The sequence below is a fragment of the Parabacteroides sp. TM07-1AC genome (assembly GCF_003480915.1).
Taxonomy (GTDB): domain Bacteria; phylum Bacteroidota; class Bacteroidia; order Bacteroidales; family Tannerellaceae; genus Parabacteroides; species Parabacteroides chongii.
The window spans coordinates 461,373-519,043 of record NZ_QUKD01000001.1; the positions used below are offsets into that span (position 1 = coordinate 461,373).

The 57,671-nt window shown below is 42.0% G+C and carries 52 protein-coding genes (1 of these 52 only partly in view); 16 read left to right on the forward strand and 36 right to left on the reverse strand.

Annotated features, from left to right (window positions below; all coding sequences use genetic code 11):
• The 5 genes from hisG to DXD68_RS01970 all read right to left on the reverse strand — a co-directional run.
• A protein-coding gene (hisG, locus tag DXD68_RS01950; RefSeq protein WP_122360058.1) for an ATP phosphoribosyltransferase crosses the window boundary here: on the reverse strand, window positions 1-594 show its 5' portion. It extends 258 nt beyond the left edge of the window; only the first 594 of its 852 coding nucleotides appear in the window; it begins with the start codon at window positions 592-594; its stop codon lies off the left edge, out of view.
• Between the two features lie 258 nt (window positions 595-852).
• Window positions 853-1,170 (reverse strand): DMT family transporter, encoded by a 318-nt coding sequence (locus DXD68_RS01955; protein WP_122352747.1) that lies wholly within the window; start codon window positions 1,168-1,170, stop codon window positions 853-855.
• 7 nt (window positions 1,171-1,177) lie between these two features.
• A complete protein-coding gene (locus DXD68_RS01960; RefSeq protein ID WP_122360059.1) occupies window positions 1,178-3,733 on the reverse strand; it encodes a M1 family metallopeptidase in 2,556 nt (851 codons plus the stop codon).
• A gap of 4 nt (window positions 3,734-3,737) precedes the next feature.
• On the reverse strand, window positions 3,738-4,193 hold the full coding sequence (locus DXD68_RS01965; RefSeq protein WP_122360060.1) for a DUF4268 domain-containing protein: 456 nt from the start codon (window positions 4,191-4,193) through the stop codon (window positions 3,738-3,740).
• An 88-nt stretch (window positions 4,194-4,281) separates the two neighbouring features.
• Window positions 4,282-7,143, reverse strand: coding sequence for a M16 family metallopeptidase (locus DXD68_RS01970; protein WP_410510708.1), 2,862 nt, complete (start codon window positions 7,141-7,143; stop codon window positions 4,282-4,284).
• A 263-nt stretch (window positions 7,144-7,406) separates the two neighbouring features.
• Between DXD68_RS01970 and DXD68_RS01975 the strand changes: the two genes are divergently transcribed.
• From DXD68_RS01975 to DXD68_RS01990, 6 genes are read left to right on the forward strand one after another with little or no spacing between them, the layout of a single operon-like run.
• The gene (locus tag DXD68_RS01975) at window positions 7,407-8,273 is read left to right on the forward strand and encodes a hypothetical protein (RefSeq protein ID WP_147382969.1); all 867 of its coding nucleotides are present in this window, start codon (window positions 7,407-7,409) and stop codon (window positions 8,271-8,273) included.
• A 26-nt stretch (window positions 8,274-8,299) separates the two neighbouring features.
• Window positions 8,300-8,479 carry a hypothetical protein gene (locus DXD68_RS24015; RefSeq protein ID WP_147382970.1) on the forward strand — a complete coding sequence of 60 codons (180 nt, stop codon included), beginning with the start codon at window positions 8,300-8,302 and terminating at the stop codon, window positions 8,477-8,479.
• A 27-nt stretch (window positions 8,480-8,506) separates the two neighbouring features.
• The gene (locus DXD68_RS01980) at window positions 8,507-9,865 is read left to right on the forward strand and encodes a hypothetical protein (protein WP_122360062.1); all 1,359 of its coding nucleotides are present in this window, start codon (window positions 8,507-8,509) and stop codon (window positions 9,863-9,865) included.
• A gap of 14 nt (window positions 9,866-9,879) precedes the next feature.
• Window positions 9,880-10,356 carry a S24/S26 family peptidase gene (locus DXD68_RS24045; RefSeq protein WP_158585842.1) on the forward strand — a complete coding sequence of 159 codons (477 nt, stop codon included), beginning with the start codon at window positions 9,880-9,882 and terminating at the stop codon, window positions 10,354-10,356.
• A gap of 8 nt (window positions 10,357-10,364) precedes the next feature.
• Complete coding sequence (locus DXD68_RS01985; protein ID WP_158585843.1) at window positions 10,365-10,658, forward strand: PqqD family protein; 294 nt, start codon at window positions 10,365-10,367, stop codon at window positions 10,656-10,658.
• On the forward strand, window positions 10,655-12,277 hold the full coding sequence (locus DXD68_RS01990; RefSeq protein WP_122360064.1) for an ABC transporter ATP-binding protein: 1,623 nt from the start codon (window positions 10,655-10,657) through the stop codon (window positions 12,275-12,277). Before DXD68_RS01985 ends, DXD68_RS01990 begins: the two co-directional genes overlap by 4 nt.
• Window positions 12,278-12,279: 2 nt before the next feature.
• Here DXD68_RS01990 and DXD68_RS01995 read toward each other — a convergent pair whose 3' ends face one another.
• From DXD68_RS01995 to DXD68_RS02045, 11 genes are all read right to left on the reverse strand, one after another.
• A complete protein-coding gene (locus tag DXD68_RS01995) occupies window positions 12,280-13,416 on the reverse strand; it encodes a nucleotidyltransferase family protein (protein WP_122360065.1) in 1,137 nt (378 codons plus the stop codon).
• Entirely contained in the window at window positions 13,391-13,813 is a 423-nt protein-coding gene (locus DXD68_RS02000; RefSeq protein WP_158585844.1) for a helix-turn-helix domain-containing protein, read from the reverse strand. Before DXD68_RS02000 ends, DXD68_RS01995 begins: the two co-directional genes overlap by 26 nt.
• Window positions 13,791-16,145, reverse strand: coding sequence for a GumC family protein (locus DXD68_RS02005; protein WP_122360067.1), 2,355 nt, complete (start codon window positions 16,143-16,145; stop codon window positions 13,791-13,793). The genes DXD68_RS02000 and DXD68_RS02005 overlap by 23 nt, the downstream gene beginning before the upstream one ends.
• A gap of 29 nt (window positions 16,146-16,174) precedes the next feature.
• Window positions 16,175-16,984, reverse strand: a complete 810-nt coding sequence (locus tag DXD68_RS02010; protein WP_122360500.1) for a polysaccharide biosynthesis/export family protein — start codon at window positions 16,982-16,984, stop codon at window positions 16,175-16,177.
• A gap of 89 nt (window positions 16,985-17,073) precedes the next feature.
• Window positions 17,074-17,469 (reverse strand): HU family DNA-binding protein, encoded by a 396-nt coding sequence (locus DXD68_RS02015; protein WP_122360068.1) that lies wholly within the window; start codon window positions 17,467-17,469, stop codon window positions 17,074-17,076.
• Complete coding sequence (locus DXD68_RS02020; protein WP_122360069.1) at window positions 17,469-18,686, reverse strand: OmpA family protein; 1,218 nt, start codon at window positions 18,684-18,686, stop codon at window positions 17,469-17,471. The genes DXD68_RS02015 and DXD68_RS02020 overlap by 1 nt, the downstream gene beginning before the upstream one ends.
• Window positions 18,687-18,690: 4 nt before the next feature.
• On the reverse strand, window positions 18,691-19,938 hold the full coding sequence (locus tag DXD68_RS02025; RefSeq protein ID WP_122360070.1) for an OmpA family protein: 1,248 nt from the start codon (window positions 19,936-19,938) through the stop codon (window positions 18,691-18,693).
• A 52-nt stretch (window positions 19,939-19,990) separates the two neighbouring features.
• Window positions 19,991-21,133, reverse strand: a complete 1,143-nt coding sequence (gene wecB / locus DXD68_RS02030; protein WP_122360071.1) for a non-hydrolyzing UDP-N-acetylglucosamine 2-epimerase — start codon at window positions 21,131-21,133, stop codon at window positions 19,991-19,993.
• Window positions 21,134-21,144: 11 nt separating this feature from the next.
• Window positions 21,145-22,293, reverse strand: a complete 1,149-nt coding sequence (locus DXD68_RS02035) for a capsular polysaccharide biosynthesis protein CapF (protein WP_122360072.1) — start codon at window positions 22,291-22,293, stop codon at window positions 21,145-21,147.
• A gap of 15 nt (window positions 22,294-22,308) precedes the next feature.
• A complete protein-coding gene (locus DXD68_RS02040) occupies window positions 22,309-23,382 on the reverse strand; it encodes a polysaccharide biosynthesis protein (RefSeq protein ID WP_122360073.1) in 1,074 nt (357 codons plus the stop codon).
• Window positions 23,383-23,421: 39 nt separating this feature from the next.
• Window positions 23,422-24,732 carry a DegT/DnrJ/EryC1/StrS family aminotransferase gene (locus DXD68_RS02045; RefSeq protein WP_122360074.1) on the reverse strand — a complete coding sequence of 437 codons (1,311 nt, stop codon included), beginning with the start codon at window positions 24,730-24,732 and terminating at the stop codon, window positions 23,422-23,424.
• 149 nt (window positions 24,733-24,881) lie between these two features.
• On the opposite strand from DXD68_RS02045, the gene DXD68_RS24385 reads away from it, so the two are divergent.
• On the forward strand, window positions 24,882-25,178 hold the full coding sequence (locus DXD68_RS24385) for an AAA family ATPase (RefSeq protein WP_255419266.1): 297 nt from the start codon (window positions 24,882-24,884) through the stop codon (window positions 25,176-25,178).
• Here the strand turns inward: DXD68_RS24385 and DXD68_RS02055 are convergent.
• Genes DXD68_RS02055 through DXD68_RS02065 form a run of 3 tightly spaced genes read right to left on the reverse strand, consistent with a single transcriptional unit; the run spans window position 25,071 to window position 26,679 of the window.
• The gene (locus DXD68_RS02055; protein WP_122360076.1) at window positions 25,071-25,709 is read right to left on the reverse strand and encodes an acetyltransferase; all 639 of its coding nucleotides are present in this window, start codon (window positions 25,707-25,709) and stop codon (window positions 25,071-25,073) included. The two genes, DXD68_RS24385 and DXD68_RS02055, sit on opposite strands and share 108 nt — an antisense overlap.
• 7 nt (window positions 25,710-25,716) lie before the next feature.
• Window positions 25,717-26,325: a sugar transferase gene (locus DXD68_RS02060; protein WP_122360077.1), complete on the reverse strand. Its 609-nt coding sequence runs from the start codon at window positions 26,323-26,325 to the stop codon at window positions 25,717-25,719.
• Between the two features lie 15 nt (window positions 26,326-26,340).
• Entirely contained in the window at window positions 26,341-26,679 is a 339-nt protein-coding gene (locus tag DXD68_RS02065; protein WP_233576964.1) for a hypothetical protein, read from the reverse strand.
• 325 nt (window positions 26,680-27,004) lie between these two features.
• Here DXD68_RS02065 and DXD68_RS02070 point away from each other — a divergent pair, with 325 nt between their 5' ends.
• The 5 genes from DXD68_RS02070 (at window position 27,005) to DXD68_RS02085 (ending at window position 30,826) form a co-directional block, all read left to right on the forward strand.
• On the forward strand, window positions 27,005-29,020 hold the full coding sequence (locus tag DXD68_RS02070) for a VapE domain-containing protein (protein ID WP_233576966.1): 2,016 nt from the start codon (window positions 27,005-27,007) through the stop codon (window positions 29,018-29,020).
• A 228-nt stretch (window positions 29,021-29,248) separates the two neighbouring features.
• Window positions 29,249-29,470 carry a DUF4248 domain-containing protein gene (locus DXD68_RS02075; protein ID WP_122360078.1) on the forward strand — a complete coding sequence of 74 codons (222 nt, stop codon included), beginning with the start codon at window positions 29,249-29,251 and terminating at the stop codon, window positions 29,468-29,470.
• Between the two features lie 220 nt (window positions 29,471-29,690).
• Window positions 29,691-30,155 (forward strand): HU family DNA-binding protein, encoded by a 465-nt coding sequence (locus DXD68_RS02080; protein ID WP_122360079.1) that lies wholly within the window; start codon window positions 29,691-29,693, stop codon window positions 30,153-30,155.
• 63 nt (window positions 30,156-30,218) lie between these two features.
• Complete coding sequence (locus DXD68_RS24050) at window positions 30,219-30,350, forward strand: smalltalk protein (RefSeq protein WP_158585845.1); 132 nt, start codon at window positions 30,219-30,221, stop codon at window positions 30,348-30,350.
• A 2-nt stretch (window positions 30,351-30,352) separates the two neighbouring features.
• Window positions 30,353-30,826, forward strand: a complete 474-nt coding sequence (locus DXD68_RS02085; protein ID WP_122360080.1) for an N-acetylmuramoyl-L-alanine amidase — start codon at window positions 30,353-30,355, stop codon at window positions 30,824-30,826.
• Window positions 30,827-30,965: 139 nt separating this feature from the next.
• Here the strand turns inward: DXD68_RS02085 and DXD68_RS02090 are convergent, their stop codons facing one another.
• The 11 genes from DXD68_RS02090 to DXD68_RS02140 are packed head-to-tail and all read right to left on the reverse strand — an operon-like array spanning window position 30,966 to window position 44,641.
• Entirely contained in the window at window positions 30,966-32,108 is a 1,143-nt protein-coding gene (locus DXD68_RS02090; RefSeq protein WP_233576968.1) for a glycosyltransferase family 4 protein, read from the reverse strand.
• A gap of 35 nt (window positions 32,109-32,143) precedes the next feature.
• Entirely contained in the window at window positions 32,144-33,442 is a 1,299-nt protein-coding gene (locus DXD68_RS02095; RefSeq protein WP_122360082.1) for a glycosyltransferase, read from the reverse strand.
• Between the two features lie 13 nt (window positions 33,443-33,455).
• A complete protein-coding gene (locus DXD68_RS02100) occupies window positions 33,456-34,406 on the reverse strand; it encodes a glycosyltransferase family 2 protein (RefSeq protein WP_122360083.1) in 951 nt (316 codons plus the stop codon).
• A 38-nt stretch (window positions 34,407-34,444) separates the two neighbouring features.
• On the reverse strand, window positions 34,445-35,521 hold the full coding sequence (locus DXD68_RS02105) for a hypothetical protein (RefSeq protein WP_122360084.1): 1,077 nt from the start codon (window positions 35,519-35,521) through the stop codon (window positions 34,445-34,447).
• A gap of 41 nt (window positions 35,522-35,562) precedes the next feature.
• A complete protein-coding gene (locus DXD68_RS02110) occupies window positions 35,563-36,705 on the reverse strand; it encodes a glycosyltransferase family 4 protein (RefSeq protein ID WP_122360085.1) in 1,143 nt (380 codons plus the stop codon).
• The gene (locus DXD68_RS02115; RefSeq protein ID WP_122360086.1) at window positions 36,702-37,751 is read right to left on the reverse strand and encodes a polysaccharide pyruvyl transferase family protein; all 1,050 of its coding nucleotides are present in this window, start codon (window positions 37,749-37,751) and stop codon (window positions 36,702-36,704) included. Before DXD68_RS02115 ends, DXD68_RS02110 begins: the two co-directional genes overlap by 4 nt.
• Complete coding sequence (locus DXD68_RS02120; RefSeq protein ID WP_122360087.1) at window positions 37,733-38,878, reverse strand: Coenzyme F420 hydrogenase/dehydrogenase, beta subunit C-terminal domain; 1,146 nt, start codon at window positions 38,876-38,878, stop codon at window positions 37,733-37,735. The genes DXD68_RS02115 and DXD68_RS02120 overlap by 19 nt, the downstream gene beginning before the upstream one ends.
• Window positions 38,875-40,398: an oligosaccharide flippase family protein gene (locus DXD68_RS02125; protein WP_122360088.1), complete on the reverse strand. Its 1,524-nt coding sequence runs from the start codon at window positions 40,396-40,398 to the stop codon at window positions 38,875-38,877. The genes DXD68_RS02120 and DXD68_RS02125 overlap by 4 nt, the downstream gene beginning before the upstream one ends.
• A gap of 8 nt (window positions 40,399-40,406) precedes the next feature.
• Window positions 40,407-41,615, reverse strand: a complete 1,209-nt coding sequence (locus DXD68_RS02130; protein ID WP_122360089.1) for a glycosyltransferase — start codon at window positions 41,613-41,615, stop codon at window positions 40,407-40,409.
• Window positions 41,616-41,668: 53 nt separating this feature from the next.
• Window positions 41,669-42,718 (reverse strand): endonuclease/exonuclease/phosphatase family protein, encoded by a 1,050-nt coding sequence (locus DXD68_RS02135; RefSeq protein ID WP_122360090.1) that lies wholly within the window; start codon window positions 42,716-42,718, stop codon window positions 41,669-41,671.
• Between the two features lie 9 nt (window positions 42,719-42,727).
• Complete coding sequence (locus tag DXD68_RS02140; protein WP_122360091.1) at window positions 42,728-44,641, reverse strand: UDP-N-acetylglucosamine 4,6-dehydratase family protein; 1,914 nt, start codon at window positions 44,639-44,641, stop codon at window positions 42,728-42,730.
• Between the two features lie 690 nt (window positions 44,642-45,331).
• On the opposite strand from DXD68_RS02140, the gene DXD68_RS02145 reads away from it, so the two are divergent.
• On the forward strand, window positions 45,332-46,501 hold the full coding sequence (locus DXD68_RS02145; RefSeq protein WP_122360092.1) for a mechanosensitive ion channel family protein: 1,170 nt from the start codon (window positions 45,332-45,334) through the stop codon (window positions 46,499-46,501).
• Between the two features lie 66 nt (window positions 46,502-46,567).
• On the forward strand, window positions 46,568-47,836 hold the full coding sequence (locus DXD68_RS02150) for a mechanosensitive ion channel family protein (protein WP_122360093.1): 1,269 nt from the start codon (window positions 46,568-46,570) through the stop codon (window positions 47,834-47,836).
• A gap of 192 nt (window positions 47,837-48,028) precedes the next feature.
• On the opposite strand, the gene DXD68_RS02155 is transcribed toward DXD68_RS02150, so the two are convergent.
• From DXD68_RS02155 to DXD68_RS02180, 6 genes are all read right to left on the reverse strand, one after another.
• Entirely contained in the window at window positions 48,029-48,922 is an 894-nt protein-coding gene (locus tag DXD68_RS02155) for a slipin family protein (RefSeq protein WP_122360094.1), read from the reverse strand.
• Between the two features lie 5 nt (window positions 48,923-48,927).
• The gene (locus tag DXD68_RS02160) at window positions 48,928-49,308 is read right to left on the reverse strand and encodes a GntR family transcriptional regulator (RefSeq protein ID WP_122360095.1); all 381 of its coding nucleotides are present in this window, start codon (window positions 49,306-49,308) and stop codon (window positions 48,928-48,930) included.
• Between the two features lie 347 nt (window positions 49,309-49,655).
• Window positions 49,656-51,269, reverse strand: a complete 1,614-nt coding sequence (locus DXD68_RS02165) for an energy transducer TonB (protein ID WP_122360096.1) — start codon at window positions 51,267-51,269, stop codon at window positions 49,656-49,658.
• 24 nt (window positions 51,270-51,293) lie between these two features.
• Window positions 51,294-52,823, reverse strand: a complete 1,530-nt coding sequence (locus tag DXD68_RS02170; RefSeq protein WP_122360097.1) for an MBOAT family O-acyltransferase — start codon at window positions 52,821-52,823, stop codon at window positions 51,294-51,296.
• On the reverse strand, window positions 52,813-54,198 hold the full coding sequence (locus DXD68_RS02175) for a GDSL-type esterase/lipase family protein (RefSeq protein ID WP_122360098.1): 1,386 nt from the start codon (window positions 54,196-54,198) through the stop codon (window positions 52,813-52,815). The genes DXD68_RS02170 and DXD68_RS02175 overlap by 11 nt, the downstream gene beginning before the upstream one ends.
• A complete protein-coding gene (locus tag DXD68_RS02180) occupies window positions 54,173-55,624 on the reverse strand; it encodes a hypothetical protein (protein ID WP_122360099.1) in 1,452 nt (483 codons plus the stop codon). Before DXD68_RS02180 ends, DXD68_RS02175 begins: the two co-directional genes overlap by 26 nt.
• Before the next feature lie 186 nt (window positions 55,625-55,810).
• On the opposite strand from DXD68_RS02180, the gene DXD68_RS02185 reads away from it, so the two are divergent.
• Window positions 55,811-56,362: an NUDIX hydrolase gene (locus tag DXD68_RS02185; RefSeq protein ID WP_122360100.1), complete on the forward strand. Its 552-nt coding sequence runs from the start codon at window positions 55,811-55,813 to the stop codon at window positions 56,360-56,362.
• 55 nt (window positions 56,363-56,417) lie between these two features.
• Window positions 56,418-57,242, forward strand: a complete 825-nt coding sequence (locus DXD68_RS02190; protein WP_122360502.1) for a hypothetical protein — start codon at window positions 56,418-56,420, stop codon at window positions 57,240-57,242.
• Window positions 57,243-57,671 lie beyond the last annotated feature (429 nt).

Genomic DNA, 57,671 nt, shown 5'->3' on the forward strand with positions numbered 1-57,671 from the left:
GAGTTCATCCAGGATAGCCAGCTTTTCTTCCGACAGGTTATTGTTGGCAATCAGAAGCGCTTCGCTCTGCATGATCACTTCCACTTCCTTCAACTGGTTGCTGACCAATGTGCTGCCCGAGCTGACAATATCGAAAATAGCGTCAGCCAAACCGATACCCGGAGCGATCTCGACTGAACCGCTGATCACATGCAAATCCGCCTTTACCCCTTTTTCCTTCAGATAAGCCTTCAGTATCTCCGGATAAGAAGTAGCGATAGTCTTTCCCTCGAACCATTCTACGCCTTGATACTCTTCATCCTTGGGAATAGCCAGGGACACGCGGCATTTACTGAATCCCAACCGTTTCACCAGGCGGGCTTCTCCCCCTTTTTCAACATATTCGTTTTCGCCTACAATACCTATATCAGACACTCCGTTTGCCACAGACTGAGGAATATCATCGTCACGCAGGAACAGCACCTCTACCGGAAAACCTTTTGCCGATAAAAGTAAAATACGTTTTCCTCTGTTCAGTTTGATACCTGCTTCTTCCAATAATAGCATTGTTTCGTCGTATAAACGACCTTTCGATTGTACTGCAATTCGTAACATGTTTATTTTTTATTTTAATAATTATATTCTTTCCGAAAACAAAATAAGGCTTACCGAATAACGGCAAGCCTTACTTAGATTATATTATGCGTATCCACACACCTCACAGCCCACCGAACTATTGCCCGTTGTAATGATGATGATGGTGATGTGATACTTTTCTTCTCATTTGTTGTTTTATTGATGCCACAAAGTTACAATAATAATTGAAAATGCAAATAAAACTATCAAAAGATTAGCGATTCGGCAAACTTTTTTCTAGGATGCCAACTTTATACCGATAATCCCGCATATCACCAGCATGGCAGAAAGGATACGCCATATACCTGCCGAATCCCCGAAAATAAAGATGCCGATCAATAATGTACCGACCGCCCCGATACCGGTCCAGACCACATAAGCCGTTCCGATCGGAATGGTCCGTTGAGCCAAATATAAAAAGTATCCGCTCAGCGCCATCGAAATGACAGCTACCGAAAGATAAAGAAAACGTGATCCCGTTGTCTGCGCCAGTTTCATACCGACAGGCCAGCCTATTTCAAACAGGCCGCCCAGCAATAAATAAATCCATCCCATAATTACATCAGTGTTTTAATCTATATAAATGATCGGCTTGTTGCCGTATTTTATTAGCCAGCATAGGCGGATAGTCCGGATGATCGGCAAAGAATGCATCGACCTCTGCCCTCGCCTCCGCGGACGTGTGGCCGGAAAGCAGCGCACGCGTCCAGGCTGTCGGGAAGAAGATATCGCCGGTACGCTGCACTTCCTGCAGGATATCCAAAGCCGGACGAATATAGTTTATCGCTTCTTCCTGCCTGGAGGAGTGATTCAGGTTTGCCAATGCAGCGGATGCCCACGGCTCGACACGACGGTTCTCCGCAATCAGCAAGGAAGCGAAGACACTGTCGCGCACCTCTTTATGAGGAGAAACGGAAGGCGAAATGAATGCATATTCCCGTTTCCGGTCCGAATTGGTGATACGCGATTGCTGCATAGCGATAATCTCATCGGCCTGCTCCGGAAGATGGAGCGCCAGCGAGTAAGAAAGACTGATATAGTCGCTCTCACTCAGTGCACAGCCCGCCGGAGCCTGTTCCTTTTTCCATATAGCATATAATGCAGCGACCGATTCCGGCGACTTCGCCAATGAACGATACGAGCGGAAAGCCTGTAAACGGTGCTGCGGAACGGAGGAAGTCGTCACGATCTGCCATAACGTCTTTTCCAATGGAGCAACATCCGTCTGATACAGCCGCTGGCAATTGCCGATATAACCCAAAGCGGCAGAGAATAGCAACGAGTTATTCTCCTCCGGCAAATACTTCAGCATAGCTTCCATATAAGAAGCAGGCGAAATAGTCCGGTTCAACAGGTTCTCATACAAAGTGACCTGGATGGAGCCTCTCAGCAGTTCCTCTTTACAAACCGGGAGATAGGCAGCACAAGCCTCCGCATCCGCTTCACTCAAACGGAAAAAGCCATATCCTTTTCCATCTATATTCGGGACAATGAAACTACCCTCTTGCGGGAGTCTTTTCAGTTTCTTTCGGAAGGAATTTGAATTTCTCCCGAGAGAAACTGAAATTTCTTCCGGATCCCCGTTTTTCGGGACAATCCGGAAAGAGAGATCCTGCGGCCAGTTCAATCCCCGGTCGAACGGGTCGTTTTGCGAGACAACCAGGCTATCGCCAACCAGAGAAGCCGTGATTTCAGGCATGCCTTTTTCATTCACCCATATATGACTCCAGGTTTCGAGATCGTCATCCGTATATTTATCCAGGATAGTGATCAATCCTTCCCAGGTTGCATTTCCGTAAGCGTATGTTTTCAGATATTCCCGGATTCCCTGCCGGAAAGCATCTTTTCCCATCTTCTTGATAAGCATCTCCAGTACGACGGGCGATTTGTCATAGATAATGTTGCCATACACCAAACCGGCATTGCGCAAATTATCCAGGTCCTGCTTGATGGGATTCGCACCGGCTGTACGGTCTTCCGAATAAGCCGGCGGGATATAATTCTGCATAAAGTTCAAGGCATGATTGACATTCGGATACAACGGCTCGACAATCTGGGAGGCAAAATAGTTGGCAAACACCTCTTTCGTCCAGACATCGTCAAACCATTTCATCGTCACATAATCGCCGAACCACATATGCGCCGTCTCATGGGCAATCAGGGCACTGCGGCTCAACTGCTCATTGAGTGTCGGATTTTCATTCAAGAACATCCGGCGGTCCGTATAGAATGTAGCTCCCGTATGCTCCATGCCGCCGAACTGGAAGCCGGGAAGAATGATGAGATCGTATTTGGCAAACGGATACGGAACAGCCGTATACTCTTCCAGCCACGCCAAGGCATCGAAAACCTCGGAGGCGATCTCCGGACATTGAGCTATTTTCTTAGGGTCTGTCTCACGATGGTAAATGGAAATCTCCCTGTCCTCCCGCGTATACGTTTCGCGAACGAACTCTCCGGCTGTAAAGGCAAACAGATAGGTACTCAACGGCTCCGTCTCCTTGAAAGAGATGATTTTCCGGTCCGGAACAGAGAGCGTGTCGGTCTTCCCTATCGCACCGTTGGTGACAGCCTGCCAGGTTGCCGGGACCTCCAGTGTCAGTGTAAACAAGGACTTCATGTCCGGCTGGTCGAAACAAGGGAAAGCTGTCCGCGCCCTGTCAGGCACCAGCAAAGTATACAGAAATTCATCCCGCCTGTTCAAAGACTGGTCCGTCGGGGTGAATGCTATATCTATTTTATTTTCACCGACTTTACTCCGGTCTGCCGGGATAATAATATGTTCGTTCTTCACTTCATAAGGCACCTGCTCGTCATTCAGCCGTACAGAAGCGACCTGCGAAGCCTCTCCTCGAAAGTCTATAATGATCGGGAGCTTCTCTTTCAGAGACAGCCGGATCACAGCCTTTCCCCCGACCGGTTCCTGCCTGGACTCCGGAATGGAGAAAAACAGATCGTATTTCACCTGCCCGAAATGTTCTTTCCTGAACTGAGCCAGTTCATGGCTCACGCCTGCTTCCTGCAGGACAACGTCTTTCTGCTGTGTTGCACAGGCTGACAACAGGCCCACAGCTGCTATTCCTACCACCTGAAAAATAATATGATTTGAATGTGCCATCCTTTTACTCTCTCAAATATTCTGCTATCGACATAAAATTGCGCTCCAGTAAATACATTTGCGACGCCATAAAAGTAAAAAATTCTCCCCAATCCTGTTTACGGTGAAAATCGATTCCTTCCTTGGCTGTATAAATTCGGGCGACTTCTTTTCCCGTCTCCCGGACAAAACAAATATCCCAGATCAAACCTTCGGGGAAATCCTTCTCTAACATTTCCTTATACCAAGTGAGACGTTCGTACATTTCCAAACGAAGTTCTTCGCTCCGGTGGTTTACCTCCAGGATCACATAAGCACCGCTGCGGCTGATATCGAACTTCAACTCGACACCTTTGACTTTAGTATCGTATAAAGTCCATATTTTTTTACGCCCCCGCAGATAAGGCTGTACTTCACAATAAGCGGCGAAACTTTCCCAAAACTCCAGTTTCAGGTTCTTTAATTCGTCTTTACTATACATCTTTTTTAGTTGACAATTGACAGTTGACAGATGACAGTTAAAAGAAGGAGCCAAAAACACCTGTCCACTGTCATCTGTCAACTATCAACTATTTATAAATATCTTTTTTCCTCAATCTGATAACTTCTCCATATTCCGCCAGCTTCTTCATATCTATACGGCTGGAATTGCCTACTATCACATAGACAACTGGCTTCAGACGGACATTATGCCTGTAAAAACGGACAATATCCTGCATATCCATCTCCGAAAGGTCGGCCAACAAGGCTTCATTCGGATCCCGGTCGAATCCGCTTCTCCGGAAATAGGCAACCTTTTCCGACAGTTCCCTGAAAGAGGGGAAATCATTATTTACCTGGTTGATGATCGACTGCTTGATTGTTTCGATCCGCTCCGGTTTTTCCGGCATTTCACAGATCAGCGATTTCATCACTTCCATGGCATCCAGCGTCTTGTCGCTCTGCGTGGAAAGCATCGTGACAAACTCTCCCGCCTTTCCCGACAACTGATGGGGCGGCAACAGATAACGCCCGTTTACCCGATAGGCAAGCGAGCGGAACTCCCTGATCTCCTGAAACATCAAAGAGGACATATCTCCGCCGAAATAAGCAGAGAACAGCCGGGAAGCATGACGCGACCAGGCATCATCCGTCACTTCTCCTTTGGCAAAACCGTAAACGATACTTTGCGAAGCTGTCGGCATATCCATAAAATACACAACCGGTTTATCATATGCTTTTGCATCCCGATAGTAGGGTTCTTTTACTGCAACAGTGATCTCCTGCAACGGAAGCGTTGCCTTTATCTGCTCTGCAACCTGACCGGCAGGCAGTGTTCCGCAATAATGCAAATCACATTCCATCCGGCGGACATCTGCAAAAACGTTCAGCAAATCCTTTCCTTTCAGCTTCTTGATCTCTGAAAGGGATAATTTTTTAAGAAACCTCGATTGTTCGCCATACTTCACCATTTCCAACATGGCAAGGGCAATGTTATCGCTCGATTCGAAGAAAGCCTTCTCTATCACTTTAGCACCATTTATTACCTGGCGTATCTGTTTATCATCGGCTTTTACATGCGCGATAAAATCACCTGCCAGCTTTACGGTCTCTTCAAAATGCTTGTCAAAACCGGTAATGCGGACAGTAAACTGTTTCTCGTTTGCATCGAAAGACAGCGTGCTGCCCAGCACCTGCAACCGCGTCCGGAACTCCTGGTACGACAGGGAGTCCGTGCCCAGGAACTGCAGATAATTTGCCAGAAGCATTAACCGGGGCTGTTCCAGCATCCCGATCTGATACACCATATTCAGCGTAAATATATCCGTAACCGGATTTGCCGTTGCATATAAAGTAGCCAATGGAGTGAGCTGGCTTATCTGTACGTCTTTCCCGAAATCGATAAAACGCGGGGCAACCGTCTGCACGGGCAATTGCTCCAGCCGTTTGGCATATTCGGATGATGCTTCCGAGTTTTTAGGAACAACCGGATTGAAATCAGGCTTTGCCAGGTTGTCTTTCGGGTATTTGCCTGTTGTTTTAGTGACACACAAATAGTTATCACTAAAATATTTACGGGCAACACGGATAACATCCTCCCGTGTCAGAGCTTCTATCCGGGCTACTTCCTGCAGATACTCTTCCCAGCTTTTACCCTGCGAATACAGCGACATCAGTATACGGGCACGCGAGTCTATATTTTCCAGGTCGGAAGCGTACTGCCGGTGTTGTTCCTGTTTCAGGCTATTAAATATTTCGTCACTGAAATCTCCCTCTTTTACCCGGTTTATCTCTTTCCATACTAATTTTTCCGCTCTGCCGTATGTCTGAAACATCAGCTTCGGGATAATGGCTACTGCCAGTATTCCGGCTTCGTTCATGCTCTCGTTCATGGCCATCGAAGCCATGATCTTCCTGTCGACCATCAGTTTGTCGAGAAAGCCGGTTCCGTTTGCATTGTTCAGCATATTCACTGCGACAGCCAGTGCGACCTGGTCTTCATGATTGGCAGGGATACCACGGAACCCCAATCCCATCGCCTTTACCAAAGGGACAGGAAATTTTATTTTCATTATCTCCTTCCCCTTGAACGGTGGCAGAGCAACAGCTTCTTTTTTAGGAGCTTCACCCGGACGGATGCGCGAAAAAGTCTTTTCCAGGATGGGCAGTACAGCGTCCGAGTCAAAATCACCACTCAAAATCAAAGCCATATTGGATGCCACATAATACTCCTCAAAAAACTTCCGCATCTCTGTCAGACGCGGATTCTTCAGATTCTCCGTGCTTCCAATGATCGGATAGGCATAGGGATGCGGTGCGAAATAGCGGGCAAGCAAACGTTCCATAACAGGACCGCCGATAAAGTCGCCGTACATGTTCTTTTCTTCATAAACAGTCTCCAACTCGCTTTGGAACAGGCGGAAGACAGGATTCAACAGGCGTTCGCTGTTTATTTCCGCCCATTGCTCCATATATTGCGGGGAGAAAGTATTGAAATAGATGGTGGCGTCGTATGAGGTCGCGGCATTCAGTCCTGAACCGCCATATTTGGAAATCAGACGATTGAACTCATTCGGGATCACATAATCGGACGAGCGGATACTCAGTTCGTTTATCTCTTTCTGAATACCGGCACGGGCTGCTTCATCTTTTGTCCGGGCAAGTTCGTCATATTTCATGACAATAGAATCCAGGAGTACTTTCTCTGCTTCATAATTCACCGTACCGATCTTGTCGGTACCTTTGAACATCATATGTTCGAAATAATGAGCAATCCCTGTATCCGGACAATCTTTCGCCCCGGCCTTCACAACGACAGCTCCAAACACCTTCGGCTGACTATGATCCTCATTCAGCCAGACGGTCAATCCATTATTTAGTGTATGTTCTTTTACTTCAAGCGCTTTTGTATTCTGAGCGGTTAACAGATTTGTACCAGTTGTAACTAACATCATCGTCAAAAATGCTTTCATGGTATATTTTCACCATCATTTATGACTTACAAAGATAGCTCATTCCCACAAGTAAATAGGATTTGATAAGATATTTTTGGACTATTCTTTCAAATCTGAAGTATAAAACAATATTCCCCGCTACTTTTCTAGAAAATGGGACTGCGTTTTCCTTTTATTAAGACACCTGCTACTTTATAAAACTGTATCAAACTCATATTTATTCTTTCCTTTGCGGAACAATAATGAAAGCGAACACTAGTATGCAATATCTGAATATCGCAGGTTTTAATATATTATTGGATTTTGACTTCAACCCCTTTCTCGAAATGAAGAATTTTATCCCCTTCATCGGAAAAAGCCAGGAGAAGCAAGCTACAGACCTGTGTACCATCTCTGTCTATCCTGGCAGAGAAATAAAAGATATACCCGTATTCGTGTATTCAACCACCACAGAAACAGGTTCCTATGGTATATATCAAAACGATGATTTGAATATAGTCATATACCAGTCTGCCGAGTCAGGCAACAAATACCGTTTGCTGGCCGACAAAACATGGAAAGAACTCACAATCGACTTTGTTCCGACCACAAGTGCCGAAAGTCCGACTGTCTTAAATCTGTTTCTCATGTTGGCCTTTATTTACAGCTCTTCATTTCATGATACAGTTCTGATTCACGCGTCTTCCATCAAAAAAGAAGAAGAGGGATTTGCTTTCTTAGGCCCTTCCGGAATCGGCAAAAGCACCCATTCCGACCTGTGGCTGAAATACATCCCTGACGCTACTTTATTGAACGACGACCAGCCGGCAGTCCGTATAATAGGAAACAAACCTTATATATATGGCACTCCCTGGAGTGGAAAAAGAGACTATTATCGAAACGAAAGATCTCAGCTGCAAGCCCTCTACAAAATGGAGCAAGCGAAAGAAAACCGCTTGAAGCGATTGTCTGCCATTGACACATTCCGACTTTTACTGGCCTCCGCATCTATGATACGCCACGACAAGCCGACTTTCAATGCGATCAGTCAGACTTTGGCCCGACTTGCAGGAACCGTTCCTGGCTACCATTTGCAATCAAGGCCAGAACGAGAAGCTGCCGAAATGTCTTACAACAGAGATAGATAATTGTTTAATTTTAATACGAATAGAAAGTGAAAAAGAAAAATTTAAAAATGTACGAGAAACCAAAAGTGGAAGTCGTAGAAATCCACTTGAATGAGTGTATCGCTGGTAGTGGTGCTGTTCAAATTTCTGCAGGGAAATTCGAACGTCACAACTTTGGAACAGGAACAGATGGGAATTCTCCTTGGGAGCATAATTGGATCGATTAATAATTTAAACAAAAACATTACGAATTAATGAAAACATTTATCAAAACATTAGTAATTAGCAGTCTGTCGTTGTCCATGTTTACTGCATGTAGTAACGATATGGATGATAATGGAAAAGGAACTGATACTCCCGATATAAAATGGACAAGTGTCACGATGCAACTTGCGAATACTGCTCAAGGTTTTGACAATAAACAAGACTTGCCTCTAACAAAAACGGGAAATGGAGAAATATGGCCAGAATCAACACCATTAAGAAGTAGCGACGAACAACTTCAAGCTATTTATCCATTAGAGAACGTAGGACATAAGATTTATTTAGTAAAGGTCGATAATGATAATAACTGTATAGCAACAGCAACTCAAGTAAATGAAAATGATTTGACATTGACTTGGAAGCTATCACTTTCCACTGATTCAGATAATTCAATTTCGATAAAAGGAGAAGGTGAAGATTCAGATTGCAATAATCCTATTAATTTAAAACAGGGGGATAAAGTATATTTTGCTTCCACAAAAGATATTACAAAAGCTACTGCTAAGAAATCAGATGTTTTGACCATCCCGGGAGGTGATGTATATGCCCCTATTGGTGATATCTTATTTATTAGTGAAGCAGCCTTATTCGTTAATATCGACAATGAACAGATTATATTTGAATCTGAAAATGCTATAAGTACAGGCCAAAAAGACCGATATGAATTACCTATATCATCAGAAGATACTCAGGAAACAATGAGTATGATTCATTTGGAACGTGCTACAACATTATTAAATGTACAACTTGCTATCAAAACAGAATCAGGGAATTCAGCAAATAACGCTGATTACATCAAAGACTACCTTAATCAGGTAGCAAAGAAAGAGTTAATTACAGATATAAATAAACAATTCCGTGCTCGTTTCTTCTTTACTGGTTATCCTAATGCATATGACATGACAAGAACAGCACCGATATCGGCAAGCACTGATGAATATACAGCCATTAGCTATAGATGGTGTTCTCCTGTAAACGAAATGGATTTTCCATTAGTCAGTACAAGTAGAAAGTTCTCCGGTTTCAGAGATATGTCCCTTCCTTATATCACTCCACATGATTTCAGAAATAGTAACAATCAAACTATGATTTATATGACTTTTGAAATTTTGGATACAAACGGGGAAACTCCTTTATATAGAGGTACTATTGCGGGAGAATTCGCCGCAGCCGACATCATGGCAAGAAACACAAATGTTGTTGTATTATATGCCCTAAATGTATCTGAATTAGGAGGTTTATTAAGTAGACCTATTTCAAAATCACTTGTCACCCGTTCTGCTGTTGAAGATGAACTGTTCGGTACAATGATAGATGCTGATGTTGAATTCGAATATTTAACCAAATAACGCACAAACATATCATGGAGCTCCCCTCCTCTACCCGTATCATCCAGCTGCCGAATGAATTAATCATTCAAGAAGTGGCAACATGTTTACGTAAAGGACAAACAGCTACCATACGTATAAAGGGGAACAGTATGTTCCCCTTTTTGCGCCATGAGAAAGACGCCGTCCGGCTGCAATCCATTCATCCGGACCAACTCAGATGCGGGCAAATCGTATTATTCAAATACGGTCCCGTTTATCTCTTACACCGGATTATCCGTATCGAAGCCTCACAGCTTTATATCCGCGGTGACAATCGAGTCGGATTTCCACTTGAAATTGTAGACAAAGATGCTGTCGTAGGATACGTCACCTCCATCCAGCGAGGAACCCGATGGATGCCTCCCGAACACTTCGGATGGCAACTAATCTCCTCCCTCTGGATACACTCATATCCGCTACGGCTCCGACTCTCAGGCTTAAAAAAATACATTCGAAAAATCCTAAAATAATCAAACTCATGAAAACCTTTAAACTTAAACAAGGCTATAAAATACAAGAAATAGCAGAAGAAAAAGTCCTTTTCCCTGTCGATATGGCCAATGTGGATTTCACCAATATGCTCGTGCTCAACACCACCTCCACCTTCCTGATTCAAATGCTGCTCGAAAAAGCATACAGCAAGGAAGAGCTGGCAACAGCCCTGGCCGACCAATTCGACGTAGATCACTCTACCGCCGAATCCGATATCGAAGAACTGATAAACACCCTGCAAAACTTACATATCCTGGATACCGACATCCAAGAAGCATGAAGCAGATACTCTACTATTTCTTCCATCTTTCCAAAGGCTTTCGGAAAGAGATAATCAGACTCATTTCCGTGGGAGCAATCGAAGTTGCGCTCTCGCTTATCATCGTATGGTTTTCCAAACGGGTAATCGACACCGCAACTCACTCACGCGAAGGGGCCTTACTCCCGCCCCTGCTCCTGCTCGGAGGCTGTTTCCTGCTCTCCATTATCTGCCGGACGTTCCTTTCCAGATGGTCTGTGCTTCTGCAAACCCGTCTACAAAACACCCTGCTCCACCGTTACTTCTCCACCCTGCTCCATGCCGAGTGGAAACCGGCGCAAGCCTTTCACAGCGGTGATATCATGTCGAGAATGCACACCGATATCAACGACGTAGTCAATACCTTCGTCACCGCCATCCCCCAAGTCATCCTGATGCTATTAAGCCTGTGCGGAGCATTCTACTTCCTATACACGATGGAGCCCATCCTAGCCGGTGTCATAGTCGGAATGATCCCCTTCATCCTGTTGCTCAGCAAGGCCTACTTCAAAAAAATGCGAAAACTATCGACAGAAATCAAACAGTCGTCCAGCCATATCAAACAATTCTTCCAGGAATCCATCCAGCGTAGCGAAATAGTAAAGGCACTCCGCTTCGAAAACCTGCTCCTGCGCCAACTGGACAACCGCCAGTCGGACTATATCGGCAAGGTCAGACAGCAGAACACCTTCTCTATCTTCTCCAACCTAGTATTGTCCATCGGTTTCCTGTCCGGCTACCTCGTAGCCTTCACCTGGGGCGTTTACAGCCTCCAAAGCGGTAAAATCTCATTCGGCACCATGACAGCCTTCCTGCAACTGGTCAGCATGATTCAAAGCCCGGCTCTCGGTCTGGTGCACACCATCCCCGGCTTTATCACTGCCTACACATCAGCCGAACGCCTGAAAGAAATCAATTCCCTTCCGGAAGAGACACAGGAAGCTTCTCTCCGCCCAATAGACTGCACGAAGCTGCAACTTCAACAGGTCACCTTTTCCTACACGCCGGAAAAGCCTGTCCTGACAGATATAAATATGGAATTTCGCTCCGGCGAAATCACCGCCCTGGTCGGTCACAACGGATGCGGCAAGACAACCCTGCTCCGCCTGCTTCTGGCACTGGTATCTCCCTCCCAAGGCCATATCACCCTGACAGACAACCAGGGCCACATCCATCCAATCGGAAAACAGACCCGTATCAATTTCTCATACGTGCCACAAGGAAACTACCTTTTCTCCGGCACGGTACGCGATAACTTAAAAGCAGCAGCCCCCTTAGCTACAGACGCCGAACTTTTGCAGGTATTGAAATCGGTCTCCGCCGATTTCATCCTGCAAACAAAAGAACAATTAGATTTAAAATTAAGAGAAGGTGGAGAGGGCTTGTCCGGTGGAGAGACACAGCGCCTGGCCATCGCCCGCGCCCTGCTTTGCCCGGGAAAAATCCTCTTATTAGACGAAATCACTTCTTCCCTGGATGAACAAGCCGAACGAGAAATCCTGGCTTTACTCAAAAACAATGTAAAAGATAGGATTATTATATTGGTATCGCATAAGCGACAGGTGGTGGAGTTGTGTGATGAGGTTTATTCGTTGGAGTGAAGTTAGTGTAAAAAACGCTCTTTAAAGGCTGTATTCAGTGATGTAAAAAATAATTTCAGTTTCTTTCTTGCCTGTTTCGGATAGAAAGGGTATAAAATAAATATCTCCTTTAATATATTTCCATACCAATAAATCCGCTCTCTTAGTATTTGAAGAGAGAAAGAATTTCCTTTTTTCCAAATAGTAAACTTACGCTTCTTCCTTTTCTTCTGACCAAAATTACCCAATTTTCGGATACTAAACCATAATAGCCTTTTGAAAAATAATCTATCGTAAAAATTCAATGACCAGAAAGCAGGAAGATTAGCCGAATCGATACCGATGTATTCAAAACCGACAGCCGTAAACACCCGCACAAATCGCGCCATCCCTTCTTTCCTTAGCTCTTCCATGATACTTGCATAATCCAATTCCGGATATTGCTTAACGAAAAGTACCCAGTCACACAAATGACGTAAACCAATTCCCCCGTTAAAAAGATGTTTAGCCGCATGTTTCAGTAGCATAATAGCATTCTCCCTTGCTTCCGGAACACGATACAAAACACCCTCCTTCTTCACAAGTTCACACTTTCTATTCTGCAAAGAAGAAGGATTCAAATTATGCGGATAATGCAATTCGACCAATATATCCCGAATATAAATCATATCATGTTGATGACTGCGATTATGATCAAATTTAATCTCTCCCCATTGTTTCAAACACTCTAAAGCCTTATCATACGAATCCGGTATATAAAGATCCAAATCACCAGTCATTCTCAACAAAGGCTGCGGATAAAGAAGCGCAATGCCAATCCCCTTCATCACAATCGGGTAAACTTCGGCCTGTTCCAAACTGGTATTTACTTCGGTCCAGACACTCCGGATTTTCTGGTTATATCCCTGAATAGCCTGTGCCTCCGCCATCCAGGAGAAAAAAAGTTGCCGGGGAGGACGAAAAGCCTTCGGCAAACGTTCTACCGCCGCATAACAGATGCCTGTTACTGCCTGGTCGTGCACCGCTTCCCATATCACCATCCACTCTGAGGCATCCAACCCCTCAAAAAAGGAAACATCCGGCTCTTTATCCCATATCCCGGACTTTATCAACTCCAGAAAGGCTGCTTCCGCCTTATTTTCCATAGAACGCTTCATCATCAAACTCCTCAAATTTTAAATGAGTAAATTCTTTCCCTGCAAAATCAGCCCGCACGCTCTCCGGAACACGCCCGTATTCATTTTTAAAAATACGATAAAAGGTACTTCTCGAAAGAATCCCGCACTGGTTCGCAATATAATCGATCTTATAGTTGGGATTCTTCACTAATAAATAACAGGCATATTTCAGTCGCAGATGGGTCAAATACCGATAGAAGGTCTTTTCACGGCTAAAAGAACGAATTGCCATCGATAGATATTTATCATTGCTTCCGCATGCGGAAGCAACCGCCCGCAAAGAAATAGCGGGCGATCTGAAACGCAGTTCCTGTATCATGTATTTTTTAAACACATGATAGATCAACTGCAATGTTTCAATCTTTACTTCCGTAGCCATAAGTATATCCTTTTCCGTAATAACCATATCCATACCCATAGTTATAACGGATATCTACGCCATTCAATAAAATAGCCATATTTTTCAGCTTATTGCTTTTATACAGCTTTTCTACCTCCGGTAATAATCGTTTGTCCATATATCCGGCACGCAATACATAAAGTGTCAGGTCGGCTACACGGTTAACGATAATTGCATCCGCAATCATATTAGAAGGCACATTATCCAGTATCACGTAGTCGTAGCGCTCTTTCAACCATTCCAACAAATCATCCAGCCGCTTACTGCGCAGTAACTCCGACGGATTCGGCGGAATAGGCCCATTATACAAAACGTCCAGGTTCGGATAATACTTTCCTTTTTCCAGAAGATTATCCAGGTTCGTTTCCTTTCCCGACAGATAATTGGTAACCCCAGCCTCATGTTTATGACCAATGCGTTCACTCAGAGAACCTTTTCGGATATCCAAATCGACCAACACGACTTTCTTGCCTCCGGTAGCCATACTTACTGCCATATTGATTGACAGAAATGTCTTGCCGGCACCCGGATTAAACGAAGAAAAGACAATCACCTGCAGACGGTTTGTATTCACCTCCATAAAATCCATATTTGCTCTCACAATACGGAAAGCTTCAGATATGGCATCACGTCCATTTTCCGACACATAAATCTCATGTTCTTTCCGTCTATGCTTTTTCGGAAGCAAAGGGATCTCTCCCAATATCGGAGCGGTCAGCTTTTCTTCCAGTTCCCTGCGACTGTTTATCTTCGTATTCAGACTAAAAATCAACCAAAGGATTAGTCCCGGTAAGGCAAAGCCCCCCACCAAAGCAGCAAGCAAAATCATAGATGTTTTCGGAGCTACCGGCATATCGCTACACATAGCCGGATCGATCACACGTGCATTACTTGAAGTAATCGACTGCGACAAGGCATTTTCTTCACGTTTATTCAACAGATACAAATACAAAGCTTCCTTGATTTTTTGCTGACGCTCAACCGATAATACATACTTCTGCTGAGAAGGGACAGCCGAAATACGTCGGTTGGCCTGCCTTTCTTGCTGCTCGATACGCTGTAACTGTGCATTCAGACCGGCAATCAGGTTGTCGACCGTGCGCACAATGGTCTGCCGCATAGCCGACAATGAACCATTCAACTCCTGGATAATCGGATTCTTCTCGCTACTGTTTTCCTGCAATTTGTTTCGCTTCAGCAACATTTCGTTGTATTTGCCGATACTCTGCTCGATATTCACATCCGGAATACCGGTATTGGAAGGAATCAAATCCCGTTCATGCTGCGGGTCATGCAAATACTCTTTGATGGAACGTGCCAGCGATAACTGATTCTCCAATCCCAGCCCCTCTTGTTGGTAAAGGTTGGAGTTTTGCAGATAGATACCTGTTTCCGACACAATATCCGTCAACAGGTTTTCTTTCTTAAACGTTTCGATTTCCGATTCCACGCCTCCCAGCTCCTGCTCAATGATAATCAGACGCTCATTGATAAAATTGGATGTATTGATCGCTACCTGATTTTTGTCGTTAATCGCATCTTCATTATACACAACGATCAATGTATTGATAATATCTTCCGCTCTCGCTTTAGATACATCTTCAATAGCCAGATTGATAATAGAAGCTTTCTTGTCGGCCAAATAAGCACGCAGACCGGCGTTGCAGGCTTTCGCTACCTGAAGCAAATTATACTTCGTGACAGTGACCGGCACCGAATAATACATCTTGGAATAATATAAAGTAGGCGTAACGACCACCTTTCCCACAGGCGTTTCTACCGTATCCTTCAGAGCCACCTTCTGCTTCCATTCCTCATCGTCACCTTTCCATCCGGCAAGCATAACCGTTTTATCGTCCAAAGGTGTCACCACCATTTGTAAACTGCTGGTTTCTTCGGCATCCGGAAAGCGAAGGACAACAGGAGATTCCTTGTACAATTCAATCTCCCGAAGACCGGCTTCCACCCTGTAAGAAATGTTCAGATTCAAGCGACGGACCACCTCTATCATCAGGTTACGGGATTGAAACACCAACACTTCATTATCCACACTGCTTTTGGTATTCAATACATTCAAATCCTCAAAGGCCGCAGCCTCACTGGCCAGACTTGTTCCCTTCGAATCATTCTTGATTAAAACGGAAGCGACACAGGTATATATCTTGGCAGTGCTTTTCACATAATAGACTGCCCCCCCGAGGAAAACCATAACCGACAGGACAAACCAATACCAGTAACGCTTGAACATGTACCACAAGTCTATCAGGTTCAAAGCATTTGTCCCATCTTCTATTAGTTCTTCATTCTTCATTATCGCAATAAATTAAATTATACTCGTTCTCATTTTGTCAATGTCACAACCAAAGAAGCTATGGAAACCAGAATAGAAGCGGCAGACAACCATACTCCTACCGATTTGTTCTGGTTGATTCCACTCTGTTCGGCTTTCACCTTGTTCGGCTCTACATACACGATATCGTTCTGTTGCAAATAATAACAGGGAGAGTTGAAGATATCGGACGAACGAAGGTCGTGAAACAGAATAGTCCGCTTTCCATCCTTCTCACGGATAACGGCTACCCGGTCACGACGACCATAGATAGTCAGATCGCCAGCCATACTCAATGCTTCCAGCAATGTGACCCGGTCGCTGGAAATATCAAACGATCCCGGACGGCTTACCTCACCCATGACTGAAATTTTATAGTTCAGAAACTGTACGGTTACAATCGGATCCTTAATTAAGTCTTCGCTTATCAGACGCTCCTTAATCATCTCAGTCAATTGCAGGCGGGTTAACCCTGCAACATGCAGTTTACCTAGAATCGGGAAATCTATATTCCCGTTGACATCCACCAGATAACCCAGTACACGCTGTGCACCGGGACTTTCACTTCCAAGCTGATACGACACCAGCGGCATATTAAACGGCAGCGCCAACTCCGGATTCTTACTATTCACCATAATCGACAATAAATCGTCGTTATGGATAAACACTTCGTATTTCTGCTCGATTTCCTGTTGCTTTAAAGGAACAACATCCTGCAGATAGACAATCTTCTTTGAAGACCTGCAGCCCGTGAAAAGTACTGCCACACACACCAGTGCTGCAGCCAACAGACCCAACGAATGGTAATTCTTCGTTCTCATAACAAATAAATAAAAGTTTAATATTAATTCCTGATATATTCCGTAAGTCAAAGTAAACCAACGCCGGCAGCCGATGACTACCTCTGTCCTCATTCTCTGCCTGCTCCTTCTGAGTCTCCTCTCTCCTTATGAGGGAAACGGAAGTGATGCTGATCTGTATGAGCTACAGCCTCTTCCTCGACTGTATCGGGATTGTCTTCGGCGAAAACGTTGTTGTTCAGAGCGGCCAGCAGATATACGCCGGGCTTGAATTTTACACTTATACGCGGAGCGATCATGCAGGGAAGCTCTGCCCGTATATTACGTCCCGGACGGGCGGATTGATACCAAGGTTCCAGTGAACCAAAGCCATGGATACTGAAACCGCGACCGGCTTTCAACTCTTTTGTCGCCACATCTGCTAACGTATTGACGACCAACCTGCTCGTTGCCAATGACAACGAGCAGTGTTTTGCTAAATAAGATACCAGTTGTTTTTTTGTCATTATTGTTCTATTGCAAAATTAACCGTTTGGTTATCTTCCATGTGATCAGATACGGAACCCATGTCTTTCACACGTACCACCAGACGCGACGGCTGTATGGAATAGCGGTTGATCAGGATGTTTCTGACACGTTCTGCACGTTTGCGAGCGACTCTGTCGCTTGCCTGATGGCTGTTACCGATAACTGCAATCTTGTAATTTGTATGCTCTTCCATGAAATGAGCCACCTCGAAGATATTAACCTGCTGCAATTCTTCATTGTAGGTATCTTTTTCAGGGAAGAAGACAACAGCCGGAATCAGCAGTTCGCTACCTGTAGCGACGTGAGTAACAGTACGGTGAACCGTTTTTGAATGTTCGGTGTACTCGCGACGTATCTTGCTTACGCTGTTGTTTAACGCAGCATACTGTTCCGTCGGAACAAGGCGTACGACCTGGAAGCCCTGCTTTCCGAAGCGCCATTTTAAACCGACCAATCCGGAAAAGAAGGTATCGAACTGGTTGCCTTTCCCGATCTCGCCGTCGAAGGTAGCGCTGGTAATGGAAGAACTGATCTCCGCATTGACGGCCAGGCGGTCTGTGATATTATATCCTGCGATAGCACCCAGACGCAAGGCAATCTTGTTCTCCTTACCCATACCGTGCCAACGCATATTATAAAGGTAACCCAAACCGGAATAAGCCTCGAAGTCCCAACGACGGTCGAAACGCTTCTGTTCATGGAACAAATTATATAAGTCGACCATCAAATCCAGATTCACTTCCAGATATTTCATCTTCTGCTTGTAGCCATCCTTCGTATCGACTCCCTGCGATTCCAGGTATTCGCGTACCGGATCATTACCGTCGCTCCAGTTGGCATACTGCTTGTAGATACCCGGAATACCCGTATTCCAACCCGTCAGACGCATACCACCAAAGCTCAAACGAAGACTCAGATTCGGATTCAAATCCTTTCCGATACCGAGCAAGAATCCCGGAGACAGACGCTTGCCGACAGACAGATGGTTATCATCTTCGGCACACATCACACGACCGGCAAACGACCCCTGTATATAGAAATTGCTCCAGAAAGAAGATACATATCTGGTCTTATAGTCCACTTCAAGCGTATCCATCATAATAGTAGACTCCACGCGAGACTCCACGCGCTTTTCTTGTGCATATCCCCCTGCCGACACAGCTGCCAGGAGAAGTATCAATATTGTCTTTTTCATCCTTTTACTTGTTTTCTGTTTCGTCTTCGATTATTTCCATCACTACGGCACGGTTCCAGCGGTAGTCTTCTTCGTAAGCCCGTTCGATATCTCCTTTCGCAGAAGTCTGCAAGCGGTCAGGGTCGATATTGAACTCTTTCACCAGACAATCCTTCACGGCTTTTACACGGCGTTCGCTCAACTTCATGTTGTAGGCCGGATAGGCAGTTTCCCTATCGGCATAACCGCATAGCTTCAGTTTAGCCTTCGGATGTTCTCTCAAATAATCGACAACCAGGTGGATGTTGGTCATCTGATCTTCTTCGATCGTAGACTGGTCGATCAGGAAACGAACAGGAAATTCGGTCACCAATGATTCCGGTTCGGCAGCCGGTACTTCCACCACAACAGGGGCCGGCGTGTAATAAACGCTTTCCAGCACAACCGGGTTCACCTTTGTATAACGGTTGAATTTCTGTCCTCCGAACTTATAAGTGATACCAATGCTCAGACCACCGTAGCCTTCTACGGTACGGTTCGTTTTGGAGGAAAGGCCGCCAATCTGTCCGTCAAAGGATTCATCGACGATAGTTCCCTGCAACTCGGCTATCAATGAAAGTTTATCGCTCAACTTCACATCCAACTGTGCACCGGCATTCAATGAGAATGAGTTATCCGGCGTGATTCCCTGCTTCTCGAATGTATGCGAGAAACCGGGTCCCAGGAAAAGATAGAAATTGACCGGTTTCTCGTCTCTTGTGAACCAACGCACCACATTGCTCATCAGGTTCACCTGGAAGTCCATGTAAGCGAACTGGCGGTGGAACCAGGTTACTCCATCTTTCTCAGAGAAATAAGGCTTAGCCTCTTCGGGTATCACCGTATGATCGGGCACCTTATCGAACATGTTGTAGAAAGCAAACGGATAAGAATGTCCGCACAGCTTTCCGGCCCCCACCTGAAAACGGAATGCCCACAATGGAGAAAGCCATTTACCTACTGATATCTGCCCCATGGGCTGCATGCGCTTAATAAAGCCTTCATACTCCCGATTCGCCTCTGCAGCCAGACCATTCATACCAATCGCTCCACTGATAAACCAGTTGGAAGAGCGGCCTCTACCGGCCACAACAATGTCTGTCGAATCGCCCAACTCACTGATAATGTTGTCTAGTTGGGCCACCCGAATGGTGTCAGTTTTAACCTCCTGTGCCCTCGTTGCGTATGGTAGTGCTAGCAAGAGGGTTACAATACAAACTGCTTGTTTAATCATATTACTAATTTTATGTTAGATAGATTTATTTTTTAGTTTCATGACTTTGGTTTTAATATTTTCTCCAAACCATCTTATTAACGACTCCGGTATAGCTTTGTATCAATTTAACGACCTTGACTGATACATTCTCATCCACATAATTGGGAACAGGGATTCCCAAAGCGCCATCCTCATTCATTTCGACCGCTACATCCACAGCCTGTAAGACTTGTTCTGTAGTGATACCAGCCAGGATAAAGTTACCTTTGTCCAATGCCTCCGGACGCTCCGTACTGGTACGGATACATACGGCCGGAATCGGATTACCGACAGACAGGAAGAAACTGCTTTCTTCAGGCAGTGTCCCCGAATCAGATACTACGGCAAAAGCATTCATCTGAAGATGATTGTAATCATGGAATCCTAAAGGTTCATGCTGAATGACACGCGGATCGAACTGAAAACCACGCTGTTCGATGAATTTCTTAGAGCGGGGATGACAAGAATACAGGATCGGCATATCGTATTTCTCTGCCATGGCATTTACCGCATTCATCAGGTTGAAGAAGTTGGTTTCCGTATCGATATTTTCTTCTCTGTGAGCAGAAAGCAAAATATATTTACCTTTCTCCAGATTCAGACGTTCCAGAATATTGCTGGCCTTAATCTGTTCCAGATTATTATGCAGTACTTCTGCCATGGGTGAACCGACTACATAGGTACGTTCTCTCGGTGTACCGGCAGCATTTAGATACCGACGTGCATGTTCGGAGTAACACATATTGACATCGGCTGTCACATCCACAATGCGACGGTTTGTTTCCTCCGGAAGACATTCATCGAAACAACGGTTACCGGCCTCCATGTGGAAGATAGGAATATGCAAACGCTTCGCCCCGATAACCGACAGGCAAGAATTTGTATCTCCCAGCACCAAAACGGCATCGGGCTTCACCTCCACCATCAATTTATACGATTTGGCAATGATATTTCCTATTGTTTCCCCCAGGTCCACACCCACTGCATCCAGATAATAGTTAGGAGCACGAAGTCCCAAGTCATCAAAAAAGACCTGATTCAATGTATAATCATAATTTTGTCCGGTATGGACCAGGATTTGATCGAAGTATTGATCGCATCGCTTAATAACGGCAGCCAGACGGATAATTTCCGGACGGGTACCGATTATAGTCATTAATTTTAGTTTGCTCATAGTGTTATCTTTTATACTTTCTCAAAATAAGTATCCGGACGATTCGGATCGAATGGTTCGTTAGCCCACATAAAGGTCACCAACTCCTCCGTATCGGATAAATTGATGATGTTATGAGTGTAACCGGGAATCATTTCGACCACTTCTATCTTTTCACCACTTACTTCGAAGTTGATGATTTCATCTGTTCCAATCTTACGAAGCTGAATCAGACCATGGCCGCTTACGACCACAAACTTTTCATTTTTGGTATGATGCCAATGTTGCCCCTTAGTTACCCCTGGTTTAGAAATGTTCACAGAGAACTGACCACGATCCGGCGTACGGATAATCTCAGTAAAACTACCGCGGTCATCTGTTTTCATCTGTACCGGATAACTGAATTTCTCTTTCGGCAAATAAGACAAATAAGTTGAATAGAGTTTCTTCGTAAAAGAATCGCCTAGATTAGGTACACTCAAGTTCGCAGGCATCTCTTTAAAAGAATAGAGCAAATCGACAATGCCTCCTAGCGTAATCGTATGAACGACCGGTACTGCACAATAATCTCCTTCATGATGTTCATTACCAGATAAAGCAGTAATCAATTCGTCTACCACATCATCCACATAGACCAGATTCATCACCACATTCGGATCATTTACCTGGATAGGCAAGTCATTAGCAATATTATTACAAAAAGTAGCCACAGCACTATTGTAATTCGGTCTGCACCATTTTCCGAACACATTCGGGAAACGATAAACCAATACTTTCGCTCCGGTTTCTTTCGCATACTCGAACAACAGGTTCTCTCCTGCCCTTTTCGATTCGCCATACGGATTATCCAATGCCGCCTGCGTAGATGATGAGATCATCACCGGGCAAGTATTGTTATACTTTTTCAATGTGTCCAGCAAAGTAGAAGCAAAGCCGAAGTTACCCTTCATAAATTCCGCCTGGTCTTTCGGACGGTTCACACCCGCCAGGTTAAAGACGAAATCAGCTTTCTTACAATAGACATCCAACTCAGCCGGATCGCTGTCTATATCATATTCGAAGACCTTTAGATCAGTTCCCGAAACAGAATAATTCCGGGCTTTCCCTGATTGGATATTATGGAGTTGGGAAACAAGGTTCCGACCGATGAACCCTTTGGCGCCAGTAACTAATATGTTCATTACATTAAAATTGATTTATTCGCTTCTGATTTCTCTTGGTTTTGCCCGTTCGATCAGTCCAAGATCTTCCTGAATGAAACGTAAGCGGAGTAATAGTTTTTTCATGCCTTCCACATCCAGACGTGTGGTATTATGGCTGTGATAGTCTTCAATCTTAGAAAGACATTCGCTTCCTTCGGTAAAGAACTTGTCATAGTTCAAATCGCGTGTATCACAAGGAATGCGGTAATATTCACCCATATCGATTGCCTTCGCCATCTCTTCACGGGTTACCAGCGTTTCATACAGTTTCTCTCCGTGACGCGTACCGATTACCTTCACTTCCGTATCCAGATACTTCGGATCGATCTGTCCGTATGTTTCTTTCAAGGCCTGTGCCAGGACAGACAAGGTTGCTGCCGGTGCTTTCTGAACAAATAGGTCACCATTATGACCATGTGTAAAGGCATAGACTACCAAATCGACGGCATCATCCAACGTCATCATAAAGCGGGTCATTTCAGGGTCGGTAATGGTAATCGGCCTGCCCTGCTCCATCTGTTCCACCCAAAGAGGAATTACAGAACCACGGCTTGCCATCACATTGCCATAGCGGGTACAACAGATAGTAGTCTGCGCCCCTTCGCCCAGTTCACGTCCCTTAGCAATCGCCACCTTTTCCATCAGAGCCTTGGAGATACCCATCGCATTGATCGGATAAGCGGCTTTATCCGTAGAAAGGACGACTACATTCTTTACGCCATGTTCAATAGCAGAAAGCAGCACATTCTCTGTTCCTTCCACATTTGTACGCGTAGCTTCCATCGGAAAGAATTCACAACTGGGGACTTGCTTTAATGCAGCTGCACTAAACACATAATCCACACCGCGCATAGCGACATCCACAGATGTTTTATTACGCACATTCCCTATGTAAAATTTTACTTTAGGATTTTGTAAAGCATGACGCATATCGTCCTGCTTCTTCTCATCTCGGCTAAAGATTCGGATTTCCTTGATATCCGAATTGATAAAACGCCGGAGGACGGCGTTACCGAAGGAACCGGTACCACCAGTGATTAGAAGGGTTTTGTCTTTAAATACTGACATATATATATTCTATTAAAACTCGAATGAATTCATTACAGATTACAAAATAGAGTTTTTGATTTCCTGGACGATATAAGCCACATCTTCATCCGTCACGCAAGGACCACTCGGCAGACATAGCCCCTGCTTAAACAAAGATTCGCTTACGCCGTTCGCATAACAAGGATTATTCCTGTATACAGGTTGTAAATGCATCGGTTTCCATAGCGGACGAGATTCAATACCGGCAGCATCCAATGCCATGCGCATAGCTTCCACATTCCGGTTCGGCTCCGAATTAGTATGTAAAGAAGAAGCCTCGTGTGTCACACCGGCAGCACCGCCCACAGCCCCCTGTACAGCAGCCTCGTATGCATGTTCTTCTCCTTTCACATATAAACCTGAATCGAGCAAGATTGTATTCAACCAATAGTTACTATCGAAACGAGAAGAAGGATTCTCATGCAATGTAATCCCTTCTACTCCGGCAAGCAGTTTCTTATAAAGCTGACAGGTATGTTTATGATGAGCAATATGTTCATCCAGCACTGTCATCTGACCGCGACCGATACCGGCACAAATATTCGACATGCGATAGTTGTAACCGATCTCTTCATGCTGGTAATAAGGATAAGATTCGCGTGCCTGGGTTGCATAGAACATGATCTTCTTTTTCGCTTCTTCATCCGGACAGATTAATGCGCCGCCACCAGAGGTCGTAATCATTTTATTACCATTAAAAGAAAGTACCCCATACTGTCCAAATGTTCCGCAAACCTGACCATCATAGCGACTACCCAATCCTTCAGCAGCATCCTCGATAACCGGAATATCATATTTATTTGCCACAGCCATAATCTCTTCAATTTTAGCCGGCATTCCATAGAGATAGACGGGGACAATTGCCTTCGGTTTCTTACCTGTAGTCGCTATTCGGTCGACAATCGCCTTTTCCAACAACTCCGGATCCATATTCCAAGTCTCGGCTTCCGAATCGACAAAGACCGGAGTTGCTCCCAAATAAGTAACAGGGTGTGAAGAGGCGCAGAAAGTAAAACTTTGTACAATCACTTCATCGCCCGGACCGACACCACAGGCTAAAAGAGCCAAATGTACAGCGGCCGTACCAGCAGAGAGTGCAACGACTTTTTTCAGTTGACAGTTGACAGTTGACAGTTGACAATTTTTTGTCTTCCCCTCATTGTCAATTGTCAATTGTCCATTGTCAATTAAGAAGTGCTCCAGTGCTTCTTCAAATCCATTCACATTCGGGCCAAGTGGAACAACCCAGTTGGTATCAAAGGCTTCTTTTATAAAGCCTTGCTCTTTGCCGCTCATGTGAGCGAGGCAAAGGTAAATTCGTTTGTTCATTGTTATGATAGATAATTAGAGTTTTACTTATAATTAAAACTTTTCGCATATTTGCCATAAGTTTCACTTATACTTAAAACTTTCAGCAAATGGATTTACCTCAAACACTCATCAATCGAAAAGGCTATTCAGAAAGAATCAAGCCTTTCATGAGAAAAAGCATAGCCAAAGTATTAACCGGTCAAAGACGTGTCGGTAAAAGTTTCCTGCTTTTCCAGCTCATGAAACAAGTTCTTGAAGAAGAGCCGAATGCCAATATCATATATATTAATTTTGAAGAATACCTTCTTTGGCATATATGTCAAACAGGAATAATCCCGAAAATTCAACTCACTGCCTTAATTCTTATATTTAAGCACCTTTGCTGGAACACCCGCAACAACGGCCTTGGGTTCTACATCATGAATAACAACAGCACCTGCCCCAATCAAGCAATCTTCTCCTAATTCATGAAGCCCTGTCATGATAGTTGAACTAATACCACAATAGGTATACTTATGAGCAACAATCGAAGCCCCAAAATTGCAACCTGTAGACAAGAAACAGCCTTCTTCCAATACCACATGATGTGCTAAATGTACTCCCATGCTTATCATTGTATAATCTTTGATAATAGTATACGGCATAACAGTTGAACCTAGTAGAATATAAACACCCTCTCCTATCACTACATCAGGTGATAGGAGTACACTGGAGTGAATAAAATTAGGAATTTTATACCCTAACTCTTTCGCTTTTTTAAGTAGTTTCACTCTCAACTTATTATTACCCAAAGGACAATAAACAGCTTCCACTCCAAACTTTTCACGCAACGAACTCAAGTAATCAACTTTACCTAATACAGGAACTCCCTTTATATAAGTATTTTGATAATCTGGATTATCATCTAAGAATCCAACAATCTCTACCCCTATTTCTTGAAGATATGCCAAATAAACTTCACCATAGGTACCTGCACCAATTATTACACTTTTCATTCTCTAATTAATTAGTTCCATCAAATGGATACATTGTAGCAACTGTCTCATTATTTATATCATTTCTACATATAACTTTCTTGATTGTCAAGAAAATTATTTTTACATCTAACCACAAAGAGAGATGATCAACATACCAAACATCTAACTTAAATTTCTCTGTCCAAGTAATACTATTTCGTCCATTTATTTGTGCCCATCCCGTAATACCTGGACGCACATCATGGCGACGCGCTTGCTCTTTACTATAAAGAGGTAAATAATAAGTTCTCAAAGGCCTTGGTCCAATCAAAGCCATATCCCCTTTCAAAACATTAACCAACTGAGGTAATTCGTCAATGGAAGTAGAGCGGACAAAGCGACCTACCTTAGTCAAACGCTCTGCATCCGGTAACAGATTTCCTGTAGCATCCCGTTCATCCGTCATCGTTTTGAATTTAATTACTTTGAAAATTTTCTCATCCTTCCCCGGCCGTTCCTGAAAGAAAAACGCCCCTGCCCCCTTGTTAGCAAAGTGCAGCCAAAGGGTAATGATCAACAATATCGGCCAAATCACTGCCAATACACAAAAGACGATAATAAAATCGATCAGTCGTTTAAAGAAATGTTTGTACATATTATTTTAAATATTTCATTTTTGTCCCAACACCTGAGAACTCACCTCCGAACACATCAAAATGCGAATACGCGAATCGGCTAACCGACGGCGTTCCTCTTCCACATCTTCTAGAGGAAAATATTCCGGGCAGAGATGTATGAAAGTTGCATAAATACGATCAAGCGTTTCAAGTGTCAGTGTGCCGTCCGGATGGTGGCGATCCAGTTTTGAAAGGGTACGGCGGTCGATGTACAAACAGGCAGACAACTGCCTGAAAGATAACAATCCCCACCTTTTTTGTATCTGCCAGACTTCATCGGAAGCAACTATAATCCATTTATTAGAACCTACGCCGAAAAGTTGCCGGGACATCTCGCTTCCAATGAGGGCATCTCCCCCATGAAGCGACCCGAAAACAAAATAAACCTTAATCTATGCTATTATATCTTACATTTGGTACATCCATCTATGTACCACGCTAAAAAATAAGAACTATATCTTTAGCACTAGTATGAAAGAGCATGTCTCTCATATTCAGTTTTCTCTGTTTTTATTAATTATTAAACAAACTGTTGTTTATATGACTCAAAATACGATTCCATTCCAGCCAAGCCGCTTCGCCTCCCTGCGGGCTACAACACCGGCTCCCGTTTCATGGAAAGCGATTGTCAATGAATAGACTGGCGCACTTCATAAAGTGCAAACTGAACTGTACCGACAGACAATCGCCCGCTTGCACCAAGCGGAACAGGACGGCGACAATCAGCTTCTCCCCAAGTTGAAGGCAGAAAAAGACCGAATCAAACAAGACCAGCCGGCCTTCGTCGCCTCGGTCGCGCTCACAGGCGGACGTACCTCCAAACACACCATCGGCTATTCCGGATTCATCATGGTCGACATCGATGGCATTCCTCCCGGGCAGTTCGCCGAGACACTTGCCCGTGTCAAGGACGATGCGCATACCTTCCTGGCCCACACCACGATCTCCGGCTCCGGTATCCGGGTGTTCGCACGGATGGATGGTAGCATTACAAAACAGAATTTCCCGCTGGCCTGGAAGCATGTCAACGAACATTATGCCCGGCTGACCGGTATCGAATATGACTGCAAATGCAAAAACGCGACCCGTATGTCCGTCATCTGTTATGATCCCGATACTTTCTATCAGCCCGACGCGCTCTGTTTCCCGCTGCCGGACGATAAAAGCGGCAAGCCGACAGGCAAAAAGGAAAAACGCGGCCGCAAGCCTTCCATTCAGCGGGCAGCACCGACCGTGCGCCGCCTTGTCGAACAGGAAGGCATTGCCTACGAGGCACATAGTCACAACAACTACATCTGCCGCTGTCTCTACTGGATGAACCGGTTCGGCATACCGGAACAGGAGGCTACGGCATGGGCACTCGATACGTTTGCCGACTATGATGCGACTGCCATCCGCTCCACAGCAAAAAGCTGCTACGCTCTGACGGCCGAACATGCTACACAAAAGCTCCGGCAGTTTGAACAGGCGGCTTCCGGCGAAGTCCGCACCCGAAGTTATGCCTCGGTCGAAGAGATGGAACATTTCATCGACGGCTACATGGAAATCCGCCGCAACCGGCTCACCCAACAGGCGGAAGTACGACTGCAAGGCAGTGAAGAGTGGCAACGCATGACCGACACCATCGAAAACTCCCTGTGGCGTGCCATGCAGAAGGAAGGGGTCAACGCAGACCTCTCCCGCTTGCGCACGCTGTTGACCAGCGACTTCGTACCCGAATACCATCCGCTTGCGGACTATCTCAATGCCCTCCCGCCCTGGGACGGCACGAGCGACCCGATCGGTCAATTGGCTGCGATGGTACATACAACGGACAACACGCCTGAAAAATTCGCCTCCTACTTCCGCCGCTGGCTCGTGGGCATGCTGGCGGGTGCACTGGACGAACGGACAGTCAACCATGTCATCTTCGTGTTGATCGGCCGCCAGGGAAGTTATAAAACTTCTTTCATGCAAAACTTGCTGCCACCCAGCCTCCGACGTTACTTCACGACGAAGACCAACAGCCAGCGGCTCGGTAAGGACGACCTGCTGACCCTCTCGGAGTTCCTCCTGGTTAATTTCGAAGAGATCGACACCATGCGCCCGGCGGAGCTGAACCAGCTCAAGGCGATGACCACCGCTCTCTACATCGACGAACGACTTCCCTATGGCCGCAACAAAGTACGCCTGCCGCACGTCGCCTCTTTCTGCGCCACCGGCAACAATCCGCTCTTCCTTACCGACGATACCGGCAATCGCCGTTGGCTCGTTTTTGAAGTGACGGACATCGACAACCCGTGGGAACACCCGATCGACCACGATGCCGTCTACGCACAAGCAAAATCCTTGCTCGACAACGGTTTCCGCTATTGGTTTCAAGGCGAAGAGATCGACGAACTCAACCGACGCAACCGGCGTTTCGAGACGCCCAACCCTGCCCGTGAGCTGATCCTCGCCTTTTACCGCAAACCCTACGGATTGGAAAGGGGACGTTACATCACCGCCAGCCAGATTGTGGCCCGCTTCGGTAATAGTATTCGCTTGACACCCGGACAAGTAGGACGTATCTTGAAAGATTTGGGATTTGCGCGTCTGCATACTCGCAACGGCAACTTCTGGCTGGTCGTCGAGCGAACCACAGACGAAATCGCTACCATCCTGCCGGAAGCGCAAGAAGAAGACCCTGACTAGGATTAACCTCTGTTCGTTGTGACGGGTGTGAAGAATATTACCCCCTTTTTGTAAACTATGCGAGAAAATAAATAAAATACGCCCTCCCTTTAAAGGCACCCCGTATTTTATTTGTATTCCCAAAAAGTTTACAAAACGGCACTCACAGTCTTCACACCTGTCACACCACCCAATCATAAATCTATCCATCATCAACTGTCAATTGTCAACTATCAACTGTCAACTATCATGAAGTCTTATCCCCTCAAAAAATCAACCCTCGCCTGCCTCTACTTTCCGAAGCTGGCCCCTCACCAGGCATGTAATCGCCTGCGTCGTTGGATTATCCGTTGTAAACAACTGCATGAGGAATTGCTCCAATGCGGCTATTCTCCTTGCCAACGTGTTTTTACGCCCCGACAGGTCCGGCTCATTGTCCGGTACCTGGGGGAACCGGGAGAGCGTTTTTAACCGAATGTACCTTCAGAGGATAAAGCAACATTCCCTATCGTAAGAATCTTACGTTGCCCATCGTTAAGTGCTTACAATGCCTATTGTTAGGGTCTTACGATAGGCAGTGTAAAAAATTATCGCTGGGCCTCACCGTCCGCATCATCCGGCATCACTCGCGTTTGCCCACTGTCGTACATTTGCATTGTAAACATTGTTCAACCATTAAAATTTAAAGCGTATGCCACAAGCATTTCTGATCCGCAAGTATCGCGTTCCGGGTGAAGAACCACGGAAAGAAGTTTTTAAACCTGCGCCCTTTTATTATGGGACACTCTCGACTGCCGATGCCGCCGAGCAGATTGCCGAAGAATCGTCCCTCACTAAAGGGGATGTATTGAATGTCCTGGATCGTTACCAGCGCTATGTCATCGTCAACCTCCAAAAGGGGTACAAGGTGGAACTGCTCGGATTCGGCACCGTCTACAACCGTTTCGTCACAGGAAAAGGCGTTGAAAAGGCCGAAGAGGCGAAAGCCACCCAAATCCGGAGCATCATTCCCGGTTTTACTCCTTCGTTCACGCGCATCAACGGCAGCCGCCGCTACTCGCTCCTGGGCGAAAAAACATCCCTGGTGAAAGTAAACATCAATGGTGCGCAAGTACCGGAAGAAGATGATGAAGACGACAGACCGGTAATCGAATAGAACCGGTCCCACCGTCATCTGATTGAATCCATACATTTACAAACCTATTAAATTTACAAACCTATGCAACAAACCATCGAAACCAATCCGGCACCGGAAAACCCCAAGCGCAAAATCTGGGGCATTGTGTTAAAGGTGATCGCCACCGTAGTAGCCACCCTTTTAGGAGCCTTGGGACTCCAGTCGTGCATGTAGCCATGGTTCCCATCTGCGAAACCGTCCTGCAGGGCGAGATCGAACTCATGCGCCATGCTACGGAAAGTGTCCGTTTTATCGTGGTCCACTGTTCCGCCACCCGTTGCAACCGGCCTTATACCGCCGAACAGCTGGAACACGACCACCGGAGCAAAGGTTTTCGCACGACCGGTTACCATTTTTACATCCGCACTGACGGAACTACCACCCACCCTCGCCTGCTTGGCGAGGTGGGTGCCCATGTAAAGGGTTTGAACCATTGCTCGATCGGTATTTGTTACGAGGGCGGACTTGATCCCGATGGGAATCCTGCCGATACCCGTACGCCCCGCCAGCGCGAACGGCTGGAAGAGTTGCTGACGATTCTCCGACGGCTCTATCCCGGAGCGCTTATTACCGGACATAACCGCCTCAATCCGCGACCACCCAAGGCGTGTCCTTGTTTTGATGCTGAGTGGGAGTATCGGGGGATTTGAGGGTTTCTTTTGGGCACGCAGACGATAGGGAAACTGATAAAATAGATTCTGTTGTTTGCGTGCTAAATTTTGCAAAATAGTTTCTGTCTTCTTGTAGCAAAACGTTCCATGGATTTTCTTGCAAATTATTTACTTACCATTAATCTAAAAAGCTCTTATAATATTCCACATAAGCTTTTAAAACCATTTTGTGATCGAAATGCTCTAAGATGTATTGTCTACATTGCAATTTTATTGAATTAAAGAGTTCCATGTCATTCAATAATTTAATCATACAACCATAAAGAGAAACTTTGTCTTGAGGTTCACATAACAGACCATTGATGCCTTGTGAAACAACATTCTTACAACCAACAATATTAGAGGCTATAACCGGAACACCAAGAGAATTTGCTTCAACCAAGACCTGGCCAAAACCTTCACGATATGAAGAAAGTACAAGTATCTTAGAGGCCTTTATAAAAGGCCTTACATCCGACTGTTTACCACACTCTATAATATAATTGGATTCTTTAATCAATTGCTCTGTACTAGCAGATAATGCATCTAGCTTTTCTTCACGACCACCAACCAACAATAATTTAATAGGCAAACTTTCTTCATGCAGCCGAACAACTACATCCACCAACTCTTCCACACCTTTATCACGAACCATGCGGCCAATAAAGAGACAAGCCAGATCATCTTCCTTTATACCATATTGAAACTTTACAGCAGACTCATCAACTATTTCAGAATTGAATCGCTCTGTATCTACACCATTGGCACTACCATACATTATGACCTTTGACTTCTCCAAAGAGCAAATACTATCTTCGGCAAGTTGTTCTCTAACTCCCTGGCTTACGCAAATCACCTTGTTTGCACAGAAGCACGAAATCCTCTCCATTACCATCAATAACTTGCGTTTATTGCCTTCGCAGCCTTGGTATCGCAAACCATGGCACATATAAATACGCACTGGACGAAATGTCAACCATGCTGCAATCATCGCCAATAACGAAGCTTTAGGCGTATTTGCATGAACTACAAAAGGACGTTCAATAATAAGTAACCATATCCATTTAAATAATGACAATAAATCATTATAGATTGATATATCCCGCTTCATGGTCAAAGTTTTATATCTAATACCTTCTTGCTCTGCAAATGGTATCAATTCCTTGTCAAGTGAAGATACAACACATACATCATATATTTCTCTCAGAGCCTTACATTGCCCTCTAAAAAAGCCCAGTGTCGTAGGGACAGTTGTTGTTATAAAGAATTTTCTCTTAATCATAGTTTTTAGCATATAATGCAACAATAAATAATCTTCTACCGAGTAATTATTTCTTCAAAAACCCTTTTTAATTGTCCCTGTATCACTCCTCTATTATGATATATCTTACCACAAGTGTAGGCTTTTTCTGCATACTTTTGTATAAGTGAAGGTGTTTCACATATTTCATTGAGAAGAGGTAATATTTCATTATAACTAGATAAACAAAATGCTGCATCTTTTTCTTTCAGATATTGATATCCTGTATGTTTTTCCCAACAAATAGCAAGTATTGCACAAGATGAAGCCATTAAGTCTATAATTTTAGTTGAAAAAGAAACACGCGTTAACAACCTATTTTTCTTATCCATTGATTCTACATGTAAAGCGATATCTGCTTTATGGTATATCTCTATAAGTTCAGCGGGAGTCACCTTACCTCTTACATAAATAAAACAATCTTCAGAAAGAGCTTTTTTTTGCTCTTTTGTCAATAGTTCTGTTGTATAAACATCAAGCACAATCCGGATCTCATTTTTATTAATTTCTTTAAGTGCTTTTCCTATCTCTGCAAGAGATTTCCACCGATTACAATAGAGTCTTCCTGCATATACCATCCGAATAGGTTTTCCTACTTTCTTCGGACTAAAGGAATCTTTAAATATCCAACACTTATAAAGTGTTTCCGTTTCAATACCATACTCATTTTTATACTCTTCCGCCTGATCACTCGAAAACATCAGATAATGCGAATAAATTGAAACATGTTTTTTAAACAAGCAATGAACAAAAGACTTTCTCATCCAATATAGAGGAGAATAACTAATTCCATTCAAAGAAGCTTCATCATCCGCAGTGAATGCAACAAAAGGTGCATTTGTCATTTCAGATACTAATTTTTCCAATCTCATCAACTTGGGAGTTATATATCTTGGACAAAATACCACATCAGGATTAAAGTCTTTCACAAAAGTATTCAAGTCCTCCTTATTATATCTGCCTGTACACCAAATAAAATCACGAAGTATCATTACTAGCGTATGAAAAAAGATTGATACTTTCTTCATAAACCCATAAATTCCCTTACGCTGAGCATTTTGTTTTAAATAGTGAATTTGTTCTACATCTGTTTTTTTCTTAATGCTACCACCAGCTTTTTTTCCACCCAATAGAGATTTCCCCATCTGACCATCCGTAATTTGAAAATAGCGATTACAGATTGAATTAACAGGTTCTCCTGGACTACAATAAATCTGAGCAAATTCGGCATCAAAACCTGTAAACCAATTGGTCAATACACCATTGCCATACACATAATCATTCCATTCTTCGTCTGTTATCAGTAGTATCTTCATCTTCAATTTTTATTTATAGATTATGGGCTCTTCCTAAAAACATAAATAAGAATCTAAAAAAATATGGATAAATACGGAACATAGAGAGTATAAAACGATGTAATAATGGGACTTTTGAACAATTTATAGCTGCATTAACATGAAGCTGAAAGTATTTTAATAAAACAGGAAGTTCTGTTTTTTTCACATTACCATACGCATAATTCAGCATTAACGGTAAACAAAAACGCCATTTAGAAAGGTCCGTCAATAATTTTTCTCTTTCATTTTCAAAAAAAGCAATACGTTCTTCATAAGCGCTAATGAAATCTAATTTGAGAACCTTTTTTTGGTTAGCCATGATACTCTCTGAATTTTTATAATAATAATAATAAGGTGTATTCACATATAAAATACGACTACTCCTATAATATAATTTCCAAGTCGTAGCATCATCTTCATTAACCTTACCTATAGGCATTCTAATTCCTTTCCACAATTCACTACGATATAATTTCCCCCACACAATAATCTTCTGAACACTACTGCAAAATATAGAGTGATTATCAAAACGACGAACAGAAGTTTCTTTTTTAATAGAAGGAAAAACATCTTCTCTCCCCCTTAAAAAAGAAAATTGTACAATATCTGCATTTTCTTTCTCTGCTAATAGTAAAGTATCTTGAAGTGTATCAGAATGAATAAAATCATCACTATCCAAAAAAGTTACATAATCACCAGACAAGTACTCTAGCCCTACATTGCGTGCAGATGACAATCCTCCGTTCTCTTTGTGAATCACTCTAATACGTCCATCAGCTTTAGCATAGTTATCACAAATAATAGGACACTTATCAGGTGAACCATCATCAACAAGAATTAATTCCCAATTTGAATAAGTTTGAGCTAATACACTATTTATACAACGATATATATATTTTTCTACTTTATAGACTGGAACTATAATTGTAATTTTGGACTGCATATATTAAGTTTTATATGATTTTTCCCATTTTTATTTTATCAATAAAAAAATGGGAAAAAGAACCGCGATGAAAGATATAACTGTAAAAAGAAACAAAAGGGTATTAACATTAATACTGATAGATACCATACTGGCATATTACAAACTCTATAATTATAATCATTCATTATATTTTGAGTAGTTAATGCTAGTATAAATGGTACAAACATCATATACCTCTGCACCATAAATATTCTATAATTAAACACAGCACACACACATATCAAAATAGAAACACTTAAAAAATAAAGGAAATCAGTTCTTTTATAAAGGATTGTGTTAATATACAATGCAAGAAGAGGGCCAAGCATCATTAACACAATGACAAATTTGAAGTATCCTTCGCTACCAACTGAATCCAAATAACTATCAGAATAGCTTTGTTGAAGTAATCCTAATCTTATTAAAAAACGTCCCAATAATTGTATCAACGATGTTGAACCCATTAAAGCCGCTATACATATAATTGTAATCCATACATTTCTATTCATCCGAGAAACTTGACTCAAGTTACTCTTGAATCGCCACGAAAACAATACGGCCAAAAACAATACTAAAAATATAATTTTAATACCATCGTGGGCTAACGGAGCAGACAATAATAATATTCCTCCAATAAAATATATCTTTTTTAATCCAAAAGCTAGAGCCATTATAACCAATATAACCGCAAAGAAAAACCGAGAAACCGCAAAGAAAAGTGGACTCATAGATGTAAAAAGTATTATAAATACAAATGTCTTATTTATTGTTATATTTGTATTTTTTCTCAATTTATTATTCCAAACATTGACAACAATTATCAATATTAAATAATAAACAAATGTCAATATAGCGATATAGGTTTTTGCATTAAGTCCAATTGATTGATGCAATATTGCATATACTGATTGATAAAGAAATGGTCTTCCTATAAGAGATTGACTTTCTATATATTCTGAGATATTGGTATCTTCTATATAAGACAAATCATATAATTGAGCTTCCAAATCAACATATGCAGCATTAGGATTCACATTCAATACTACAAAAAAAGCTAGAAGAGGAAAAATATAAATTAAATTACAAACCTTCATATGAACTATTTAAAGATTATATAGAAACACATAATCATTCATTAATAATAATATGCACTACCCGGCCCAAACAATATAGATTTTTCACTATCATTATTCATCAACGCCTGAGATAGTTTTACGAAGTTATTTGCAGCTACACGGTAATTCCAAATTTCACAAATAGAAAAATAAGCCTGTTCTCCCATTTTTGATATTATTGATTTATCCTCAACAATCATATCTAAACATTTCATCAAGTCGTGATGAGAACCTTTATAGACTAATCCGTTTTTTCCTTGTTGGATAAGAAAAGGTGTAGAACCTGCATGTTCGTTCGCAACAACCAAACAACCACTATTCATCGCTTCATTTAGAACTGCTCCCCAACCTTCTTCACGACCACTACTAAAAATATAAATATTTGCATATTCCATATATCGGCGAACTTCTTGCTCTGAACAAAAATTTTTAAAAAGAATATTTTCTTGAATTCCTAATTTACGCGAAAGAGCTTCTACCTCTTTACGCTTCTTCCCCTCACCAATCATGGTAAGATGACAGCAAAGTCCTTTTTTAAGAAGATAATCTAATGTATATACCGCATCTTCTGGATGCTTCCACCAAATCATTCGACCGACCCAAAGTAATTCAATCTTATCTGATGATTTAAGACTCATCACTGGTCCTTCATAGAATTTCATTGCTGGGAAATATCCCCATCTGAAACACTTAGACTTAGGAAATCCCAACAAAGCTAAATCTTCTGCTAAATAAGCACTTGCGCATAAAACATACAAAGACTTTTCTCGATAAAGAGTATAGTTTTTATAAATTGTATAAGCTGTTGTTGGAATAAATCGATGCCAAGTTCCATTTTTAAAAAAACGTTCTGAAAATCGAAAAGTCAATTTGTTGACTTTCATCCTAATCTTACAAAACTGGTTACTATTCGCCCCCATAATAGCCACATCACTTTTTTTTGCGAGCTCCTTCGCCATCATTAATTCAGCCTCACTTTCATAAGCTTTTATCACAAACGAATATTTCACATTCATATCCTCATAACCCATTTCAATACGCTCATAATCAATTTTTTGAGAGGCTACAAATTTAAAATTATCTAAACCTATTATATTGATGAATTCATTACAAAGAGAAAGTTGGTGATGATTCAGAAAATTAGAGTAGAATGTTATAGTCATATTTCTAATGCCTTAAAGAGAAATTCTTTTGAAAAATTTCGCAAAGTTATTAATGTATTATCTAATGCAATATAATCAATCATATAGTCAGAGTTATTAAATATTCCTTCTATATTCAGCATCTTAAACAACGATGCAAGACGAGTCGTTCCTCCCGACTGATTAGCATGAATAATAAATTGTTTATGAAATATCAAAGAAAAAACACATCCATGAAAAGAATCTGTAATTACACGATCTGCATACTTGATATACGACAACCAATCTTCAATAGACATCTGTATATTATTCCCTCTTAGACTTTGTTCTATAATTGTATATCCTTTATTAATAAACGGAAGTATAGCTTTACGAAGACTTTCCCTATCACCTAACCAATAGACAAAAATATACTTCCCTATAACTAATCTAGTTGAAGCCAACTTGTCATATTCTGTAACAGGCAATAAGAATGTAGGGTCTAACACATGAGTAGCATCCACATGCATATTCTCCTTACAAAGCTTTACCGCAGATTCCTCACGAACAGATACCGCTATAAAATCAGATACCCATTCTTGTATCTTAATAGTTGTTTCAAAAGTATACCGCCAGTCATCATACCCTAGCGAAGCTGCATAGGCTATCTTTTTCGTCTTTGAATTCTTAGGTATAAAATCCAAAAAATATAATCCACCACGTGGTGAAGCAAAGTCTGCACGCCATACTTGATCACTCCCTACTACAATAACATCAAAAATATTCTTGTCACAAACCTTCTTAAATTCCCAATCACTATAAATAGCTTTAGTCCGATGAATATGAGTATTGATAAATGAAGTTAATTTTCTCACTCGTATTCTGGCCTTCCAATATGGGGTAAAAGGAATCGCATTCAACATTGCAAGTGCCAACCTCTTTATAACCCCTCTGTTATTACGGCGGTCAAGTATCACTACCTCAAAATCAAAATGCTGCAAATAAGTTTGCAAAGCAAAAGTTTGAAGAATACCTCCGTAATTGTTTATCAAAGGATGAGTAAGAATTCCTATTTTCTTTTTAGACATTTAAATAAACTATAAGTTAGAAAAACATTCCGTTGTACAAATGATTGTTTTAATAGTCTGTTCACTATTTCGTTAACAGTCAAATCATTGCAACTATAGAATACTTTACGTTTTATTGTTTTTTTAGTTGGATAAACTAACGAAGGATTATCCATGATAACATTTAGATAGTCAATAGAAGGAAAATAACCCACTTCTTTTAATAAGGATATTCCTTTTTGTGTATTTGCTAATACCACATTTATACCTTTATCATCATCTATGACACAATCATCATATCGTTTTGCATTCCACAAATCTCCAAGAGTAATATCACTACCACTTGTGTTATTCTTAAATTTGCACGAGTAACAAGATTTTCTTAAAAATAACCCCGCTACAAATCCAGATAAAAATGAGTTTTTAACAGCAGGTTCAATGAAAATTTTTTCCCCAGTCAATGAATCTGTTATAGAAAAACAATAAGTTTTCCATCCTCTACATTTATCACGAAATGAAATATTATATGATGGCTTTAGATGAAAATTTTCAGAAAGGTAACGCTTCCATACAGAAGGACTTGGAACCCCATGACATATAATATCTACAGTCATAAGATTTTCATAATCGTAATTAAGAAATCTTCTGAGTCCCGCTATTTGACATGGAGTACCACTAAACAGTACCTTACGACCTTGTTTTAAGAAAAATTGTGCTTGGATGAAACTTCTATCTATATGACTTTGTAAATATTTTGAACCTCGAAACAAAATAAGTTCTTCTTTCATTTCGATAAAATCGTGTATCACTCCAAATTCAGTATCAAATTTTGCTCCAAAAACAACTCCTTTTTGTTTCAATATTTTCTCTCCCAATAAAGAAAATATACCACCAGAAGAACTCTCTAAACGAACTTCTTCGTTTGAATTTATTGCAGCAAACACTTTAATAGGAATACTAGAAATGTTAGAGTGAATTACAGGACAAACCTTTTTACATAAACCACAATTTATACATAAATTTTCATCTATATATGGAAAAAGAAATCCCTCACAATCCACTTCTAATGTAATACATTTACGTGGACATCGTTGCACACAAGCCTCACATCCACAGCAGTCTTCACTCTTTAACACTAACTTTTTCATACCCTTTTTATTAACATATTGATGGGACGAGTGAACAAATTTCGTTCATATTTATTCATACTTATAAATCCAAAAAGAGGTACATACAATAAGGTAAATATTATTGCTGAATAAATAAAAGTAGATATGTTATCCAAGTTTATACTTAAACTATTTATGCAAAATATACAAATAGGAACAAAAACAACAGGCATGACTGACATCTTTATTATTTCATACCAAAATTTTCGAATATCTATTTTTTGCTTCTTTTTATAATAAATATTCATAAGTAAACCTTGACCAAGTAACAATGCACCAGCTGTCGCATAGGCACATCCTATAGCCCCCCATCTTCTAGCTCCATAAATTGAGAATAAAGAACTAAAAATAGCAATAACTACATAGCTAATTGCTCTGAAACGCATTTGATTTCGGGCTTGAAGTATAGTAATTCCTAGATTTTGAATCATAGGGGGTAATAAAGTAAAAAAAAACAGTAACGATATATAATATGCTTCTTCATAAGCTTCACCGGCCCAAATTCTTATAAAAGATTGTCCAAATATGATAAAAGCACTAAGAATAAAAGACATGATAATATACTGAATCCTTCCAGTACGGATAAATAAATCTGAAATTTCTTTATTTGAATTACTAGTAGAAACCATAGCTGTTACTTTTGGTAAAAATACACCACTGATAGATGTAGAGAACATCATAAACATATGGGTTAGTTGAATTGCAACAGAATAAATAGCAACTACCACTGTACCCTTGAAAATACCAAGTACAAACTGTCCCGTACTCCAATATATTCTATCCATTATCACACTTAAGAAAATCCAAAAACTATATATTGATATTTCTTTTAGCAAAATAGGGTTAAATACTCCAAATTTTATTTTTATATTCAGTTTTGAATAACAATAAAATAAATTGATTAGTAACGTAAAAATATTGAATAAAGTAGTTACTACTACCATCGCAACAGCTTTATACCCTATCGATAACAATAATACCATCACTAGTGGATTTAAAATTGTTCTAACAATGCTTACAATCCGTTGAAATGCAAATTTTTCATATGCAGTCATAATACTTCCCCAAATACTCATCGGAAAAGTAAATGCTAGATTAAAAGTCATTAACCATAACATTATTTGCATCTTACAAGCCTCATCTTCAGTCATGTTTAATGAAAACAAATCCTCTACATTAATAGCCAATATACTACCGACTATGACTGCAATAAGTCCAAGGCCTACATATAAAGCTAAGAACATTCCAAACATTTCCTGTTGCTCACGAACATTTCCTTCAGCTCTAAATTTGGCAGTATAACGTACAATAGCATTGCCAAAACCAAGATCAAGCACTGTAAGGTAAGCTATTATGGAAGCTGCTAATGAATAAAGACCATATTCTGCTTGCCCCAACATTCGAAGCATATAAGGTGCATATATTAATCCTATCACCATATTTAAAGCAATAGAAACATAACTTAGTGCAGCCCCTACTTTTAACTGATTAATAGCCATTTTTCCACTTATTGTAAAATTCCTTTATATAATTCTATGTATTTCTTATAATTAACTTCTTTTTTGTATTCAGACAAAATCCATTTAACCAAACCTTCAGAATAATTATGCTGCTTATCATTTTTAATCTTTCTAATACCAGTTAATAATGCAATAACATCTCCTGTTTTTACACATTCACCATATTGCTTATTCACTGTTTCTGTTACTCCTGTATTAGCAAACGAAATAACAGGAGTGCCACAAGCTTGCGCTTCCATGTTGATAGTCGGTAGAGAATCTTCTCGTGTACAATTTACAAAAACATCAGCCATTGAATATAATTTAGCTAATTCTTCTTTACTCGAAGTATAACCTATAACCTTGACATTATTTGGCAATTCTATCGACCTCTTATCATAACCAAACAGCAATAGAACCATATCACTATCAAAACCTGCAACAAAAGTTTTTAAAACATCTTTATTTATTGTACTCAACCATTTAGTTACAGGTCCAAGTAATACGAACTTATCTTCAAGACCATATTGTTTTCTGATATTAGAAGGTGTCGGTTTGAAAACCATAGTATCTATACCATTATGAATACTCATGCAATGTATGTTTTTAAAAACTGACTTCTTTCCTTCTTTTGTAATCCAATCAGAAACGCCTACTACAGTCAAATTTTTAATTGCATTGAGATACTTATATCTATCCATCAAGATTTCATGGGATTTATCATACAAATAAGCTGGTGTATCCTGTTTTTTCTTAGGACAATTTCCACATTGCTCTTGCCATTTAAAGCAATTCATATCAGTATAATGAAAACAACCACCTGTAAAGAACCAACAATCATGCATAGTAATCACTGTCGCAATATTATGTTTAGCAATATAACGTAATAACATATTTAAATTGATGTAATTACTATGCAAGTTATGAAGATGGATTACATCTGGTTGTATTTTATCAATATACTTCAATAGTTTCAATGTAGGCAGAAATGAGAAATAAGCCTGTTTACCATTTATTCTACATAACAAAGCATGTAGCTTATTACTTACAATATTGCCAATCTTATAGCCATTTTTTATTTCATGCTGTGGTATCCTTGAAATTGCATAAGCAACATGACACTCAATCCCATTCTCTTCACAACATTGTTGTAAATCCTGAACAATGGTACCAGTGCTTCCATTAGCATAAGTTGCATTAATTTGAAGTACTTTCATTATATAACTGTTGATTTCTTTTCAAAAACTTCTCATTGTATCCGTTGGTGAGATTAATTCACAAATCCTTTCCAAACTACCATATTATGGTCACTATAAGACGTCTCCGGAGAATAGCACTCTCTCCCTTTCAACGACTCCGAATAAAAAATATAATCTATCCTCCAAAGCTTATACAACTGTCGGAATGTATATTGATACCCACTTCCACATTCCCGAAAGCCATCAGTCAACCCTTTTCGAACCTGATGGTATGCATAAGAAGCCGGTGTATCATTGAAATCTCCGCAAACAAGTACAGGATAAGGAGAATTTTCAATCTCTGTACGGATTGTATTTGCTTGGTCTGCCCGTTTCCGGTTATTGCGATTCATCTGTAGAAACAATTCTTTGATGGCTTTCATACGGGTCTTAAACTCTTTATTAGGCGCAATGATTCTACCTATATAAGCATTGACGCTTGTCGTCTCAAAATGATTGTTGATTACGCGGATGTATTGATTGTTTATCCGTACATCAGCTATCAATGACATGTTCTGAGAATTTTCATAATAAAGAGCCTTTACCGAATGGATGGGGTAACGGCTGTAAATCGTTGTTGGTAAATGGTCGGTACGCCGGCTGATATATTTATACAAAACATAATCAAAGGCGTATCGGATACTGTCACGGTGGTAATAACCATCGCCGGGTGCTTCCTGAAAGCAGACAATATCGGGCTGAAGCTCCTTTATATAAGCGGCAGCTTCATTCATTGTGTACTTCTTGCCCCAATAAAAATGACTGGTATTGTAAGTAACGACAGTCAATGGGGTTCCTTCCGAGTCTGCTACTTCTTGCTGATTCCAGAAAGGCAGTTGATAAACTGCCAGCAAATAATTGGTGTGGAGCAAAATGGCAAAGAGAGAAATAGAACATCTCCATTTTTTCTTTGTGAACAATTGTATGACTCCCATCAACAGATTGGCGGCCAATATCGGCCAAACAGCTAAAGTCAGAAGAGAAAGCCAAATACAAATTCCTTCAACATAGCGTCCTCCGATAAAACAGAGGATGGATAATACAACAAAGAATATCTGGAAAAAGTTATTTAAACTTTTCACTCTGTGTCTTTATTGTTGTTTGTCCAAGGCTTCATATTCCGAATTCTTACTCTTAAACTCCGGAACAATCTCTTTCATCATCTTCACCGTTCCGACTTTATCAACGCAGAGAGCCAGGTGAACCAACGGTTCCATTAAATTATTGATTTCATTGAAATCGTATTCGCGAACCTGGGCACGATAAATCTTTTCATTCGATGTCGGCAGCGTATTCTCCTTTATAGCCAAAAGTTCTTCGTAGAGTTTCTCGCCCGGACGAAGACCTGTGTACTGAATCTCTATATCTTTATCAGGGACAAGACCTGCCAGTTCAATCATACGGCGTGCCAAATCAGCTATCTTTACAGGTGTTCCCATGTCGAATACGAATATCTCATTTCCCTTTCCCATAAAAGCGGCTTCCAGCACCAGGCGACAGGCTTCCGGGATAGTCATGAAGTAACGGATAATATCGGGGTGAGTTACTGTCAGCGGACCTCCTTTTGCCAATTGCTCCCGGAAACGGGGAATAACCGAGCCATTACTTCCCAGGACATTTCCAAAACGAGTCGTAATAAAACGAGTCTTTCCGGGATGCAGTCCTCTACTGATCGCAGTACTTAGACTTTGAACATAGATTTCGGCCAGGCGCTTGGATGCACCCATTACATTCGTTGGATTTACGGCTTTGTCAGTAGAGATCATGATGAATTTGTCTACCTCATATTTTACTGCCATATCGGCTACGTTGTGAGTACCATAGACGTTCGTATGAATGGCTTCACAGGGGTTTTCCTCCATCAAAGGCACATGTTTGTAGGCGGCGGCATGGAAGACGATCTGAGGATGAAAGCGGCTGAATACGCTCTCGACACGGTCGATCATACGGATATCTCCCATGACAGGCACGAACCGGACTTCGGGGAATTTTTCTTCCAGTTCCAGGCGTATGTTGTGCATCGGTGTTTCCGCACTGTCGAATAAGATCAATTGCTTTAAACCGAAATGGCATAGCTGACGGCATAGTTCACTACCAATCGAACCGGCTGCTCCGGTTACCAAAACAACTTTTCCTTGAAGGGAGTTTGCGATTTCCTCCATATTTATATGGATTTCATCACGACCCAATAGATCTTCGATACGTACGGCAGGGAGATTATGCAATGTTTTGCTTCCTTCTCTGAGTTCGTCGATAGTCGGAAGCATCAGCATACGGACTTTCTTCTTTTCACAGTAACGGATCAGGCGTTCGCTTTCGGCTTTGATGGCTTGGAAGTCTGTGAAAAGAATGGCTTTGATATTTTTCCTGTTAACCAAGCTGTTAAATTCAATCTGATCTCTGACGGAATAGACTTTATATCCGCCTATACGTAATGAAGATTTCTTGCCGAAACGAAGATATCCTTCAACCTGGTACATCAGCTTATCATTCAAGGAGGCTCCGAACAGGGCTGTTGTACGGTTTTCACTTCCGTAAATCAGAAGCTTGTCGCGATTGGATATATTCAGAACCAAATGATACAGTGTAATCAGTGTCACCCGGAAAAGGGTCAGCAGGAAGAATGTTAAGAACAGATCGATCAGAGTTCCTAATAAGATATTACGGAAAGTCAGTTCGGTTGCCAGATAAGCAATAACCGGTATCAACAGCAATATCTTCAGGAAAGTGACCAGAAGGATGCGCCCAACCTCGGTGAAGGCAGAATGGCGAATAACACCTTTGTAACTCTTAAAACAAACAAAGCTAACGGCACTGCATAATGTAGAAGAAAACAGTGCTATGGCAAATATGTGTATCGAATAGTTAAAAGCTAAAACATAAGAGAGAAGCCCCAAAGAAATCAAAGTAGAGCAGCCGGAAAGGAACAAATCAATCAAGAAAATTATCCATTGATTAAAATACCTTAATTTGGAGAAATAACGAAACAGTGAAATAAACGTCATAGGATCAATTTTAATGAATGAAAAACGATTAACAATCAATAGTTTTAAAGTTATAGAATTTCGTTATTGCACACAACAAAGTACGTCAGTCACAGAGTGACTTAATGTAATGTACATATTAATAAATTTCAAAATAGCCATTAAAAATCATAGCAATTTGAAGATTTATATTGTTAAATAATAAATCGACAATGTCCCTATAAAAATGACTAGATTAATCGTTCCTTTTTTTGCGTCATTTTATTTGTTACAAGATGAAAAAATGAATTTCTTATACTACATGAATTATAAGGGATATAGAAAATACGCTATTGTTTGTTCTAACTTTTATTATAACTTTGCAGTGACTAAAAAAAAGGAACGTTTTTTCTAGTCATTCCACTTTATTAACAGTCTAATACTCAACCGTATATACAAATACACAGCTATCTAAAACGACAATCACACATTATACACATATTAACTAAAATATACAATCGATTATGTCTAAAAATCTTACAGAATCCAATGGTCTCCATGGCGATTATTTAACACTTCGACTAGATCAAATAATGTTTTTTCACAAAATAAGATCTCATTTTATGAATTAATTTTTGTTGTTAAGGTGTATGTGATTAATGTGAAAGTAGATCCTACAGGCACATTTCAAATTATAAATGTTATCTTTATAGAGAAATAGATATAAATAATATGATGAACTTAGGTAGTTGGATGAACAAGATCCTCATTGGATGGGGAGTAGATCCAAAAATTGCAAACACTTTCGATGAGATTATCATTGCTGCATTGCTGATTGTTTTAGCGGTCGGTATCGATTATCTATGTCAGTTTATTTTTGTGGGCAGTGTACGGAAGCTGTCGGAAAAAAGTCATTATTTCTGGGATACACTGCTGATCAAACGAAAAGTAGTGCACAATTTGGTGCATGCCATTCCCGGTATTTTGGTGTACGCATTGCTTCCTATGGCTTTTATCCGGGGAAAAGAGTTATTGCTGCTCTCTCAAAAAGTGTGCGCTGTCTATATCGTATTCGTATTACTATTGGCGATCAACGGATTTATCCTTGTGATAATGGATATATACAATCACAAGGAAGTGAATAAAAACCGGTCGATAAAAGGTTTCATACAGGTATTCCAGGTGCTGGCTTTCTTTATCGGCGGTATTGTTATTATAGCTATTCTGGTCGGTAAATCACCCGCCACCTTGTTTGCCGGACTGGGTGCTTCAGCAGCGATCCTGATGCTGGTGTTCAAAGACACGATACTCGGATTTGTAGCAGGCATACAACTTTCTGCCAACGATATGTTGCGACCGGGCGACTGGATCACAGTTCCGGGATCGAATGCCAACGGTGTCGTGCAGGAAATTACGTTGAACACTGTAAAAATACAGAATTTCGATAATACGATTTCCACTATTCCACCCTATACATTAGTCAATAATTCTTTCCAGAACTGGCGGGGAATGGTCGAATCCGGCGGACGACGGGTCATGAAATCAATCTTTCTCGACCTGAATACTATTAAATTCTGTACACCGGATATGCTGGATACGTTCCGCAAGGAGATTCCTCTCCTCTCCGATTACCAGCCGGATAAAGGGGTTACGCCCACCAATTCACAGATGTTCCGTATCTATGTGGAACGTTATCTGAACAGTTTGCCTGTTGTCAACACAGACCTTGACCTGATCATCAGCCAGCTTCAATCGACCGAATACGGCGTGCCTATTCAAATCTATTTCTTTTCCCGTAATAAAGTATGGAAAGAGTATGAACGCATCCAGTCGGATATATTCGATCATTTCTTTGCGATGGTGCCAAAGTTCGAACTGAAAGTATATCAATATTCGGACTGATAACGGTCACTTGGGAGACTCTGATTTTTTACCTATATTTGTGTTCGCAACTTTAAAGACAAATGTATGAGTGAATTACAACAATGGATTAACAGTTATCTGATCAAATGGGGGTTAGTACACGATTCGGCAAATATATGGGATAACCTGATTGTACTGCTTCTCGTTATAGCAGTAACCGTCGGTATCGATTATACCTGCCGTTACATCTTCCTCGGATTATTTAAACGCTTTGCCAAAAGAACCAAAAACCAATGGGACGACCTGATCGTGGAACGCAAGATCATCAACAAGCTGATGCACTTGATCCCCGCCATTTTGGTTTATATCATGCTGCCTTTGGCACTTCCCAGGAGTGAGATGCCTACATTACTCGGTATTCTCCAAATGATCTGCAGTATCTATATTGTTGCCGTCATATTGCGTTTTATTAATGCGGCATTAAATCTGCTCCTCGAAATATACAACAGGAAAGAAGCCTTCAAGAATAAGCCGTTAAAAGGGTTTGTGCAGATCATTCAGGTGCTTGTATTCTTTGTCGGGTTTATCATTATCATCAGTATCCTGATCGGGAAATCACCCGCTACATTGTTTGCCGGATTAGGTGCTTCGGCGGCTATACTGATGTTGGTATTCAAAGATACGATACTCGGATTTGTTGCCGGTATCCAACTATCTGCCAATGATATGCTCCGCCCGGGCGACTGGATCACGATGACTAAATACGGCGCGGACGGAACCGTGATCGAAGTGACACTGAACTCGATCAAAGTTCGTAATTTCGACAATACAATCACCATGATACCGCCTTACGCCCTTGTCAGCGACTCTTTCCAAAACTGGCGAGGTATGCAGGAATCAGGCGGCCGGCGTGTCAAACGCTCTATCAACATCGACATGAACAGCGTCCGTTTCTGTACACCGGAAATGTTGGAGAAGTTTCGTAAAATAGCCCTGCTTACCGAATATGTCGACACAAAACAACAGGAACTGGAAACATACAACAAAGAGCATAATATCGATGGTTCCATCCTCGTAAACGGACGCCGCCAAACCAATCTCGGCGTGTTCCGTGCTTACCTGGTAAACTATCTGAAAAGCAATCCCGACGTAAACAAAGACCTGACATGCATGGTACGCCAACTGCAACCGACAGAAAAAGGGATACCGATGGAATTATATTTCTTCGCAGCCACAACTGTCTGGATTCCGTACGAAGGTATTCAAGCGGATGTGTTCGACCATATTCTAGCTATTTTGCCTGAGTTCGGACTACAGGTATTCCAGGAAGTTTCAGGTTCTGATCTACGCCATCTAAGGATTGAAAAAGATTAGGCTTCTGTTATTCACAGGATGATGAAATTTTATTCGTTCATCCGAATAGTTCTTTGAGACAGAGGCAGGTGTAAATAAATTTAGAGGTACGTGTAAATGGATTTAGACGTACCTCTAATTTGTAAGACATAGTAATAGACTTGTCTACTGAATTTCAAATAAAAGAAAATATTCTACAAATCAATTTTAAAACTATTCCTTAAACGAAGCCTCATTACTCTTTGCCAACGAAACCAATCCTCCCATAGCTCCAAGATTCATAGTATCCAGTGCCGAACTTGGTACAATAATCATTGAACCTTTCTCTTTTAAACCCTCGAAGAGCATGTTCATGCCTCTGAGATGCAACGCGACAGGGTTGTCTGTATATTTTTTACTGGCCTGTTCAAACTTATCGGCAATCTCTGTTTCAGCCGTTCCCAGGATAACACGGGCTCTTCTTTCACGTTCGGCCTGTGCCTCTTTACTCATTGCATCAGCCAAATCCTGCGGTATGGCAATATCATTAATACCTACTGTTTGACAGGTTATACCCCAGGGATTCGTATTCCTGTCTAAGACATGCTGCAAATCTTCGGCAATCTTATCGCGCTCCTGCAATAGAGTAGACAGTTCATGTTTGCCGATCGTATCTCTTAAACCGGTCTGGGCAATGTTTTCGATGGCTTTTTGATATTCCTGCACTTCCAGGGCTGCCTTTTCCACATCCCAAACCGTCCAGTATACAACTGCATCCACATTTACCGGTACAGTGTCTTTTGTCAAAGTTTGTTCAGCTTTAAAAGTACTTACACGCACACGCTGGTCGATATAAGCCGATACGCTATCAAGAATAGGAATAATCATAAACGGGCCCGGACCTTTCAAGCCCTTGAATTTACCCATACGCAACACCACTGCCCGCTCCCATTGGTCGGCAATGCGGATCGAAAGAGCCAATAATCCCGATAAGAGGATCAGAAACAACAACACCAACATACTTACAATATGTAAAATATGCAGAACAACTGATATGAAAATCAGTACTAACAAAACTGAAATAGAAATGGGATTAAACCATCCTTTGCTGATTACATTTGCTGTCATAAGTATTATTTTTTAGAGGTTTCAATATTCTTTAATTCGTGTATGATGTCGTTGAGAGTAAAGCCATAACTAAATGCGACAGAGGAAAGCTGCATACAAATATCCTTTAATTTGTCTTTCCGCTCCTTTTCGTCTATTACATTTTCTGTTTTGTTGATAAAGGTACCGGTGCCCTGTTGGGTTTCAAGGATATTTCTAATTTCCAATTCCTTATATGCTTTAGAGACCGTGTTCAGATTCACTTTCAGTTCTACTGCAAGGGCTCTGACCGTTGGGAGCTGTTCACCAAGTTTTAATTGTCCGGATGCAATGCCAAATATGATCTGGTCGATGATTTGCCGGTATACCGGGACGCCACTGGAATAATCTAATAAGAACTTTATCATATAGGTAAATATTATATTATACAAACATTGTACTATTTCTATATGACAAAGGAACGAAAAATATTTATTCCACCAAATTAATTTCTGACTTTTTTGAAAAAGATTTTATCTGCTTGGCTAAACCACCGATCTTATGCCATTATGTTAAAAGTGCGTTTATGACACAAAATAATGAGAATATTGTGAGGCTATAAAGAAATAAATAGTATCTTTACAAGTGAAAAACGTAAATTTTTTCATAGTTAAGGTTTTGGTTTAGAGATGGCCCTCTTGTGAAAGCTGGCCATTTCGTTTTTTATATACCCTTGTATTCAAACTGTTTTAGCCTGTTATACAGGATTCTTCAATCAGTCTATCTCTATAAAATTCACCTGTACAATTTCATTATAAGCGAAAGGAGGTTTAGCATACTCTTCTCCAGCCTCTGCTTCTTTCAATGTATTGGTTTCGTAATCTATTTTCCAGATACGATTGTATTGGGTTGATATATAGAGAGGCTCAAAGTCTTTATCATCCTCCTGAAAGAACAACATGACATGCTGTCCGGCAACCGGTTCACATTCTTTCGGTAAAGTCAGCCACGCTCTGATCTGCACCTTATGCTCATTATCATCGAAATACACCAGGTGATCCATCAACTCGATGAAAACCTCCCAGCTGATATCATACGGGAAAGTCAAGGCAAATACCTGTTTGCCCATCGGATGGATACGAATAATCGCATCATACCGGCGACTATTATATATATCGGTAAATACACGTAACATCTGTTCCACGTCCGCTTCTTCCACTCCGGCAACGATCACTATTTTATCATTGCTGACAGAAATATTAGGACGTAAAGCCGGATCCGGCTTCCGGTTCTTTTTCCGGAACTTACTTCTCAAATAGAGAATAACGGCAACAGCTATTGCCCCAAAAAACAGATAAGCCTTGAGCGGCAGCTTCTTTCCGGACTTTTTCGTATGTTCCACTATTTTTATTCCATCATCATTCAGATCGAAAGTAACAGGGATCACTTTTTCATCAGCAATATTCTCTCCGTTGCGGGTTGCCGGAATCCATTTTCCACTTGTCAAACCTACCAGACGGATCGCTTCATCGTTCAGTAACGGCTCCGAACCGAGAAAGACATGCGGATCAGTCACCGAGCCGTCAGGTTCAACCGTACAAGAGATAAGAACGGTTCCACTCACCTCTTCCTCCCGGGCTTTCTCCGGATATTCCATATTTTGCCGGATAAACCAAAATTGTGCCGATGATCCGCCGATATATTCAGGAAAAGTACGGTCAGAACCTTCGGAACGATCGATCGGACTATAAACACCCTCATTTGTCTTCAACAAATAAGTAAGCATATATTGATCGTCATTCGCACGGCTGAAACTCATGGAACGGTATCCCAACTTAGGTACATTATTTATCTGTTTTCCGTCATTATCCGGCGGCAACAGTACGACATCCATCAATCCAACTTTAATTCTAGAAAAACGCAGATCGTTCAATACATGCAGATAAAGAGACTGACAAGCCATCTCCTCTCCCGATTCGCCTTTCTGCCGCACACTTTCAAACCGATACTTCCAGGCAATAGGGACCGCATTCTCGTAATCATCCACAAAGGAATAGATCAAACTAATCCGGGCACCACCCAACAAAGGGACAGGCTCGGTTACAAGCCCTTTCAACTTGGGATTATCAGGCGTAAAAGCAGTAAACTCACCTTCGTTTGTTCCAAAGCGAGTCAATTTATTGACCGGAAAGACTGCTTCCAAACGAAACCGGGAAATATCCGTATCGTCCGGTTTGGGTTCTTCAATGATCAGACTATCCAAATAAGGTCTGACCTCCTGACGCAAATGAAGTTGCTCTTCCGGCAAACTATTCTGTTGCGCCTTTACTCCTGATATTCCACTGGCAAAAACAGCCAGGAGCAGGAACAGTATCGGGGTTGCTTTCATAATTATAGAAATATTTAGTTTACATCAGAACTGGAAATAGATAAAAGGCTGTACGCCGGCGCTCTTGAACTGTACCACGACAAAGACCATGATTGCCAGGATCACTGCCTGTACCACTAGCGGAGAACGGGTAACTACACCCTGCAAAGCATTCTCTGCCGATTTAGGCATAAAATGCAATACATAACCGATTATCATCAATATAAAAACGCCTTTGTAACCGGTAACAAATTGCGCAAACACCTCCGGATGGAAATTTGTACAGATTTGCGAAAGCATCTCTTTCACCGTCTGCAGTGAATCGGCACGGAAGAATATCCATCCGAAACAAACCAGGTGAAAAGTAATAAATATCCCCAACACCCTGCGCCAGGGTTTCATCTCCGATCCTAACTGTTTGAAACTGCTGAATCGTCCCATAATAAACTTATGGATAGCCAGTGCCACCCCGTGTATAGCTCCCCAAATGATAAAACTCATGGAAGCCCCATGCCACAAACCTCCTAAAAGCATCGTGATCAGCAGGTTTATATATGTACGCACCTTTCCTTTCCGGTTTCCGCCGAGAGAAATATACAAATAATCTTTCAACCAGGAAGAAAGAGAGATATGCCAGCGACGCCAAAATTCCGTAATCGTAGCCGACTGATAGGGCGAATCGAAGTTCATATTGAAACGGAATCCCAGCAACAGGGCAATACCGATCGCCATATCCGAATAGCCGGAGAAGTCACAATAAATCTGTAAAGCATATCCGTACACACCCAGCAAATTCTCCACTCCGGTGTAAAGTAGCGGTGCATCAAAGACCCGATCCACAAAGTTCATGCTGATATAATCGGATATTACCGTCTTCTTGAACAGACCACACAAAACCAGAAACAAACCTTCCCCGAACTCGGAACGGGTAACTGTCGGATTCTTATAGATCTGAGGAATAAAATCGCGGGCACGCACAATCGGTCCTGCCACCAGCTGCGGGAAGAACGACACATAAAATACATAATCGATCCAACGGGTCAGCGGCGTGATCTTTTCCCGGTAAACGTCGATAACATAACTGATTGTCTGGAATGTAAAGAACGAAATACCGACAGGCAGAAAAATGTCCAACGGCTGATATGTCACGCTCTGCATGGAGGTATTCCCGAACTGATAGCCGAACTCCCGCGTAACAGAAGCTATGATCTCCAGCAGGAAGTTGAAATACTTAAAATACCCCAGCAAACCGAGATTTATACATAAACTTAGAACGACCAGCAACTTACGCTTCCATTGAGTCACCGTGTGAAATATTCCCTGGGCAATACAAAAATCGGAAGTAGCCGTAAACAGCAACAGGAAAAACCAGAATCCGCTACTCTTATAATAGAAATAAAGGGAAAAAAGCGTCACATAAATTATACGCGCCAGCAAATGCTTCCTGAGTGACATGTATATGATCAGGAAGCCAATGAAAAGAAAGAAAAACAGGCCACTACTAAAAAGTATCGGCGCATTGTGCTGATAAGTAAGCACATCACCCAGTTTGGACAAATCAATATTATCGAACATTCTTATCTGCAATATATCGGTTATAGGTTTGCATCAGTGCGCGATACAATAACGTACCCTGCGCCTGATAGCCTTCTTTTGTAAAATGAACACGGTCTCTCCCCATCAATCCGGCTTTATGCCATTTGGCACTCGAAGTCTTACCTCCTGTTGCTGCAAACAAATCCCAGCAAGCCACACCTTCCCGACGGGCCACATCGACAATTGCCTTTGCGGCGCGTTCCGTATTTTCGTTGCGCACATACGTACGCTTCTTATTTACATATACCCGTTTGTAACATTCGGGCGGCGTAGTAAGTAAGATAGCCGTATGAGGCATCTGTTTTTTCACCAAAGAAATAAAATCTTCAATCTGTCCGGCAAACTCACTCCGGTTAAAACGCCTGCCGAACGTCTCGTTCGTTCCCAAAGAAATAATCAGTAACGACGGATTCAATAAAGCTAGCTGGCGAACATACTCTTCATCCGTATAATTCACGTACATAGCACCGTTCACTCCCACCGAATGATACAGAATCCCCGGCTTACCGTTGGTCAGGTTAAAACCATAGTACAGATTTTTGAAAGAAGAAGCAGGCAGCAACTTGTCGGTCCCTTGTTTGCGGCGGGTACTCTGCAACTGCAACGTATCGATCAGACCTGAAATACGGAACGTATCCGCAATCACTCCCGGAGCACAAGCCGTCTGACCTAAAACCGTCTCCACCGAATCCTTCCTCTTTCCGGCTGGCAGCATCGGCATGGACTTTTCGCCCCGATAAATAACCGCCTGATTAAATGAATAACCCGCCCCATTGTTAGGAGCCATGCTGATATCGAAATTAATGGAAGGTGACACGGATTGAATACCAATACCTCCCGGTCCGATCGGACATTTCCTGTTATGTTGGATACAACGTCCGGCTACCCATTCTTTAATAACAGACGAAATAAAATAATCATCCGGCTCATTCGTCTTGCTCAGTTTGAACGGAGCGATCCAGCCCCGTCCGGCATTACCGAACTGCTGTTGTAGAAGCCGCATGACACGTCCGCTATAATGACCCGCTTGAATATGGGAATCGCCCAATTGCACGACTGTTACGACCGTATCTTTTCCGGCACGCAAGGAATCGAGTGCTGCAAAAAAATGATGCAGAGGGGCATAATCACTCACACAACTGTCCTTTTCCGATAACAGGACGGAATCGACAGCCGCCCCCATCTTATAAGAAACGGCAGGCAAAGCAACCGTATCCGGAACCGTCAGCGTATCAGGCAAAAGAACGCCATCCTTCAACGTCGTACGGGAAGGCGACAGAGTCTTTGCCCCGACGGTGATCGCGATCAGCGCCAACAAAACCGACAGGTTAATGAACCACTTTGTCTGCTTCATCATAAAATTCTTTTTCTAATAATAATGCATTGAATAACGCCGTGGCTATCTCACGTCCTCCCCTGAAACTCAGGTGGGTATAATCTTTACTTGCCCAATTGTTTTCCACGAAACGGACCATACTGTTCTCGCCTCCCATCGCACCGAACGTATTCCAGAACGGAATACCGGTTTTACGGGCAATCTGCCGCTGGGTATGAAGCATAGCCAGCACGGCAGGCATCGTTTCAAACTCCCCGTCCTCCTGATGGCTGCGGTCGGAAACGCCCAGCAACAATACATCCGACTGCGGGAAACAAGCCTGTACGTGGCGGACGGCTTCCACCATACGTTTATTATACCAGCCATACTGCAGGACACTGTCGCTTACAACATTCAGTCCATATTGAAGAATGATCAGATCGTACGGTCGTATTTCGTTCAAATGCTGGCAACGTGCGCTATCCAAACGGTTTAGAATCATGCCGGAGTTTCCGCGTAACGAATAATTATCGACTACGACTCCCGAGTTATCCTCCAGCGCAACACCCAAAGCCCGGAAACCTTCCGTCTCCGTAAAAGAAAAAGCAGCTTCGGTAAAGTTCCCTTTACGTACATATTGAGTGATCTTTGTGGTGGGCGGCAACAGTTCACGGATCGTATCCGGCTCTCCGTTATAGTGTAATTCCATACGTGTTCCCATATTCTGCTCATACAGGAATTTCAATGATGAAGCTGTTTCCAGTTCCGGATAACGGTTGGTTGTTTTGAGAGAGACGGTTACCTTCCCATCTTTTTTAGGTTCGAACATCATACCGGAAAGGGTATAACCATGTTCATGATCGGTCAGCATCGACCAGGTATGCCAGCCTTCCGAACGTTGCTCGATTGTTGGACGGAACTGGGCGGCAACGGATGCGATAGGCACAAAACCGACCCCGCGTCCACCGAACTCCTTTTGCAGGGCAGAACGCAAATCAGCCACAACGATATCCCCTTCGATAAACGAATCACCCAGGAAAGCAACGCGCACCGGACGGTTCAACTGATCCCTGTTCTTCAACGCTGCAAAGAAACGTTTCAGCCCGATATGCCCTACCGAATAATCTTCGATATGCGTACCGAGCGAATCGGCTCCCTGAACGGAATACATCACGTTATACAAAGAATCGCGTAACGCCAATGCCGCCGAGTCGATCCCCGTCGAACGGATGACCGAATCGCGCAAGGCTACCGAATCTATTTCCAATGTATCCGGTTGTTCGAGCTGTTTACGTAGCGAGTCCATAGACAACGACTGCGTTTTCACCCGTAAATCCGAAAGTAAGTCAACCTTTTTTATCTTCTGGCCGAATATTCTGTCCGGCAGATAATATAGTCCCAGGCAGATGCCCAACGTAATCAGCAAAAGAGCCAACAGTCTGCCGAAATTATCTTCTTTATTCATTTACTCATTCTTACGAAGGTGCAAAGATAAAGATAAAGTTGGTATGTTCGTTTATTGTTTCAGAATTAGAAAGAAGAGATTATAATAATTAAGTAGAGAGCTACGTTTAGATTGTATCAATATTTATTCCCCAAAGGAGGAAAGAATTTCGATACGAATGGATGTTACATTTAGAAATATATTACAATGGAAAAGTTAAAAGAAAGAACATGGAAAGTGCTTGAAAGCACCTATCTTCACCGCAAACCGTGGCTGACGGTGCGAAGCGAACGGGTTGAACTGCCTAACGGCAATCAAATTCCTGAATACTTTGTGTTTGAATATCCCGACTGGATCAATGTAATTGCCATCACAAAAGATAAAAAATTCGTTTTTGTCAGTCAATACCGTCACGGACTGGGAGAAACATCCTATGAACTTTGTGCCGGCGTATGCGAAAAAGAAGACGGCTCTCCCCTCGTTTCCGCTCAACGTGAACTCCTTGAAGAAACCGGCTTCGGAGGTGGCAACTGGAGTGAATACATGACCATCTCAGCCAATCCGGGTACGCATACCAACCTGACGCACTGCTTCCTGGCCACCGATGTCGAACCCGTCGCGCCTCAGCACCTGGAAGATACGGAAGACCTGGCAGTCCATATTCTCACACTCGAAAATGTATTGGAACTATTAAAAACCGACCAGATCAAACAGGCTATACATGCTGCCCCTCTTTGGAAATATATAGCTGAAAATTAGGATAATTCATTCTTTTTCCTTATGTTTGTTAGGGAAGAATATGAGGAGGATGAGTATGAGTAACATTTCAGATTATATCGAACAATTTGTCCTTGATAAACTGAATGTGTTTAATGAAGGAAGAAATGAGGATAAAGGCGTATATTACATTCTTTTACCGAACGAAAAGACTGCCTATTATACGCTTTGGTTCTATAACCCGACGGCGGAATATCACCCGAATGTATTCCTTTCCACTTTGGATGTCAACGTGATTAACTCGATAGGAAAAGCGATGACAACTGTAGCAAACTCTTTTGCCAAACTAACGATCAAAATACGTCTCGCCTCCATTTCCCACAATGCCGACGACATGATCTCTTTCGGCAAATACCGTGGATATCATCTGTTTGAAGTCGCCTTGATCGACCCCAAATATGTTACCTGGATAGCCAACAAATATGAAGCACGCATCCAAAGCGAACGGCGTTTCAAAGAGCTGGCGGCTACCTATTCATGGGTCTATCAGGATCTCAACACCTCCCGGACACATAAAATGCCGGTAAGCCGTTTTGTCGGAGAAATAGACGAAAAATTAACCGACTTACATCTTACGATCCGCCGGGTCAAGATAGAAGACAATCCGTACAAAACCAGTATAATCCGGGGAACCACCCACTTTTATGTCGATCAAAAGATCATTGCAGCAGATGATTCGGAAAACCTGTTTTTCTTTACGATCCGCGCCACCGACCGCAGTCTCGAAAGCGGGAAACTAAGCAATTCCGACCATGCTTACACAGTCGGAGAAAAACTACATATACGCTCTGCCAAGGTAATCAAACATTATGTGTCACGAAACATACGGTATACGAAATTAGGATATGTAAAGTTTAAATAATACAATAAGCTTTTATCTGATAAAATTCCATTCGAATCCATTTTTAATTTCTTCCGAGAGGAATTTGAATTTCATTCGGAAGAAAATTTAGTTTCTCCCGAGAGTATTTAATTCCTTTATTTTAGCTACTCTTGAATATCTATATAAAAAATACACGAAGGCTACCGTTCTTTTCAGCAATAGATAATAAAAAACTAAATAGCAGACATAAACTATGGGCTTCTGCACACAAATATCAGTTAACATTCATCAACTCAGCATAAACAGTGTTTATGTAACAATAACAGGGGTTTCTGCTACAGAAACCCTCGGAAACATGACAAAAAGTGCATATATTATATTAAAGTAAATAATACTATATTAAAACAGATAATACTACATTAAAAAACACAACAGCAAAATGCGCACGCGAGAGAGATTTGCAAAAGC

Excerpts from the sequence above, each read along its gene's own strand:
- DXD68_RS02155 (WP_122360094.1), bottom strand. The coding sequence starts at position 48,922 with ATGACAGCAAATGTAATCAGCAAAGGATGGTTTAATCCCATTTCTATT.
- DXD68_RS02105 (WP_122360084.1), bottom strand. The coding sequence starts at position 35,521 with ATGAAGGTTTGTAATTTAATTTATATTTTTCCTCTTCTAGCTTTTTTT.
- DXD68_RS02190 (WP_122360502.1), top strand. The coding sequence starts at position 56,418 with ATGAGTAACATTTCAGATTATATCGAACAATTTGTCCTTGATAAACTG.
- DXD68_RS02035 (WP_122360072.1), bottom strand. The coding sequence starts at position 22,293 with ATGAACATATTAGTTACTGGCGCCAAAGGGTTCATCGGTCGGAACCTT.
- DXD68_RS01955 (WP_122352747.1), bottom strand. The coding sequence starts at position 1,170 with ATGGGATGGATTTATTTATTGCTGGGCGGCCTGTTTGAAATAGGCTGG.
- DXD68_RS02060 (WP_122360077.1), bottom strand. The coding sequence starts at position 26,325 with ATGTACAAACATTTCTTTAAACGACTGATCGATTTTATTATCGTCTTT.
- wecB (WP_122360071.1), bottom strand. The coding sequence starts at position 21,133 with ATGAGCAAACTAAAATTAATGACTATAATCGGTACCCGTCCGGAAATT.
- DXD68_RS02075 (WP_122360078.1), top strand. The coding sequence starts at position 29,249 with ATGAAGTCTTATCCCCTCAAAAAATCAACCCTCGCCTGCCTCTACTTT.
- DXD68_RS01990 (WP_122360064.1), top strand. The coding sequence starts at position 10,655 with ATGAAGCAGATACTCTACTATTTCTTCCATCTTTCCAAAGGCTTTCGG.
- DXD68_RS02090 (WP_233576968.1), bottom strand. The coding sequence starts at position 32,108 with ATGATTAAGAGAAAATTCTTTATAACAACAACTGTCCCTACGACACTG.
- DXD68_RS01965 (WP_122360060.1), bottom strand. The coding sequence starts at position 4,193 with ATGTATAGTAAAGACGAATTAAAGAACCTGAAACTGGAGTTTTGGGAA.
- DXD68_RS02015 (WP_122360068.1), bottom strand. The coding sequence starts at position 17,469 with ATGACAAAAAAACAACTGGTATCTTATTTAGCAAAACACTGCTCGTTG.
- DXD68_RS02165 (WP_122360096.1), bottom strand. The coding sequence starts at position 51,269 with ATGAAAGCAACCCCGATACTGTTCCTGCTCCTGGCTGTTTTTGCCAGT.
- DXD68_RS01995 (WP_122360065.1), bottom strand. The coding sequence starts at position 13,416 with ATGATGAAGCGTTCTATGGAAAATAAGGCGGAAGCAGCCTTTCTGGAG.
- DXD68_RS02185 (WP_122360100.1), top strand. The coding sequence starts at position 55,811 with ATGGAAAAGTTAAAAGAAAGAACATGGAAAGTGCTTGAAAGCACCTAT.
- DXD68_RS02120 (WP_122360087.1), bottom strand. The coding sequence starts at position 38,878 with ATGAAAAAGTTAGTGTTAAAGAGTGAAGACTGCTGTGGATGTGAGGCT.
- DXD68_RS01970 (WP_410510708.1), bottom strand. The coding sequence starts at position 7,143 with ATGTTAGTTACAACTGGTACAAATCTGTTAACCGCTCAGAATACAAAA.
- DXD68_RS02145 (WP_122360092.1), top strand. The coding sequence starts at position 45,332 with ATGATGAACTTAGGTAGTTGGATGAACAAGATCCTCATTGGATGGGGA.
- DXD68_RS24050 (WP_158585845.1), top strand. The coding sequence starts at position 30,219 with ATGCAACAAACCATCGAAACCAATCCGGCACCGGAAAACCCCAAGCGC.
- DXD68_RS02175 (WP_122360098.1), bottom strand. The coding sequence starts at position 54,198 with ATGAAGCAGACAAAGTGGTTCATTAACCTGTCGGTTTTGTTGGCGCTG.
- DXD68_RS02025 (WP_122360070.1), bottom strand. The coding sequence starts at position 19,938 with ATGATTAAACAAGCAGTTTGTATTGTAACCCTCTTGCTAGCACTACCA.
- DXD68_RS01960 (WP_122360059.1), bottom strand. The coding sequence starts at position 3,733 with ATGGCACATTCAAATCATATTATTTTTCAGGTGGTAGGAATAGCAGCT.
- DXD68_RS02125 (WP_122360088.1), bottom strand. The coding sequence starts at position 40,398 with ATGGCTATTAATCAGTTAAAAGTAGGGGCTGCACTAAGTTATGTTTCT.
- DXD68_RS02055 (WP_122360076.1), bottom strand. The coding sequence starts at position 25,709 with ATGAAAAGTGTAATAATTGGTGCAGGTACCTATGGTGAAGTTTATTTG.
- DXD68_RS02020 (WP_122360069.1), bottom strand. The coding sequence starts at position 18,686 with ATGAAAAAGACAATATTGATACTTCTCCTGGCAGCTGTGTCGGCAGGG.
- DXD68_RS01975 (WP_147382969.1), top strand. The coding sequence starts at position 7,407 with ATGCAATATCTGAATATCGCAGGTTTTAATATATTATTGGATTTTGAC.
- DXD68_RS02100 (WP_122360083.1), bottom strand. The coding sequence starts at position 34,406 with ATGCAGTCCAAAATTACAATTATAGTTCCAGTCTATAAAGTAGAAAAA.
- DXD68_RS02010 (WP_122360500.1), bottom strand. The coding sequence starts at position 16,984 with ATGAGAACGAAGAATTACCATTCGTTGGGTCTGTTGGCTGCAGCACTG.
- DXD68_RS02085 (WP_122360080.1), top strand. The coding sequence starts at position 30,353 with ATGGTTCCCATCTGCGAAACCGTCCTGCAGGGCGAGATCGAACTCATG.
- DXD68_RS01985 (WP_158585843.1), top strand. The coding sequence starts at position 10,365 with ATGAAAACCTTTAAACTTAAACAAGGCTATAAAATACAAGAAATAGCA.
- DXD68_RS02160 (WP_122360095.1), bottom strand. The coding sequence starts at position 49,308 with ATGATAAAGTTCTTATTAGATTATTCCAGTGGCGTCCCGGTATACCGG.
- DXD68_RS02115 (WP_122360086.1), bottom strand. The coding sequence starts at position 37,751 with ATGTCTAAAAAGAAAATAGGAATTCTTACTCATCCTTTGATAAACAAT.
- DXD68_RS02150 (WP_122360093.1), top strand. The coding sequence starts at position 46,568 with ATGAGTGAATTACAACAATGGATTAACAGTTATCTGATCAAATGGGGG.
- DXD68_RS24385 (WP_255419266.1), top strand. The coding sequence starts at position 24,882 with ATGAGAAAAAGCATAGCCAAAGTATTAACCGGTCAAAGACGTGTCGGT.
- DXD68_RS02065 (WP_233576964.1), bottom strand. The coding sequence starts at position 26,679 with ATGTCCCGGCAACTTTTCGGCGTAGGTTCTAATAAATGGATTATAGTT.
- DXD68_RS02180 (WP_122360099.1), bottom strand. The coding sequence starts at position 55,624 with ATGAATAAAGAAGATAATTTCGGCAGACTGTTGGCTCTTTTGCTGATT.
- DXD68_RS02140 (WP_122360091.1), bottom strand. The coding sequence starts at position 44,641 with ATGACGTTTATTTCACTGTTTCGTTATTTCTCCAAATTAAGGTATTTT.
- DXD68_RS02045 (WP_122360074.1), bottom strand. The coding sequence starts at position 24,732 with ATGAACAAACGAATTTACCTTTGCCTCGCTCACATGAGCGGCAAAGAG.
- DXD68_RS02040 (WP_122360073.1), bottom strand. The coding sequence starts at position 23,382 with ATGTCAGTATTTAAAGACAAAACCCTTCTAATCACTGGTGGTACCGGT.
- DXD68_RS01980 (WP_122360062.1), top strand. The coding sequence starts at position 8,507 with ATGAAAACATTTATCAAAACATTAGTAATTAGCAGTCTGTCGTTGTCC.
- DXD68_RS02170 (WP_122360097.1), bottom strand. The coding sequence starts at position 52,823 with ATGTTCGATAATATTGATTTGTCCAAACTGGGTGATGTGCTTACTTAT.
- DXD68_RS24045 (WP_158585842.1), top strand. The coding sequence starts at position 9,880 with ATGGAGCTCCCCTCCTCTACCCGTATCATCCAGCTGCCGAATGAATTA.
- DXD68_RS02080 (WP_122360079.1), top strand. The coding sequence starts at position 29,691 with ATGCCACAAGCATTTCTGATCCGCAAGTATCGCGTTCCGGGTGAAGAA.
- DXD68_RS02000 (WP_158585844.1), bottom strand. The coding sequence starts at position 13,813 with ATGGCTACGGAAGTAAAGATTGAAACATTGCAGTTGATCTATCATGTG.
- DXD68_RS02130 (WP_122360089.1), bottom strand. The coding sequence starts at position 41,615 with ATGAAAGTACTTCAAATTAATGCAACTTATGCTAATGGAAGCACTGGT.
- DXD68_RS02095 (WP_122360082.1), bottom strand. The coding sequence starts at position 33,442 with ATGAAGATACTACTGATAACAGACGAAGAATGGAATGATTATGTGTAT.
- DXD68_RS02005 (WP_122360067.1), bottom strand. The coding sequence starts at position 16,145 with ATGAAGAATGAAGAACTAATAGAAGATGGGACAAATGCTTTGAACCTG.
- DXD68_RS02110 (WP_122360085.1), bottom strand. The coding sequence starts at position 36,705 with ATGACTATAACATTCTACTCTAATTTTCTGAATCATCACCAACTTTCT.